Source organism: Pseudomonas sp. HN2-3, assembly GCF_020691745.1.
In the GTDB taxonomy this organism is placed as follows: domain Bacteria; phylum Pseudomonadota; class Gammaproteobacteria; order Pseudomonadales; family Pseudomonadaceae; genus Aquipseudomonas; species Aquipseudomonas capeferrum.
Genome location: NZ_CP085704.1, coordinates 5,860,275 through 5,916,015 on the forward strand (window position 1 = coordinate 5,860,275; position 55,741 = coordinate 5,916,015).

At 62.7% G+C, this 55,741-nt stretch carries 55 protein-coding genes and 1 pseudogene (2 of these 56 only partly in view); 29 read left to right on the forward strand and 27 right to left on the reverse strand.

Features of this window, described 5'->3' with window-relative positions; genetic code table 11:
- Positions 1 to 458: the 5' portion of a glutamine synthetase family protein gene (locus LJX93_RS26550; protein WP_371856399.1), read on the reverse strand. The gene continues 886 nt to the left of window position 1, outside the view; 458 of the gene's 1,344 nt are visible here — the first part of the coding sequence; the start codon lies at positions 456 to 458; its stop codon lies beyond the left edge, outside the window.
- Positions 459 to 702: 244 nt separating this feature from the next.
- Here LJX93_RS26550 and LJX93_RS26555 point away from each other — a divergent pair, with 244 nt between their 5' ends.
- From LJX93_RS26555 to LJX93_RS26575, 5 genes are all read left to right on the forward strand, one after another.
- On the forward strand, positions 703 to 1,575 hold the full coding sequence (locus LJX93_RS26555) for a LysR family transcriptional regulator (RefSeq protein ID WP_033702318.1): 873 nt from the start codon (positions 703 to 705) through the stop codon (positions 1,573 to 1,575).
- A 179-nt stretch (positions 1,576 to 1,754) separates the two neighbouring features.
- Complete coding sequence (rpoZ, locus tag LJX93_RS26560; RefSeq protein ID WP_012312123.1) at positions 1,755 to 2,018, forward strand: DNA-directed RNA polymerase subunit omega; 264 nt, start codon at positions 1,755 to 1,757, stop codon at positions 2,016 to 2,018.
- Positions 2,019 to 2,077: 59 nt separating this feature from the next.
- Positions 2,078 to 4,186: a bifunctional GTP diphosphokinase/guanosine-3',5'-bis pyrophosphate 3'-pyrophosphohydrolase gene (gene spoT / locus LJX93_RS26565; protein WP_033702320.1), complete on the forward strand. Its 2,109-nt coding sequence runs from the start codon at positions 2,078 to 2,080 to the stop codon at positions 4,184 to 4,186.
- Positions 4,187 to 4,209: 23 nt separating this feature from the next.
- Complete coding sequence (locus LJX93_RS26570; protein WP_033702322.1) at positions 4,210 to 4,590, forward strand: RidA family protein; 381 nt, start codon at positions 4,210 to 4,212, stop codon at positions 4,588 to 4,590.
- 55 nt (positions 4,591 to 4,645) lie between these two features.
- Entirely contained in the window at positions 4,646 to 5,371 is a 726-nt protein-coding gene (locus LJX93_RS26575; RefSeq protein WP_033702323.1) for a hypothetical protein, read from the forward strand.
- A 63-nt stretch (positions 5,372 to 5,434) separates the two neighbouring features.
- Here LJX93_RS26575 and LJX93_RS26580 read toward each other — a convergent pair whose 3' ends face one another.
- Complete coding sequence (locus LJX93_RS26580; protein WP_033702325.1) at positions 5,435 to 6,292, reverse strand: SDR family oxidoreductase; 858 nt, start codon at positions 6,290 to 6,292, stop codon at positions 5,435 to 5,437.
- A 192-nt stretch (positions 6,293 to 6,484) separates the two neighbouring features.
- Between LJX93_RS26580 and exbB the strand changes: the two genes are divergently transcribed.
- The 6 genes from exbB to LJX93_RS26610 all read left to right on the forward strand — a co-directional run bounded on the left by exbB (position 6,485) and on the right by LJX93_RS26610 (position 13,219).
- The gene (exbB, locus tag LJX93_RS26585) at positions 6,485 to 7,474 is read left to right on the forward strand and encodes a tonB-system energizer ExbB (protein ID WP_227696598.1); all 990 of its coding nucleotides are present in this window, start codon (positions 6,485 to 6,487) and stop codon (positions 7,472 to 7,474) included.
- Between the two features lie 3 nt (positions 7,475 to 7,477).
- Positions 7,478 to 7,906 carry a TonB system transport protein ExbD gene (gene exbD / locus LJX93_RS26590; RefSeq protein WP_033702331.1) on the forward strand — a complete coding sequence of 143 codons (429 nt, stop codon included), beginning with the start codon at positions 7,478 to 7,480 and terminating at the stop codon, positions 7,904 to 7,906.
- On the forward strand, positions 7,903 to 8,634 hold the full coding sequence (locus LJX93_RS26595) for an energy transducer TonB (protein ID WP_033702333.1): 732 nt from the start codon (positions 7,903 to 7,905) through the stop codon (positions 8,632 to 8,634). The genes exbD and LJX93_RS26595 overlap by 4 nt, the downstream gene beginning before the upstream one ends.
- A gap of 94 nt (positions 8,635 to 8,728) precedes the next feature.
- On the forward strand, positions 8,729 to 9,655 hold the full coding sequence (locus LJX93_RS26600; RefSeq protein WP_033702334.1) for a hydrogen peroxide-inducible genes activator: 927 nt from the start codon (positions 8,729 to 8,731) through the stop codon (positions 9,653 to 9,655).
- A gap of 3 nt (positions 9,656 to 9,658) precedes the next feature.
- Complete coding sequence (gene recG, locus LJX93_RS26605; RefSeq protein WP_033702337.1) at positions 9,659 to 11,737, forward strand: ATP-dependent DNA helicase RecG; 2,079 nt, start codon at positions 9,659 to 9,661, stop codon at positions 11,735 to 11,737.
- Positions 11,738 to 11,815: 78 nt separating this feature from the next.
- The gene (locus tag LJX93_RS26610; protein WP_033702339.1) at positions 11,816 to 13,219 is read left to right on the forward strand and encodes an aminoacyl-tRNA deacylase and HDOD domain-containing protein; all 1,404 of its coding nucleotides are present in this window, start codon (positions 11,816 to 11,818) and stop codon (positions 13,217 to 13,219) included.
- A gap of 53 nt (positions 13,220 to 13,272) precedes the next feature.
- Here LJX93_RS26610 and LJX93_RS26615 read toward each other — a convergent pair whose 3' ends face one another.
- The 4 genes from LJX93_RS26615 to LJX93_RS26630 form a co-directional block, all read right to left on the reverse strand.
- Positions 13,273 to 13,647, reverse strand: a complete 375-nt coding sequence (locus tag LJX93_RS26615; protein ID WP_033702341.1) for a helicase — start codon at positions 13,645 to 13,647, stop codon at positions 13,273 to 13,275.
- 148 nt (positions 13,648 to 13,795) lie between these two features.
- Positions 13,796 to 14,095 carry an HU family DNA-binding protein gene (locus tag LJX93_RS26620; protein ID WP_033702342.1) on the reverse strand — a complete coding sequence of 100 codons (300 nt, stop codon included), beginning with the start codon at positions 14,093 to 14,095 and terminating at the stop codon, positions 13,796 to 13,798.
- A 188-nt stretch (positions 14,096 to 14,283) separates the two neighbouring features.
- Entirely contained in the window at positions 14,284 to 15,432 is a 1,149-nt protein-coding gene (locus LJX93_RS26625; RefSeq protein WP_033702344.1) for an NAD(P)/FAD-dependent oxidoreductase, read from the reverse strand.
- Positions 15,433 to 15,465: 33 nt separating this feature from the next.
- Complete coding sequence (locus LJX93_RS26630) at positions 15,466 to 15,633, reverse strand: rubredoxin (RefSeq protein ID WP_033702346.1); 168 nt, start codon at positions 15,631 to 15,633, stop codon at positions 15,466 to 15,468.
- A 179-nt stretch (positions 15,634 to 15,812) separates the two neighbouring features.
- On the opposite strand from LJX93_RS26630, the gene LJX93_RS26635 reads away from it, so the two are divergent.
- Complete coding sequence (locus LJX93_RS26635; protein ID WP_227696599.1) at positions 15,813 to 16,370, forward strand: chorismate--pyruvate lyase family protein; 558 nt, start codon at positions 15,813 to 15,815, stop codon at positions 16,368 to 16,370.
- On the forward strand, positions 16,370 to 17,260 hold the full coding sequence (gene ubiA, locus LJX93_RS26640; RefSeq protein ID WP_156309979.1) for a 4-hydroxybenzoate octaprenyltransferase: 891 nt from the start codon (positions 16,370 to 16,372) through the stop codon (positions 17,258 to 17,260). The genes LJX93_RS26635 and ubiA overlap by 1 nt, the downstream gene beginning before the upstream one ends.
- Before the next feature lie 61 nt (positions 17,261 to 17,321).
- Here the strand turns inward: ubiA and LJX93_RS26645 are convergent, their stop codons facing one another.
- On the reverse strand, positions 17,322 to 17,696 hold the full coding sequence (locus LJX93_RS26645) for a hypothetical protein (RefSeq protein WP_033702352.1): 375 nt from the start codon (positions 17,694 to 17,696) through the stop codon (positions 17,322 to 17,324).
- A 174-nt stretch (positions 17,697 to 17,870) separates the two neighbouring features.
- Here LJX93_RS26645 and phoB point away from each other — a divergent pair, with 174 nt between their 5' ends.
- From phoB to LJX93_RS26660, 3 genes are all read left to right on the forward strand, one after another.
- Positions 17,871 to 18,560: a phosphate regulon transcriptional regulator PhoB gene (phoB, locus tag LJX93_RS26650; protein ID WP_003253341.1), complete on the forward strand. Its 690-nt coding sequence runs from the start codon at positions 17,871 to 17,873 to the stop codon at positions 18,558 to 18,560.
- Between the two features lie 45 nt (positions 18,561 to 18,605).
- A complete protein-coding gene (gene phoR / locus LJX93_RS26655) occupies positions 18,606 to 19,913 on the forward strand; it encodes a phosphate regulon sensor histidine kinase PhoR (protein WP_047582536.1) in 1,308 nt (435 codons plus the stop codon).
- A 139-nt stretch (positions 19,914 to 20,052) separates the two neighbouring features.
- Complete coding sequence (locus tag LJX93_RS26660) at positions 20,053 to 21,393, forward strand: hemolysin family protein (protein ID WP_033702357.1); 1,341 nt, start codon at positions 20,053 to 20,055, stop codon at positions 21,391 to 21,393.
- A 34-nt stretch (positions 21,394 to 21,427) separates the two neighbouring features.
- Here LJX93_RS26660 and LJX93_RS26665 read toward each other — a convergent pair whose 3' ends face one another.
- From LJX93_RS26665 to LJX93_RS26700, 8 genes are all read right to left on the reverse strand, one after another.
- Complete coding sequence (locus LJX93_RS26665) at positions 21,428 to 22,324, reverse strand: peptidoglycan DD-metalloendopeptidase family protein (RefSeq protein WP_033702359.1); 897 nt, start codon at positions 22,322 to 22,324, stop codon at positions 21,428 to 21,430.
- A 148-nt stretch (positions 22,325 to 22,472) separates the two neighbouring features.
- Positions 22,473 to 23,363, reverse strand: coding sequence for a response regulator (locus tag LJX93_RS26670; RefSeq protein ID WP_047582534.1), 891 nt, complete (start codon positions 23,361 to 23,363; stop codon positions 22,473 to 22,475).
- Between the two features lie 165 nt (positions 23,364 to 23,528).
- Positions 23,529 to 24,299 carry a phosphate signaling complex protein PhoU gene (gene phoU / locus LJX93_RS26675; protein WP_033702363.1) on the reverse strand — a complete coding sequence of 257 codons (771 nt, stop codon included), beginning with the start codon at positions 24,297 to 24,299 and terminating at the stop codon, positions 23,529 to 23,531.
- A 94-nt stretch (positions 24,300 to 24,393) separates the two neighbouring features.
- A complete protein-coding gene (gene pstB, locus LJX93_RS26680; RefSeq protein ID WP_033702365.1) occupies positions 24,394 to 25,227 on the reverse strand; it encodes a phosphate ABC transporter ATP-binding protein PstB in 834 nt (277 codons plus the stop codon).
- Between the two features lie 102 nt (positions 25,228 to 25,329).
- Positions 25,330 to 27,000, reverse strand: a complete 1,671-nt coding sequence (gene pstA, locus LJX93_RS26685; protein WP_033702367.1) for a phosphate ABC transporter permease PstA — start codon at positions 26,998 to 27,000, stop codon at positions 25,330 to 25,332.
- 17 nt (positions 27,001 to 27,017) lie between these two features.
- Positions 27,018 to 29,306, reverse strand: a complete 2,289-nt coding sequence (locus tag LJX93_RS26690) for an ABC transporter permease subunit (RefSeq protein WP_033702369.1) — start codon at positions 29,304 to 29,306, stop codon at positions 27,018 to 27,020.
- Between the two features lie 139 nt (positions 29,307 to 29,445).
- A complete protein-coding gene (locus LJX93_RS26695; protein ID WP_033702371.1) occupies positions 29,446 to 30,444 on the reverse strand; it encodes a phosphate ABC transporter substrate-binding protein PstS in 999 nt (332 codons plus the stop codon).
- A gap of 395 nt (positions 30,445 to 30,839) precedes the next feature.
- Complete coding sequence (locus tag LJX93_RS26700) at positions 30,840 to 32,129, reverse strand: MFS transporter (protein WP_033702373.1); 1,290 nt, start codon at positions 32,127 to 32,129, stop codon at positions 30,840 to 30,842.
- A 357-nt stretch (positions 32,130 to 32,486) separates the two neighbouring features.
- On the opposite strand from LJX93_RS26700, the gene LJX93_RS26705 reads away from it, so the two are divergent.
- On the forward strand, positions 32,487 to 32,885 hold the full coding sequence (locus tag LJX93_RS26705; RefSeq protein ID WP_003253317.1) for an acyl-CoA thioesterase: 399 nt from the start codon (positions 32,487 to 32,489) through the stop codon (positions 32,883 to 32,885).
- A 71-nt stretch (positions 32,886 to 32,956) separates the two neighbouring features.
- Positions 32,957 to 33,853, forward strand: a complete 897-nt coding sequence (locus LJX93_RS26710; protein ID WP_227696600.1) for a D-hexose-6-phosphate mutarotase — start codon at positions 32,957 to 32,959, stop codon at positions 33,851 to 33,853.
- Positions 33,854 to 34,009: 156 nt separating this feature from the next.
- Here LJX93_RS26710 and LJX93_RS26715 read toward each other — a convergent pair whose 3' ends face one another.
- The 5 genes from LJX93_RS26715 to LJX93_RS26735 all read right to left on the reverse strand — a co-directional run bounded on the left by LJX93_RS26715 (position 34,010) and on the right by LJX93_RS26735 (position 37,622).
- Positions 34,010 to 34,543, reverse strand: coding sequence for a DUF3299 domain-containing protein (locus tag LJX93_RS26715; protein ID WP_162181159.1), 534 nt, complete (start codon positions 34,541 to 34,543; stop codon positions 34,010 to 34,012).
- A gap of 48 nt (positions 34,544 to 34,591) precedes the next feature.
- Positions 34,592 to 34,837 carry a GlsB/YeaQ/YmgE family stress response membrane protein gene (locus LJX93_RS26720; RefSeq protein ID WP_033702379.1) on the reverse strand — a complete coding sequence of 82 codons (246 nt, stop codon included), beginning with the start codon at positions 34,835 to 34,837 and terminating at the stop codon, positions 34,592 to 34,594.
- Between the two features lie 96 nt (positions 34,838 to 34,933).
- Entirely contained in the window at positions 34,934 to 36,016 is a 1,083-nt protein-coding gene (locus LJX93_RS26725; protein ID WP_033702381.1) for a 5-(carboxyamino)imidazole ribonucleotide synthase, read from the reverse strand.
- A 10-nt stretch (positions 36,017 to 36,026) separates the two neighbouring features.
- Complete coding sequence (purE, locus tag LJX93_RS26730) at positions 36,027 to 36,518, reverse strand: 5-(carboxyamino)imidazole ribonucleotide mutase (protein ID WP_016489856.1); 492 nt, start codon at positions 36,516 to 36,518, stop codon at positions 36,027 to 36,029.
- A 171-nt stretch (positions 36,519 to 36,689) separates the two neighbouring features.
- Complete coding sequence (locus tag LJX93_RS26735) at positions 36,690 to 37,622, reverse strand: LysR substrate-binding domain-containing protein (protein WP_077068706.1); 933 nt, start codon at positions 37,620 to 37,622, stop codon at positions 36,690 to 36,692.
- 182 nt (positions 37,623 to 37,804) lie between these two features.
- Between LJX93_RS26735 and aspA the strand changes: the two genes are divergently transcribed.
- The 4 genes from aspA (at position 37,805) to LJX93_RS26755 (ending at position 42,663) form a co-directional block, all read left to right on the forward strand.
- A complete protein-coding gene (gene aspA, locus LJX93_RS26740) occupies positions 37,805 to 39,229 on the forward strand; it encodes an aspartate ammonia-lyase (protein ID WP_033702596.1) in 1,425 nt (474 codons plus the stop codon).
- A gap of 175 nt (positions 39,230 to 39,404) precedes the next feature.
- Positions 39,405 to 40,397, forward strand: coding sequence for an AraC family transcriptional regulator (locus LJX93_RS26745; protein ID WP_227696601.1), 993 nt, complete (start codon positions 39,405 to 39,407; stop codon positions 40,395 to 40,397).
- A gap of 119 nt (positions 40,398 to 40,516) precedes the next feature.
- Positions 40,517 to 41,560, forward strand: coding sequence for a histone deacetylase family protein (locus LJX93_RS26750; RefSeq protein WP_095063941.1), 1,044 nt, complete (start codon positions 40,517 to 40,519; stop codon positions 41,558 to 41,560).
- Positions 41,560 to 42,663 carry a polyamine ABC transporter substrate-binding protein gene (locus LJX93_RS26755; RefSeq protein ID WP_227696603.1) on the forward strand — a complete coding sequence of 368 codons (1,104 nt, stop codon included), beginning with the start codon at positions 41,560 to 41,562 and terminating at the stop codon, positions 42,661 to 42,663. Before LJX93_RS26750 ends, LJX93_RS26755 begins: the two co-directional genes overlap by 1 nt.
- 29 nt (positions 42,664 to 42,692) lie before the next feature.
- Here LJX93_RS26755 and LJX93_RS26760 read toward each other — a convergent pair whose 3' ends face one another.
- The gene (locus tag LJX93_RS26760; protein WP_186663712.1) at positions 42,693 to 44,222 is read right to left on the reverse strand and encodes a PLP-dependent aminotransferase family protein; all 1,530 of its coding nucleotides are present in this window, start codon (positions 44,220 to 44,222) and stop codon (positions 42,693 to 42,695) included.
- 89 nt (positions 44,223 to 44,311) lie between these two features.
- Here LJX93_RS26760 and LJX93_RS26765 point away from each other — a divergent pair, with 89 nt between their 5' ends.
- The 3 genes from LJX93_RS26765 to LJX93_RS26775 are packed head-to-tail and all read left to right on the forward strand — an operon-like array spanning position 44,312 to position 46,078.
- Positions 44,312 to 44,941 (forward strand): FMN-binding negative transcriptional regulator, encoded by a 630-nt coding sequence (locus LJX93_RS26765; RefSeq protein WP_033702393.1) that lies wholly within the window; start codon positions 44,312 to 44,314, stop codon positions 44,939 to 44,941.
- Between the two features lie 11 nt (positions 44,942 to 44,952).
- Positions 44,953 to 45,399: a GNAT family N-acetyltransferase gene (locus LJX93_RS26770; protein WP_047582522.1), complete on the forward strand. Its 447-nt coding sequence runs from the start codon at positions 44,953 to 44,955 to the stop codon at positions 45,397 to 45,399.
- Positions 45,400 to 45,406: 7 nt separating this feature from the next.
- Positions 45,407 to 46,078 carry a GNAT family N-acetyltransferase gene (locus LJX93_RS26775; protein ID WP_227696605.1) on the forward strand — a complete coding sequence of 224 codons (672 nt, stop codon included), beginning with the start codon at positions 45,407 to 45,409 and terminating at the stop codon, positions 46,076 to 46,078.
- On the opposite strand, the gene LJX93_RS26780 is transcribed toward LJX93_RS26775, so the two are convergent.
- On the reverse strand, positions 46,079 to 46,978 hold the full coding sequence (locus LJX93_RS26780; protein ID WP_033702398.1) for a homocysteine S-methyltransferase family protein: 900 nt from the start codon (positions 46,976 to 46,978) through the stop codon (positions 46,079 to 46,081).
- Between the two features lie 105 nt (positions 46,979 to 47,083).
- Between LJX93_RS26780 and LJX93_RS26785 the strand changes: the two genes are divergently transcribed.
- On the forward strand, positions 47,084 to 47,905 hold the full coding sequence (locus tag LJX93_RS26785; protein ID WP_047582518.1) for an ABC transporter substrate-binding protein: 822 nt from the start codon (positions 47,084 to 47,086) through the stop codon (positions 47,903 to 47,905).
- Positions 47,902 to 48,723 (forward strand): amino acid ABC transporter permease, encoded by an 822-nt coding sequence (locus LJX93_RS26790; protein WP_095063944.1) that lies wholly within the window; start codon positions 47,902 to 47,904, stop codon positions 48,721 to 48,723. The genes LJX93_RS26785 and LJX93_RS26790 overlap by 4 nt, the downstream gene beginning before the upstream one ends.
- 3 nt (positions 48,724 to 48,726) lie before the next feature.
- Here the strand turns inward: LJX93_RS26790 and LJX93_RS26795 are convergent.
- The 3 genes and pseudogenes from LJX93_RS26795 to LJX93_RS26805 all read right to left on the reverse strand — a co-directional run.
- Positions 48,727 to 48,828, reverse strand: a pseudogene (locus LJX93_RS26795) (transcriptional regulator); the annotation flags it as partial.
- Positions 48,829 to 48,968: 140 nt separating this feature from the next.
- Positions 48,969 to 50,777, reverse strand: coding sequence for a sodium-extruding oxaloacetate decarboxylase subunit alpha (gene oadA / locus LJX93_RS26800; RefSeq protein ID WP_033702401.1), 1,809 nt, complete (start codon positions 50,775 to 50,777; stop codon positions 48,969 to 48,971).
- Positions 50,778 to 50,874: 97 nt separating this feature from the next.
- On the reverse strand, positions 50,875 to 52,290 hold the full coding sequence (locus tag LJX93_RS26805; protein ID WP_227696607.1) for an acetyl-CoA carboxylase biotin carboxylase subunit: 1,416 nt from the start codon (positions 52,288 to 52,290) through the stop codon (positions 50,875 to 50,877).
- Between the two features lie 189 nt (positions 52,291 to 52,479).
- Here LJX93_RS26805 and LJX93_RS26810 point away from each other — a divergent pair, with 189 nt between their 5' ends.
- On the forward strand, positions 52,480 to 53,442 hold the full coding sequence (locus LJX93_RS26810; protein WP_033702403.1) for a LysR family transcriptional regulator: 963 nt from the start codon (positions 52,480 to 52,482) through the stop codon (positions 53,440 to 53,442).
- Here LJX93_RS26810 and LJX93_RS26815 read toward each other — a convergent pair.
- Both LJX93_RS26815 and hexR read right to left on the reverse strand, forming a co-directional pair.
- The gene (locus tag LJX93_RS26815) at positions 53,384 to 53,602 is read right to left on the reverse strand and encodes a PA3496 family putative envelope integrity protein (RefSeq protein WP_077068708.1); all 219 of its coding nucleotides are present in this window, start codon (positions 53,600 to 53,602) and stop codon (positions 53,384 to 53,386) included. The two genes, LJX93_RS26810 and LJX93_RS26815, sit on opposite strands and share 59 nt — an antisense overlap.
- A 132-nt stretch (positions 53,603 to 53,734) precedes the next feature.
- Positions 53,735 to 54,601, reverse strand: a complete 867-nt coding sequence (gene hexR, locus LJX93_RS26820; RefSeq protein WP_027592102.1) for a transcriptional regulator HexR — start codon at positions 54,599 to 54,601, stop codon at positions 53,735 to 53,737.
- A 103-nt stretch (positions 54,602 to 54,704) separates the two neighbouring features.
- Between hexR and zwf the strand changes: the two genes are divergently transcribed.
- Positions 54,705 to 55,741: the 5' portion of a glucose-6-phosphate dehydrogenase gene (gene zwf / locus LJX93_RS26825; protein WP_033702404.1), read on the forward strand. Its footprint extends 406 nt past the window's final position; the window shows 1,037 of its 1,443 coding nt (coding positions 1–1,037); it begins with the start codon at positions 54,705 to 54,707; its stop codon lies off the right edge, out of view.

A 55,741-nucleotide genomic window follows, 5' to 3' on the forward strand; every position in this document is an offset into this window, starting at 1 on the left:
CGCGGCGGCTGTGGGCGGCCGTTGAGGTTGTCCTGGTCGATCAGGTAGAACTCGAGTTCGAATGCGGCACAGATATCCAGGCCCAGGTCATCGAACTTGCTCACCACCTGGCGCAGCACTTCGCGCGGGTCGGCGAAGAACGGCTGGCCTTCGATTTCGTGCATGGTCATCAGCAACTGCGCGGTGGGGCGTTTCTGCCACGGCTCGTTGCACAGCGAGCCGGGGATGGGGTAACAGATGCGGTCGGCATCGCCGATATCCAGGCCCAGGCCCGTGCTTTCAACGGTCGAGCCGTTGATGTCGAGGGCAAACAGGGACGCCGGCAGGTTGATGCCTTTCTCGTACACCTTGTGCAGGCTGGCCCGCTCGATGCGCTTGCCACGTACCACGCCGTTCATGTCGGAGATCAGCAGATCGACGTACTGAGTGTCTGGATGGGCCTGGAGGAAGTCTTTCATCTCGCTGGAAGAACTGGCGCACGGAGTGACCGACGTCATGGTGTACATCCTTTGATTTGCTGCGGCGATGTGGGGATACGGCTGGCGCCTCACGGGCGACGATGGTTGCAGCTGTTGTTTTTTTCACTTTCCCATCGTGGGGATTGGTTGCCCGACCGGGCGCATTGATTCCCAGGGGCGGTTCCACTATAAAATGGCCTCAACGCAACAGACATTGGCATTTCGGCAAGCAGAGCGTGCACCAATGCAATATCAGATTACCCATGCCGACCTCTCCCTGGTCCTGGCCCTGGAACGTGGCCGCTCCCTGGCAAAGGCTGCCGAACTGCTCAAAGTCGATGTTTCGACGGTGTTCCGTTCGATCCGCCGGCTGGAGTCGGCACTGGGCACGGCACTGTTCGTCAAGAGCCGTAAAGGCTACCTGCCGACCGACACGGCGCAGGCCTTGGCGGAGCAGGCCGAGCGCGCCGAGCAGGCGCTGGAGGCCGCACGCATCGCCATGACCAGTGGCGAGCAGGTAGTCAGCGGTACCGTTCGTCTGACGTGCACCGAGGCAGTGATGCACAGCCTGCTGTTGCCGGCATTGGCCGAATTCATGCCCAACTACCCGGCCTTGTCGCTGGAAATGGGCACTTCCAATACCTTCGCCAACCTCAGCCGGCGCGATGCCGACATTGCCCTGCGCCTGACCAACACGCCACCGGAGCACCTGGTCGGCCGCTGCCTGGGTTCGACTTCCTATGTGATCTGCGGCCAGCCGCAGTGGCGCGAGCGCCTGAACGAGGCGGCCAACAGCGTGCCGTGGATCGCACCGGACGATTCGATGCAGGACCACCCCACCGTGGTCTGGCGCAACCAGCAATACCCCGGGCTGAGCCCGCGTTACCAGTGCAGCGGCATGTCGACCATCGCGCAGCTGGTCAGCACCGGGTTGGGCGTGGCGGCGTTACCCGATTACATGGTGCACGCCTTGCCAGGCGTCGATGCGCTGAGCGGGCCGCTGGCCGGTTGCGACACCCAGCTGTGGCTGCTGACCCGGCCCGATTGCCGGGCATTGCGCTCGGTGCAGACGCTGTTCGAAGAACTGACCCCACGGTTGCGCGGCGCGATGTTGTGAGATACAAGATCAGGGTGTCTGTTGCGGCCCTTTGGCGGGCAAAGCCGTTACCACAGGGAGCGCTATGATCCGCACCCGGCAAAACATCGCTTCCCTATTGGCTGGTGATTTTTTAAACTATTGAGTCCGCCTGCCCAAATTGGGCTGCACGCCTACCGCATTTGCTACTGAGGAAGACCATGGCCCGCGTAACTGTTGAAGACTGCCTGGAACACGTGGATAACCGTTTTGAGCTGGTCATGCTCTCGACCAAGCGCGCCCGTCAGCTGGCGACCGGCGGCAAAGAGCCACGCGTAGCGTGGGAAAACGACAAGCCGACCGTTGTTGCCCTGCGTGAAATCGCCGAAGGCATCGTCACCAACGAGTTCATCGCCGCTGAAGAGATCGTCACCGAGGATCCGGTCTTCGCCGCGTTCGAGGACGAGTCCAACGAGGCTGTCTGATTGATGCCAGGTCGACGTCGCGCGGCACAAGGCCCTCTTCCTCTGCAAGAGGTGAACCCATGCCGGGTATAGAAGCCTTAGCCGAACGGCTGTCGACCTACCTGGGCCCCGAACAGGTCAACCTGGTTCGTCGCGCCTATTTCTACGCCGAACAGGCCCACGATGGGCAGCGCCGCCGCAGCGGCGAGCCCTACGTGACCCACCCGCTGGCCGTGGCCAGCATCCTCGCCGACATGCACATGGACCATCAGAGCCTGATGGCGGCCATGCTGCACGATGTGATCGAAGACACCGGCATCGCCAAGGAAGCCCTCAGCCAGCAGTTTGGCGAGACGGTCGCCGAGCTGGTCGATGGGGTCAGCAAGCTGACCCAGATGAACTTCGAGACCAAGGCCGAGGCGCAGGCCGAGAACTTCCAGAAGATGGCCATGGCCATGGCCCGCGATATCCGCGTGATCCTGGTCAAGCTGGCCGACCGCCTGCACAACATGCGCACGCTGGAAGTGCTGTCTGGCGAAAAACGCCGACGCATCGCCAAGGAAACCCTCGAAATCTACGCGCCCATCGCCAACCGGCTGGGCATGCACACCGTGCGCGTCGAATTCGAAGACCTCGGCTTCAAGGCCATGCACCCGATGCGCTCGTCGCTGATCCACCGGGCGGTCAAGAGCGCCCGCGGCAACCGCAAAGAGATCGTCGCCAAGATCGAACAGTCGCTGGCCAACTGCCTGGCCGCCGACGGTATCGAGGGCGAGGTCAGCGGCCGGCAAAAACACCTTTATGGCATCTACAAGAAGATGCGCGGCAAGCGCCGCGCCTTCAACGAGATCATGGACGTGTACGCCTTCCGCATCATCGTCGACAAGGTCGACACCTGCTACCGCGTGCTCGGCGCCGTGCACAACCTGTACAAACCGCTGCCCGGTCGCTTCAAGGACTACATCGCGATCCCCAAGGCGAACGGCTATCAGTCGTTGCACACCACGCTGTTCGGCATGCATGGCGTGCCCATCGAAATCCAGATCCGCACCCGCGAGATGGAAGAGATGGCCAACAACGGCATCGCCGCGCACTGGCTGTACAAGTCCAACGACGACGAACAGCCCAAAGGCAGCCACGCCCGTGCCCGTCAGTGGGTCAAGGGTATCCTCGAGCTGCAGCAGCGTGCGGGCAACTCGCTGGAATTCATCGAGAGCGTGAAGATCGACCTGTTCCCGGACGAGGTCTACGTGTTCACGCCAAAAGGCCGCATCATGGAGCTGCCCAAAGGCTCCACGGCCGTCGACTTTGCCTACGCGGTACACACCGACGTTGGCAACAGTTGCATCGCATGCCGCATCAACCGCCGCCTGGCGCCACTGTCGGAGCCCCTGCAGAGCGGCTCGACGGTAGAAATCGTCAGCGCGCCGGGCGCCCGGCCGAACCCGGCCTGGCTCAACTTCGTGGTCACCGGCAAGGCGCGCACGCACATCCGCCACGCGCTCAAACAACAGCGCCGCTCCGAGTCCATCAGCCTCGGCGAGCGCTTGCTGAACAAGGTACTGACCGGTTTCGACAGCAGCCTCGAAAAAATCCCGCAGGAGCGCATTCAGGCGATTCTCGCCGAATACCGCCTGGAGCTGATCGAAGACCTGCTCGAAGACATCGGCCTGGGCAACCGCATGGCCTATGTAGTCGCCCGCCGCCTGCTGTCGGCCGAAGGCGAGCAACTGCCGGCGCCGGAAGGCCCGCTGGCGATTCGCGGCACCGAAGGCCTGGTACTCAGCTACGCCAAGTGCTGCACGCCGATCCCTGGTGACCCGATTGTCGGCCACCTGTCGGCGGGCAAAGGCATGGTCGTGCACCTGGAGAACTGCCGCAACATCAGTGAAATTCGCCACAACCCGGAGAAGTGCGTGCAGCTTTCCTGGGCCAAGGACATCGCGGGCGAATTCAACGTCGAGCTGCGCGTCGAGCTGGAGCACCAACGCGGCCTGATCGCCCTGCTGGCCAGCAGCGTCAATGCCGCCGACGGCAATATCGAGAAGATCAGCATGGACGAACGCGACGGCCGTATCAGCGTGGTCCAACTGGTGGTCAGCGTGCACGACCGCGTGCACCTGGCGCGTGTGATCAAGAAGCTGCGTACCTTGACCGGTGTGGTCCGCATCACCCGCATGCGTACGTAGTCCGCCAACCGCAAGGAGTCATCATGAGCAAGTCCGTCATTACCAGCGACAAAGCCCCCGCCGCTATCGGTACCTACTCGCAAGCGATCAAGGCCGGCAACACCGTCTACATGTCGGGCCAGATCCCGCTGGACCCAAAAACCATGGAACTGGTCGAAGGCTTCGAAGCCCAGACCGTCCAGGTCTTCGAGAACCTCAAGGCCGTGGCTGAAGCCGCTGGCGGTTCGTTCAAGGACATCGTCAAGCTGAACATCTTCCTCACCGACCTGAGCCACTTCGCCAAGGTCAACGAGGTGATGGGCCGCTACTTCGAACAGCCTTACCCAGCCCGCGCCGCGATTGGCGTTGCCGCGCTGCCGAAAGGCTCGCAGGTCGAGATGGACGCGATCCTGGTCATCGAGTGATGCCCCCGGTGACGGGCGCTCTGCCCGTCACGCTCTCTCCCCAAGGTTACCCACCATGCGTCAAGCACTGCCCCTCGCGCTGGCAGCCCTGCTTTTGAGCGGTTGCGCCAGTCATAAACCCGAAGACTTCAACGGCACCTGGATCAACCAGGATGCCATCAAAGCCGCCGTCAAGGGTGGCAGCCTGCGTCAGGCCCTGAATGAGCATGGCCCGGTGTTCGAGTGGAAACTCGATATTGCCGACCAGCAGGCCAGCTTCAGCAATGGTTTTGAGGCCGCCGATGGCCAGCTGAGCGCCACTGAAAAGCAGTGGCAGGCCAGCTTCCAGGGCGGGCAGACCGAGCAGCTTGAGCTGGATGGTGACGAGCTGAAAACCACTGACCAATCCGGTGCCAAGCAGACCTTCGTGCGCGCCAAGCAGCCGGGCAATGCGCCCCTGGGTGGCAGCTTCGAGAAGGCGCTTTATCAGGCTTACCTGGGCGGCGACTGGAAGATCGTCGAAGGCCAGGGCCAAGGTAGCGTGGTGCGTTTCGCCGATAACGGCGGCGTGACCGGCCTGCCCGGCCCGGACCGTTTCGCCCTGTGCCTGGCGGGCGATTGCGCGACCATGGGTGGCAGCAACGACAGCCTGTGGCTGGAGCGCAAGCAACGTGGTGCGCCGTTCATTCTCAAGCGTGATGGCGACAAGCTGGAGATTTTCCAGGCGGTGAACCGTGCACAGCCGGACGAGATGCCTGCATTGGCAGCCGGTTCTCGTCAGTGGGTGCTTGAGAAGAACTGAAGCCATTCGCGGCCCTGCCGGCCGCGGACCGGTCGGAAAGGGCCGCGAAGCGGCCCCAGGCCGTCAGCCTTTCCCTTGCAGAATGGCCGCATACCCTTCCTTGTAGCTCGGATATGCCGGCACCCAGCCCAATGCCCGCACGCGGGCATTGCTGCAGCGCTTGCTGCCGGTACGGCGCACACGCTGCTCATCCGACCACTCGGTAACCCCCATGTACCCGCGCAACCAGGCCACCACATCGGCCAGCGGCGCCGGGTCGTCATCGACACCTATATAGCAATCGTCCAGCGCCACGCCGTCGGCATCCGCCTGCAGCAGGAAGGCCAGCAGGCTGGCTGCATCCTCGGCATGGATGCGGTTGCCATACAGCGGCGGCTGCTCGGCCACACGATACCCCTGGCGTACCTGGCTCAACAGCCACTCACGGCCCGGCCCGTAGATACCGGTCAAACGCACCACGCTTGCCGGGATACCACTGGCCAGCGCCAGGCGCTCGGCTTCAAGCATTACGCGCCCGGAGTACCCTTCAGGCTCAGTGGCCGCCGTCTCATCGATCCACTCACCCTCTTGTTGCGCAAACACGCTGCTGCTGGACACGAACAACAGCCGTCGCGGGTGCTGCCCACGCGCTGCTAGCCATGCCAGCACATGGCGCAGGCCGTCGACATAGGCGGCCTGATACCCCGCCTCATCGTGCTGGCTGGCCGCCACGCAATACACCAGATAATCCGGCGCACGCTGCGGCCACGCTGCGGGGATGGCCGCATCGGACAGGTCGGCAGCCACCGGCACAACGCCCTCGGGCAGTTGCGCGATCGAGCGGCGCAAGCCGCTCACCTGCCAGCCACGGGCAAGCAATTGCCGGGCAAGCCGGCCACCTACATCACCACAACCTACGACCATTACGGACAGGTCCAACATCTCAAAACTCCCTAGACCAGTGGATCAAACCAGCCACGCTACACGATGGGCGGCTAGACGATAGGCGAAAAAAGCAACGAGATTACTTTTGTTAACAAGAATTACTTGCAATAATGGCGCCCCTATCTGTTCTCGGCCGCTCTCGAGGCCTTGGAGAACGTTCACTCTTTTTCTTCATCAGGTCCGGCTAGCATGACACGTACTCAACCCTCCGCTTCGCCAACCCCGTCGCGCGCCTGGCGTGCCATCGCCGCGCTGATGTTCAGCCTGGTGCTGGCCCCAGTGGCCATGGCCGATGAGCCAACCGCCAACGCCAGCACACCTGCTGCCGCTGCCGCCCCCGCTACTCCCGCCGCCGCCCCGGCCCCGGCCGCTGATGGCTCGGCGCCCGCTGCCGACGCGCCTGCCGCAGCCCCGGTCGATGCACCGGTCGCCGTAGACCCGGGCGTCGAAGCACTGGTCGAGGATACTACCCTGGGCATGGCCCACGACCTGTCGCCATGGGGCATGTACAAGAACGCCGACATCGTGGTGAAGATCGTCATGATCGGCCTGGCCATCGCCTCGATCATCACTTGGACCATCTGGATCGCCAAAGGCTTCGAGCTGATGGGCGCCAAGCGTCGTCTGCGCGGCGAAATCGCACAGCTGAAGAAGTCCGCCAGCCTCAAGGAGGCCAGCGAGGTCTCCAACAAGGAAGGCACCCTGGCCCACACCCTCGTCCACGATGCCCTCGAAGAAATGCGCCTGTCGGCCAACACGCGTGAAAAAGAAGGCATCAAGGAACGCGTTGCCTTTCGCCTGGAGCGCCTGGTCGCCGCCAGCGGCCGCAACATGAGCAGCGGCACCGGCGTACTGGCGACCATCGGTTCCACCGCACCCTTCGTCGGTCTGTTCGGCACCGTATGGGGCATCATGAACAGCTTCATCGGCATCGCCAAGACCCAGACCACCAACCTGGCAGTCGTTGCCCCCGGCATCGCCGAAGCCCTGCTGGCAACAGCCCTGGGCCTGGTTGCGGCAATCCCGGCCGTGGTCATCTACAACGTCTTCGCCCGCTCCATTGCCGGCTACAAGGCTCAGGTGTCCGACGCTTCTGCTCAGGTGCTGCTGCTGGTCAGCCGTGACCTGGACCACCAAGGCAGCGAGCGCGCCGCCCCGCACATGGTGAAAGTGGGGTAAGCCATGGGCCTGCATCTCAACGAAGGTGGCGACGACCTCGCCGAAAACCACGAAATCAACGTTACGCCGTTCATCGACGTCATGTTGGTACTGCTGATCATCTTCATGGTGGCGGCGCCCTTGGCAACGGTCGACATCAAGGTCGACCTGCCAGCCTCGACCGCCAAGCCGGCGCCGAGGCCCGAGAAACCCGTGTTCGTCAGCGTCAAGGCCGACCAGAAGCTGTATGTCGGCGACGATCAGGTACCTGCACCCGCGCAACTTGGCGCGATGCTCGACGCCAAGACCAAGGGCGACAAGGAAACGACCATCTTCTTCCAGGCCGACAAGGGCGTGGATTACGGTGACCTGATGGAAGTGATGAACAACATGCGCGCGGCCGGCTACCTCAAAGTCGGTCTGGTAGGTCTCGAGACGGCAGCCAAGAAATGACGAAGACGCGGCACAATCTGGCGCGTTACAGCGGCAGCCTGGCACTTGTGCTGGGTGTCCATGCCGTCGCTGTGCTGCTCACGCTCAACTGGTCGGTGCCTCAGGCCATCGAGCTGCCGCCGGCAGCGATGATGGTCGAGCTGGCACCGTTGCCGGAGCCTGCGCCACCACCTCCTCCCAAAGCCGCCCCACAGCCGCCGGCACCGGTCGAAGAACTGCCGTTGCCCAAGCTGGTGGAAGCGCCTAAACCCAAGATCGCCATCGCCAAGCCGCCCAAGCCGAAGGCCAAGCCACAGCCGCCCAAGCCTGAGAAAAAGCCTGAGCCGCCGAAGGAAGCACCTCCGACCGAGGAGGTGGTGGATGCACCGCCAAGCAATACGCCGCCCCAGAAGTCCGCAGCACCGGCACCGAGCATCGCGTCCAACAGCAACGCCCTGCCTACCTGGCAGAGTGACTTGCTGCGCCACCTGGCCAAGTACAAGCGCTATCCGGAAGACGCGCGTCGTCGCGGCCTGCAGGGCATCAACCGCCTGCGTTTCGTGGTCGATGCCGAAGGCAAGGTAGTGTCGTACGCCATGGCGGGTGGTTCGGGGAGTGCAGCACTGGACCGCGCAACGCTGGAGATGATCCGTCGCGCCGGCACGGTACCCAAGCCGCCACCGGAGTTGCTGAACAACGGCACGATCGAAGTCGTGGCGCCGTTCGTCTACTCGCTGGACCGCCGCTGAGACTTTTGTTTCTGTCACAAATCGGCAAGTCTGATAACGTGCGTCTATCGATTGCAGCCGCTATGCTGGGCTCGCAACTTCATGGACGCACGTTATGACCCTCACAGAATTACGCTACATCGTCACACTCGCCCAGGAACAGCATTTCGGCCACGCGGCCGAACGTTGCCACGTGAGCCAGCCGACCCTGTCGGTCGGTGTGAAGAAGCTCGAGGACGAGCTTGGCGTGCTGATCTTCGAGCGCAGCAAGAGCGCGGTTCGCCTGACCCCGGTCGGTGAAAGCATCGTTGCCCAGGCGCAGAAGGTACTGGAACAGGCCCAGGGCATCCGTGAGCTGGCCCAGGCCGGCAAGAACCAGCTGACCGCCCCGCTCAAGGTCGGTGCCATCTATACCGTCGGCCCTTATCTCTTCCCGCACCTGATCCCGCAATTGCACCGCGTGGCACCACAGATGCCGCTGTACATCGAAGAGAACTTCACCCACGTACTGCGCGAAAAGCTGCGCAACGGCGAACTGGACGCGGTGATCATCGCCCTGCCGTTCAACGAAGCCGACGTGCTGACCCTGCCGCTGTACGATGAGCCATTCTGCGCCTTGATGCCCGCCGATCACCCGTGGACGGCGAAAAAAACCATCGATACCGCCATGCTCAACGACAAGAGCCTGCTGCTGCTGGGCGAAGGCCACTGTTTCCGCGACCAGGTCCTGGAAGCCTGCCCGACCCTGAACAAGGGCGGTGAAGGCGCCCGGCACACCACGGTGGAGTCGAGCTCGCTGGAAACCATTCGCCACATGGTTGCCTCGGGCCTTGGCGTCTCGATCCTGCCGCTGTCGGCTGTGCACAGCCACCACTACGCGCCGGGCGTCATCGAAGTGCGCCCACTGACTGCACCGGCACCGTTCCGTACCGTAGCCATTGCCTGGCGTGCCAGCTTCCCGCGGCCCAAGGCAATCGAGATCCTCGCCGACTCGATCCGCCTCTGCTCGGTCGCCAAACCCTCTGCGGAACAGCCGGCCTGAGTCATGAGTGAGCTGTCGAAGGTCCCGGTCACGGTGCTCAAGGGCGTGGGCGATGCCATGGCGGAAAAACTCGCCAAGGTCGGCCTGGAGAACCTGCAGGACCTATTGTTCCACTTGCCGCTGCGCTACCAGGACCGCACCCGCGTGGTGCCCATCGGCGCCCTGCGCCCAGGCCAGGACGCGGTCATCGAAGGGGTGGTCAGTGGCGCTGACGTGACCATGGGCAAGCGCCGCAGCCTGGTGGTGCGCCTGGGTGATGGCAGCGGAGTGCTGAGCCTGCGCTTCTATCACTTCAGCAACGCGCAGAAAGAAGGCCTGAAACGCGGCACGCACCTGCGCTGCTATGGCGAAGCACGCCCTGGCGCCTCTGGCCTGGAGATTTATCACCCGGAGTACCGGGCGCTGAACGGCGACGAGCCTCCACCCCCGGTAGAACAGACCCTGACGCCGATCTACCCGACCACCGAAGGCCTTACCCAGCAACGTCTGCGCCTGCTCTGCCAACAGAGCCTGGGCATGCTTGGCCCGCGCAGCCTGCCAGACTGGCTGCCCGATGAGCTGGCCCGGGACTACCAGCTGGCACCGCTGGACGACGCCATCCGTTATCTGCACAACCCGCCGGCCGATGCCGACCTCGACGAGCTTGCCGAAGGCCAGCATTGGGCTCAGCACCGCCTGGCCTTCGAGGAACTGCTGACCCATCAGCTGTCGCAGCAACGGCTGCGCGAGAGCCTGCGCAGCCTGCGTGCCCCCGTGCTACCCAAGGCCAGCCGGTTGCCGGCGCAGTACCTGGCCAACCTGGGTTTCAAGCCGACCGGTGCCCAGCAGCGTGTGGCCAACGAAATTGCCTACGACCTTGCCCAGGCCGAGCCGATGATGCGCCTGGTACAGGGCGATGTCGGTGCCGGCAAGACGGTGGTCGCTGCACTGGCGGCGCTGCAAGCGCTGGAGGCCGGTTACCAGGTGGCGTTGATGGCGCCCACCGAGATCCTCGCCGAACAGCACTACATCACCTTCAAGCGCTGGCTCGAACCGCTGGGCATCGAGGTGGCATGGCTGGCTGGCAAGCTCAAAGGCAAGGCCCGCGCCAGTTCACTGGAGCAGATCGCCAACGGCGCACCGATGGTGGTGGGCACCCATGCGCTGTTTCAGGAAGAGGTCAAATTCAAGCACCTGGCCCTGGCGATCATCGATGAACAGCACCGATTCGGCGTGCAGCAACGCCTGGCCCTGCGCAAGAAAGGCGTGGCCGGCGAGCTTTGCCCGCACCAGCTGATCATGACCGCCACGCCGATCCCGCGGACCTTGGCGATGAGCGCCTACGCCGACCTCGATACCTCGGTCCTCGACGAGTTGCCACCCGGGCGTACCCCCGTTAACACCGTGCTGGTGGCCGACAGCCGCCGCTTCGAGGTGGTCGAGCGGGTACGCGCCGCCTGTGCCGAAGGGCGCCAGGCCTACTGGGTGTGCACCTTGATCGAAGAATCCGAAGAGCTCACCTGCCAGGCGGCCGAGAGCACCTATGAGGAGCTTGGCAGCGCCCTGGGCGAGCTGCGGGTCGGCCTTATCCACGGGCGCATGAAGCCTGCGGAAAAGGCCGAGATCATGGCGCAGTTCAAGGCCGCAGAGCTGCAGCTGCTGATCGCGACCACGGTCATCGAGGTGGGCGTGGACGTGCCCAATGCCAGCCTGATGATCATCGAGAACCCCGAGCGCCTGGGCCTGGCCCAGCTCCACCAGCTACGCGGCCGGGTAGGCCGGGGCAGCGCTGCAAGCCATTGCGTGTTGCTGTATCACCCGCCGCTGTCGCAGATCGGCCGCGAACGCCTGGGGATCATGCGCGAAACCAACGATGGCTTCATCATCGCCGAAAAAGACCTGGAACTGCGCGGCCCTGGCGAGATGCTGGGGACCCGCCAGACCGGTCTGCTACAGTTCAAGGTCGCTGACCTGATGCGCGATGCCGACCTGCTGCCGGCCGTGCGTGATGCCGCCCAAGCCCTGATCGCGCGCTGGCCGGACCACGTCAGCCCGCTGCTTGACCGCTGGCTGCGCCATGGCCAGCAATATGGCCAAGTGTGACGCCAGTCCCAGAATGGATCCAGATTTGCGGCGGGACTGGTTATACTTCGCGTTTAAAAGAACGAGTGGATACGGACCATGACTGAAGTTGCCCTGGACACCGCAACCCCACACGCCCCCTCTGTCATCAGGCTGCTGCTCGATAAGGTGGGCGTCACCTACCGCGAAGTGGTCGAGCATGCGCAATTGCCCGCCGCCTCGCGGGTGCAGGCGGTCTTGCTCGACGACGAAATCGGCGCCCTGATGGTGTTGTTCCCACAGAGCCAGCTGCTTGACCTCAATCGGCTGGGCGAGCTGACCGGTCGCAAGCTGACGGCGGTATCGGTGCCACGGCTCAAGCAGATGCTCGACAAGCACCACCTCAAGCGCCTGCCGGGCATTCCGGCGCTGACCAGCTCGCCGTGCCAATACGAAAAAAGCCTGCTCGACTGCGAGACCGTGCTGATTCAGTCCGGTGAAGCCGGCCTGCTGCTGGAGATCGACCGCGCGAACTTCAAGCGCATGCTCACCAAGGCCAGCGCCAGCAGCTTTGGCCAGGAGGTCAAGGCCATCAGCCCTAACCTCGACCGGCCGCATGACGACCCTCACGAGATCAGCCAGGCCGTCCAGGCCTTCACAGCACGCCGCATCCAGAAGCGCCTTGAAGAAACCATCGAAATCCCGCCCTTGGCCGACACCGCGCAGAAGATCATCAAGCTGCGCGTAGACCCCAACGCCAGCATCGATGACATTACCGGCGTGGTCGAGACCGACCCGGCACTGGCTGCCCAGGTAGTGAGTTGGGCGGCATCGCCCTACTACGCCTCACCCGGCAAGATCCGCTCGGTGGAAGACGCCATCGTGCGCGTGCTGGGCTTCGATCTGGTGATCAACCTGGCCCTTGGGCTAGCCCTGGGCAAGACCCTGAGCCTGCCCAAAGACCACCCGCAGCAAGCCACACCGTACTGGCAACAGTCGATCTACACCGCAGCCATCATCGAGGGCCTGACCCGCGCCATGCCGCGGGCAGAACGCCCCGAAGCTGGCCTGACCTACCTGGCCGGGCTGCTGCACAACTTTGGCTACCTGCTGCTGGCGCATGTGTTCCCGCCCCACTTCTCGCTGATCTGCCGCCATTTGGAGGTCAACCCGCACCTGTGCCACACCTACGTGGAACAACACCTGCTGGGTATCAACCGTGAACAGATCGGCGCCTGGCTGATGAAGCTGTGGGACATGCCCGAAGAGCTCTCGACTGCGCTGCGCTTCCAGCACGACCCGTCCTATGACGGCGACTACGCGGCATTCCCCAACCTGGTATGCCTGGCGACGCGCCTGCTGCGTTCGCGCGGCATTGGCTCGGGGCCACAGGAGGAAGTACCCGATGAGCTGCTGGAGCGGCTGGGGGTAACGCGGGAAAAGGCCGAGGATGTGGTGAACAAGGTGCTGGAGGCAGAGACTTTGCTGCGCGAACTGGCTTCGCAGTTCCACGCCCCGCATTGATGCATATTGGCCCTGTGTGGGCGGGTTAACCCGCCCACACAGGGCATGCGACCTCAGCGCTTCTTCTTCGGCTTCAGGTATTTCATCAAGCCCTGGAACCACATCACCAGCGCCGGATTGCCTTTGATCTGGATGTTCTTGTCCTGAATCCCCTGCATGAAGGCCAGCTGCTTGTTGCCCGCCTGCAGCGTGGCGAACCCGTAAGCGGCATCCTTGAAGGCAATGGCGAAGGCCGGCTGTGGGTGTACGCCACCTTTGCTGCTGATGCGTTCGTCACTGACGATGAAGTGTCGGGCGATTTTGCCGTCCAGAGTCTGCATCTGGAAAACCAGGTCCTTGTCCTTGAGCTGCTGCTTGAACGCCGGGTTGTTACGGCTGGCCCTGGCCATCAACAGCCCCATGGCCCAGAGAAGAAAGCGGAACTTCATCAACGCGCCTCGAATAAAAAATGACTGAGTCGCGCAGTTTATCCTCTTCTCGAACGATTTACGCAAGTTCGCAACATATCCCCACACAAAGCACAACGGGCACCCTAGGGCGCCCGTTTGGCTGACACTGGGGGATGTCAGGTGTGGATCATTTGACTTTCTTGGCCGGCTTGGCAGTCGTGTTGACGCTGTCGCGCAGGTTTTTGCCAGGCTTGAAGGCTACCGTGTTGCTGGCCTTGATCTTTACCGGCTCGCCGGTCTGTGGGTTCTTGCCGGTACGCGCGCCGCGGTGACGTTTTTCAAAGGTGCCGAAACCGACCAGGGTTACGGTGTCCTTGTCCAGGGCACCCGTGATGCTGTCGAGAATCGCATTCAGCACCACGTTGGCCTTTTCCTTGGTCAGATCGGCCTTATCGGCGATGACAGCGGCGAGTTCTGGTTTGCGCATGGTAAAGCCTCTTTGACGGGATTTTTTGTTGTTATGCCGTGCTGCCTCTGGGGGCAGCGCTCAAGGCACCGCAGGCTCTAATCTGCGGCAGACGGAAGTGAGAATGGCACGCCCACCGAGGCCGCGCCAGTATCTGGGCGGCCATTGTGTGGGCAACAACAGGGTAAATCCGACAGAACGACGTCTATTTAGGCCATTACAGGCGGTAACTGGCGATTCAGGGCCAGCTTCTCCATGACTGCCGCACCGGTCAGGGCATAGCCCAGCAGCGTGCCGTCGGCATCGTGGCACAGCACCTTGAGGTCACTGCCCTGCCCTTGCACCTGCCAATTGCCTTCACGCCCTTGCGGTGGCGGCGAGACAACCAGCGGGCACGCCGGGGTCTTCACGGTGATCGGCATCGGGCCGTAGCTGACGGCCGTGGGGTTGCCCGCCAGGGTCTGCGCCAAGGCCCGGGCACAGCTCATCAGCGGCATGACATAAAGCAGGTTGATGCCATCGACCTCGGCACAGTCACCCAGGGCGTAGATGTTGTCGTGGGAGGTTTGCAACTGGCGGTCCACAGCCACGCCGCGGTTGATCTTGAGGCCGGCGGCAGCGGCCAGATCGGTACGTGGGCGCAGGCCGATAGCCGACACCACCAAGTCACAGGCGATCACGCTGCCGTCCGACAAATGCGCTTCAAGGCCTTCAGCCACACGCTGCAGACGCGTCAGCACCGGGCCCAGGTGAAAGCGCACGCCAAGCCCTTCGAGCCCGGCCTGCACGGCGGCGGCGGCGGCTGGGTGCAACAGGGTCGGCATGACCTGTTCGCACGGGGCCACCACATCGACCTTGAGCCCGCCCAGGCTCATGTCATTGGCAAACTCACAGCCGATCAGCCCGGCCCCCAGCACCAGCACGCGCTGTTTGCCGGCAGCGGCGGCGCGAAAGCGTGCGTAATCCTCCAGGTCATTGATCGGGAAAACCTGCCCGCCAGCATCGCCCTCGATCGGCACCTGCACGGTCTGGGCCCCCCAGGCCAGTACCAGGTCGCGATAGGCCACAGCCTCTTCGCCGATCCACAGGCGCTTGTGCCCGGGGTCGATACCGCTGATGCGCGTGTGGGTGCGGATTTCGGCCTTGAGCTGCTCGGCCATCGCACCCGGCTCGGCCATGCACAGCCCATCGGCATCCTTGAGCTTGGCGAAGCCCGTGGAGAGCATGGGTTTGGAGTAGGAACGACCATCGTCGGCGGTAATCAACAGCAGCGGCGTCTCGCCATCGAGCTTGCGAAATTCACGGGCCAGGTTGTAACCGGCCAGGCCAGTACCGATGATGACTACAGGGGACGTCATGTCGTGCTTTCCTCAGTTGAAACAGGGTTGTGATCAGCCAATCTCGATCATTTCGAAGTCGCTCTTGCCCACGCCGCAGTCGGGGCACAGCCAGTCCTGCGGCACATCTTCCCAGCGGGTACCGGGCTCAATGCCGTCATCCGGCCAGCCTTCGGCTTCGTTGTAGATCAGGCCACAGACAATACATTGCCACTTCTTCATGGGTACGCGGTTCCTCGGTTCAGGCGTTGTGTCGCTGCTGATGGGCTTTTCGCGGGCAAGCCGCACATAGGGCCATCGCGCAATCTTTGGGGCTTTTTACTGGCCCTGCCAGCAGTATGCAAGCAGTCGGGGCAACATGCTAAGCTCGCCGCCTCTCTGGCTGTAACAAGCATACCGACGTGTCGTACGAATCCCCGCAAGCAGCCGCTGTCGCGTGGCTGGCGTATTCACAGCTGGCGACCAAGCTCGACCAGCCGACCCTGGGCTGGCTGTTCGACGAGGGCTCGCTGACTCGCCGCCTCACCCACCTGTCCCGCGAGCACTTCTGCGTGACCCCGCTGCATGAAGGCTGGCAGACCCTGCGCGGTGACGAGTGCCAGGCGCTGGGCATTGCGCCCGGGGCACAAGGCTGGGTGCGCGAAGTCTACCTGCGCGGCCATGGCCAGCCCTGGGTATTCGCCCGCAGCGTGGCCAGCCGCAGCGCCCTGGAGCGCGGCGGCCTGGACCTCGAGACCCTGGGCAGCCGCTCGCTGGGCGAGTTGCTGTTCTGTGATCAGGCATTCATTCGCCACCCAATCGAGGTGTGCAGTTATCCACAGGCCTGGTTGCCGGCCGAAGCCGCGCACGACGGGCTCTGGGGCCGCCGCTCACGTTTCGAACGGGACGGCCTGGACCTGCTGGTGGCCGAGGTATTCCTGCCAGCCTTGTGGCAAGCGGCCAAGGAGGAAACCCGCTGATGTACCTGCAATTGCTCAAGTCGCTCAACCGCTGGCACCCGCGCGCCTGGGACTTTGTCCAGCTAAGCCGCATGGACCGCCCGATCGGTATCTACCTGCTGCTGTGGCCTACCCTGTCGGCGGTGTGGATTGCCGGGCAAGGTTCGCCGACCCTGGCCAACGTGCTGATCTTCGGCCTTGGCGTTGTGCTGATGCGCGCCGCAGGTTGCTGCATCAATGACTTTGCCGACCGCAAGGTCGATGGCCACGTCAAACGCACCGCCGACCGCCCCCTGGCCAGCGGCCGGGTCAAGCCACGCGAGGCGCTGGCGCTGTTCGCGATCCTGGTCGCGGTAAGTTTTCTGCTGGTGCTGTGCACCAACAGCCGCACGGTCTGGCTGTCGTTCGGGGCGGTAGCCCTGGCGTTCTGCTATCCATTCATGAAGCGCTACACCTATTACCCGCAGGTGGTGCTGGGCGCCGCGTATTCCTGGGGCATCCCCATGGCCTTCACGGCGGCCGGGGGCGAGCTGCCGGCCAGCGCCTGGCTGCTGTACATCGCCAACCTGCTGTGGACCGTGGGCTATGACACCTATTACGCCATGGTCGATCGCGACGATGACCTGAAGATCGGTGTGAAGTCGACGGCTATCCTGTTCGGCGAAGCGGATCGGGTGATCATCCTGACCTTGCAGCTGCTGTCGTTGGGCTGCCTGCTGCTGGCGGGGAGCCGCTTCGAGCTGGGCGGCTGGTTCCACCTGGGGCTGCTGGCGGCTGCCGTGTGCTTTGCCTGGGAGTTCTGGTCGACACGCAAACTGGACCGGGATTCATGCTTCAAGGCGTTTTTGCACAATCACTGGGCGGGGCTGCTGGTCTTCATTGGCGTTGTCCTGGACTACGCGCTGCGCTGACAGTCAATACAGACCCTGTGGGAGCGGGTCTAACCGCTTCCACAGGGTCATGCAAAGTGCCTCAAGGCTTGGCGACGTGCCAGACGTCTTTCACGCCATCACCGGTCATGTCACCGGCTTTCTTGTCCTTGATGAAGGTATACAGTGGCTTGCCGTCATAGGCCCACTGCATCGAACCATCATCGCGCTTGATCTGCGTCCACTTGCCTTCATTCTTTTCGTTTGCCTGGGCCGCCAACGGTGGCCAGTTTTTCGCGCACTCACCATTGCACATCGACTTGCCGCCAGAATCTTTGTCGAAGGTATACAGCGTCATCTCTGTTTTAGGCGTGACCAACATGCCGTTCATTTCCTTGGCCTGATGGTGGGCCGACGCTACCCCCGGCAGCGCCAGTGCAGCGAAAAGGGCCATCCAGTTCAGCGTGTGTCGTGTCATTGGAATCACCATGTATTCGGGGGTGGAAAGAGTTCGACTAACCGCCACAGCGGCCCCTTGAAGCCTAGCCCAGTCATGCAATGTCGCCATAACAGCCAATGTCCTGTCACACAGCTGCAATAATTCCGTTATCTAATGCGGGCCAGACACGATTTTCCAGGAGAGGTTTTGAGCATGGTTGGCAGGAACATTCTGATCGTCGACGACGAAGCGCCTATTCGCGAGATGATCGCCGTTGCATTGGAAATGGCCGGCTACGACTGCCTGGAAGCAGAAAACTCCCAGCAGGCCCACGCGATCATCGTCGACCGCAAGCCTGACCTGATCCTGCTCGACTGGATGCTGCCGGGCACCTCGGGTATCGAGCTGGCCCGCCGCCTGAAGCGTGACGAGCTGACCGGGGACATCCCGATCATCATGCTCACTGCCAAGGGTGAGGAGGACAACAAGATCCAGGGCCTGGAAGTGGGTGCCGACGACTACATCACCAAACCGTTCTCACCGCGCGAACTGGTCGCCCGCCTGAAGGCCGTGCTGCGTCGCACCGGCCCGAGCGACAGCGAGGCACCGATTGAAGTGGGCGGCCTGCTGCTCGACCCGATCAGTCACCGCGTGACCATCGACGGCAAGCCCGCCGAGATGGGCCCCACCGAATACCGCCTGCTGCAGTTCTTCATGACCCACCAGGAGCGCGCCTACACCCGTGGCCAGCTGCTCGACCAGGTCTGGGGCGGCAACGTCTATGTCGAGGAGCGTACCGTCGACGTGCACATCCGCCGCCTGCGCAAGGCGCTGGGTGAAGCTTACGAAAATCTGGTACAAACCGTCCGCGGCACTGGCTACCGCTTCTCGACCAAGAGCTGACAAGCCTGCACGCCTGGCTGCACGTCGTTGTACAAGGACCGTCAATTGAACCAGAACTGGCACGCGACCCTGATTCGCCACCTGCTGCTGCTGATCACTGTCTGCCTGGTCGGCGGGCTGGTCAGCGGCTATTACGGCTGGAGCCTGGCCATCGGCCTGGCGCTGTACCTGGGTTGGACCCTCAAGCAACTGCTGCGCCTGCATGACTGGCTGCGCAACCACCAACCCGACGAGGCGCCACCCGACGGTTACGGCCTGTGGGGCGAAGTGTTCGACAGCATCTATCACCTGCAACGTCGCGACCAACGCGTGCGCGGCCGCCTGCAGGCAGTGATCGACCGGGTCCAGGAGTCCACTGCCGCGCTGCGCGATGCGGTGATCATGCTCGACAGCGACGGCAACCTGGAGTGGTGGAACCGCGCCGCAGAAACCCTGCTGGGCTTCAAGACCCCGCAGGACGGCGGCCAGCAGGTGACCAACCTGGTACGCCACCCGCGCTTCAAGGAGTACTTCGAAGCGGAAAACTACGTCGAGCCGCTGGAAATCCCCTCGCCGATCAATGACCGTATGCGCGTGCAACTGCACATCACTCGCTACGGCAACAACGAGCACCTGATGCTGGTACGCGACGTCACCCGCATCCACCAGCTTGAACAGATGCGCAAGGACTTCGTCGCCAACGTTTCCCACGAGCTGCGGACACCGCTTACGGTGATTACCGGCTACCTGGAAACCCTGCTGGACAACGTCGAGGACGTGAACCCGCGCTGGCGCCGGGCCCTGCAGCAGATGAGCCAGCAAGGCTCGCGCATGCAGACCCTGCTCAACGACCTGTTGCTGCTGGCCAAGCTGGAAGCCACCGACTACCCCTCCGACAACCTGCCAGTGCCAGTCGATGCCCTGCTGCAGTCGATCAAGGGTGATGCCCAGGCGCTGTCCGGGCCGCGCAACCAGCGCATCAGCCTGGAGGCCACACCCGGCGTGTGCCTCAAGGGCAGCGAGGCCGAGCTGCGCAGTGCGTTCTCCAACCTGGTGTTCAACGCGGTCAAGTACACCCCGGACGAGGGCAGCATTCGCATCCGCTGGTGGGCCGATGCGCACGGCGCACACCTGAGCGTGCAGGATTCTGGCATTGGTATCGATGCCAAGCATTTGCCGCGATTGACCGAGCGGTTTTACCGGGTCGACTCCAGCCGGGCGTCCAATACCGGGGGCACAGGGCTGGGCCTGGCGATCGTCAAGCATGTGCTGTTGCGCCATCGAGGGCGGTTGGAGATCAGCAGTGTGCCGGGGCATGGGAGCACCTTCACCTGCCATTTTGCACCAGCACAATTGGCTAACGGCAAGGGTTGAGTGGGCTGCCCAACAGCCCCATCACGTCCATCACCCTTTGCTTTTGCGGCTTCAACCGCTACATTGGATCCCCTGTGCCAGCCTGTGCTGGCACTTTTTTTCTCCATTCCCCAAAGACGGACCCCGTAAAAAATCCATCATGGACCCTTCCCCTGGTATCAGCCTCACCTCGTTATTCGCCGATTTCGGCATGATCATCTTTGCCTTGCTCCTGGTACTGCTCAACGGCTTCTTCGTAGCCGCCGAGTTCGCCATGGTCAAGCTGCGCTCCACCCGCGTCGATTCCATCGCCGAACTGCACGGCTGGCGTGGCAGCATCCTGCGCAAGGTACACAATCAGCTGGACGCCTACCTGTCCGCCTGCCAGCTGGGCATCACCCTCGCCTCGCTGGGCCTGGGCTGGGTCGGTGAGCCGGCCTTCGCCCACCTGCTGGAGCCGCTGCTGGCCTACTTGGGCGTCGACACGCCGGAGCTGATCAAGGGCATTTCGTTCTTCGTCGCCTTCTTCGTCATCTCTTACCTGCACATCGTGGTCGGTGAGCTGGCGCCCAAGTCCTGGGCGATCCGCAAGCCCGAGCTGCTGTCGCTGTGGACGGCAGTGCCGCTGTACGTGTTCTACTGGGCCATGTACCCGGCCATCTACCTGCTCAATGCCAGCGCCAACACCATCCTGCGCATTGCCGGCCAGGGCGAACCTGGCCCGCACCACGAGCATCACTACAGCCGCGAAGAGCTCAAGCTGATCCTGCACTCCAGCCGCGGCCAGGACCCGAGCGACCAAGGCATGCGCGTGCTGGCCTCGGCGGTGGAAATGGGCGAGCTGGAGGTGGTCGACTGGGCCAACTCCCGCGAGGACATGGTCAGCATCGACGCCCACGCCCCGCTCAAGCAGATCCTGGCACTGCTGCGCCGCCACAAGTTCAGCCGTTACCCGGTGTACGACGCCGAGCGCGAAGAGTTCACCGGTTTGCTGCACATCAAGGACCTGCTGCTGGAGCTGGCCGAGCTCGACCACCTGCCCGAAACCATCGACCTCGAAGACCTGGCCCGGCCGCTGGAGCGCGTCTCCCGGCATATGCCGCTGTCGCAGCTGCTGGAGCAGTTCCGCAAGGGCGGTGCGCATTTCGTGCTGGTGGAAGAAGCCGATGGCAAGGTGATCGGTTACCTGACCATGGAAGACGTGCTGGAAGTGCTGGTGGGCGATATTCAGGACGAACACCGCAAGACCGAGCGCGGCATCCTCGCCTACCAGCCGGGCAAGCTGCTGGTGCGCGGTGACACGCCGCTGTTCAAGGTCGAGCGCCTGCTGGGTATTGACCTTGACCACATCGAGGCCGAAACCCTGGCTGGGCTGATCTATGAAACCCTCAAGCGCGTGCCTGAGGAAGAGGAAGTGCTGGAGGTCGAAGGCCTGCGCATCATCATCAAGAAGATGAAAGGGCCGAAGATCGTCCTGGCCAAGGTGCTGAAGCTGGATTGACCTCAGGCGGGGCCGCCTTCCGGCCCCAGCCCGCTCAAGGGTTGCCGGCGGTGAAGTCCGGCAACCCGCTGATTGGCCTGTCGAACTGATACGGTATCGACTCCAGCGCCAAGCCCACGTTGCGCTGCACCACAAAATGCAGGTGCGGCCCGCTGCTGTTGCCGGTATTGCCCGACTTGGCCAGCATCTGCCCCTGTTTGACCCGCTGCCCCTCGCCCACCACCACCGAACCGCGCATCAGGTGCAGGTACACGCCCATGGTGCCGTCCGCGTGCAGCACCCTGACGAAATTGCCCGAGGGGTTGCTGCCGCGCCCGGTCTGGCTGTTCTCGACCCTCACCACCACGCCTTCGCGCGCGGCAACGATGGTGGTGCCTTCAGGCATGGCGATGTCCATGGCGTAGCGCCCTTTGGGGCCGAAGTGGCTGAAACGGCCGTTGGGCCCCTGGCTCACCCGGAATGGCCCGCCAAGCCAGGGGAAGGCGTAGCGAAAGCCCTGCGGCCGCAGCCCTGGGTCGCCCATGGCTTGCAGCAGCGTCGAGCGGTAACCCAGCAACGTACCGGGGCGGCCCCTGAGCACGCTGAGCATCTGCGTTGAACGCCCTGGCAGCACCCTGCGCACGATACGGGGGGCATTGCCGCCCTGCGCGTTTATCAGCTTGTCCAGGTGCAACTCGACCTGCACCGGCACGTGCGACTCATTGCGCGCAGAAAAGCTGACGCCACCCTGGAAGACGACCGCGTTGAGCCGCACCTGGCTTTCCTGGTACTCGACCATGGATTCGCGCAGCTCCAGTGGCTTGGCGCCGGGGCCTGGGCGGTCGGAATAGGCCGCTACACCGTCGGCATCGGTGATCGGGTAGAGGGTCACGCCCAGGCTCGACGCCGAGGCCATGAGCAATGCACAGAACAGCAGCAGGCGGGCGGGCATGATAGTGGCTTTTTGACAGGTATGATCTGTCGAAGCCTAGCAGCGGCTTTTGCGGTGAGTATGACAGTTGGTCGGATGGTGATCGTCCGCTGTGGCAGCGGCCTTGCGTCGCGCAAGGCCGCACGCACCCACAGGAGGGCAGTGGCTATCAGGCGCCGGGCGTGAAGTGCTTTTGCGCGGTGCCGCGAGCAATCAGCCGCGACAGGTAATCGAGCTTCTGCGCATCCTGATCGACGAACTTGAACGTCAGCTGCAGCCAGTCGCTATCGGGCCTGGGCTCCAGCGCCGCGATGGCATGCAGGTAACCGTTCAGCCGCGCAACTTCGGCGTTTTCGCCCTGCTCCAGGTCCAGTACTGCACCCTCTAGCACTTGCGGCAGCGCTTCGCTGCGGCGTACCACCAACAGCGCTTCCTTCAGGCTCAATGCCTTGATCACGCAAGGCTGAATCCCGCTGGCCAAGCGCAGCTGGCCTTGGCCACGGCCAGACGGTGCGGTTGTGGCTGGCGCAGGTGCCTTCGCCAAAGGCTTCACCGGCGCTGGCGCAGGTGCCGCAACCTTGGCCGCCTGAGGGTTGCCGCCGGTCAAAGCACTCAAGGAGTCATTGGCAAACGCCGAATTCACCCGCGCAGGCCCGGTTGCCATCAGGCTGTCGAGCTTGCCGATCTTGGCCAAGGCCTTCTTCACCTTGGTCAGCAACTGCTCATTGGTGAACGGTTTGCCGACGAAGTCGGAAACCCCCGCCTGAATGGCCTGGATCACGTTCTCCTTGTCACCACGGCTGGTCACCATGATGAACTGCAGGCTCTTCAACGCAGGCTGCTGGCGGCACCAGCTGAGCAGCTCAAGGCCAGACATTTCCGGCATTTCCCAGTCGCACAGGACCAGGTCGAACGGCTCCTTGCCCAACATGGCCATGGCCTTGCGACCGTTGACCGCATCGTCGATGACCATGCCGGGAAAGGCATTGCGCAGGCATTTCCTGACCAGGTCGCGGATGAACGGGGCGTCGTCCACGACCAGTACATTGACTTTACTCATCGATACTCCTCTTGAATCCCGACTAGCCTACCGGCAAGCAATGGCCATTTGCCACAGCTGCGCGTGTAGCGGGACTTCTTCACACCGTTCGCGGGTGCCTGGTGGCTGCTCGACCGCAAACGAAAACGCCCGGCCTAGGCCGGGCGTTGATGCTCGGGAGCAGTACTATTTATCGTCCGGTTCAGCCGGAACATTAGCGCTTTCAGCCTCTTCGACGGGGGTGCCCTGCACTTCCGCCTTCATGCGCTTGAGGCCCATGTGGCGGACGTCGGTGCCGCGTACCAGGTAAATCACCAGCTCGGAGATGTTGCGCGCGTGGTCGCCGATGCGCTCCAGCGAACGCAAGGCCCAGATGACGCTGAGCACCCGCGAGATCGAACGCGGGTCTTCCATCATGTAGGTCACCAGCTCACGCAGGGCGGTCTTGTACTCGCGGTCGATGGTCTTGTCGTACTGTGCCACCGACAGTGCCAGGTCGGCGTCGAAGCGGGCAAAGGCATCCAAGGCATCGCGGACCATGTTGCGCACCTGGTCGCCAATGTGGCGCACCTCGACGTAGCCGCGTGGCGACTCGCCCTCTTCGCACAGCTGGATGGCACGACGGGCGATCTTGGTCGACTCGTCGCCGATGCGCTCCAGGTCGATCACCGACTTGGAGATGCTGATGATCAGCCGCAGGTCGGAGGCCGCCGGCTGGCGGCGGGCAAGGATGCGTACGCACTCCTCGTCGATGTTGCGCTCCATCTGGTTGATCTGCTCATCGACCTCGCGCACTTGCTGGGCCAGGCCCGAGTCGGCCTCGATCAGAGCAGTAACCGCGTCGTTGACCTGTTTCTCGACCAGGCCGCCCATGGCCAGAAGGTGGCTGCGCACCTCTTCAAGCTCGGCGTTGAACTGCTGGGAGATGTGATGCGTAAGGCTTTCTTTGTTGATCATCGTTTCGCTCCGCGAAAAAGCTGCAAGCCTCAAGCCGCAAGCTTCAAGTCGTTCGTGTTATCCCTTGGCCCCCGGCCTGCGGCTGGCAGACCGGCTAGCCGTAGCGACCGGTGATGTAGTCTTCGGTCTGCTTCTTCGCCGGGTTGGTGAACAGGGTATCGGTATCCCCGAATTCGACCAGTTTGCCCATGTACATGAACGCGGTGTAGTCCGAAACGCGCGCCGCCTGTTGCATGTTGTGGGTCACGATGACGATGGTGTATTTGGATTTCAATTCGTAGATCAGTTCTTCGACCTTCAGCGTCGAGATCGGGTCCAGTGCCGAGCACGGTTCGTCGAGCAGCAGCACTTCCGGCTCCACGGCAATGGTACGGGCGATCACCAGACGCTGCTGCTGGCCACCGGACAGGCCCAGGGCCGAGTCATGCAGGCGGTCCTTCACCTCGTCCCACAGGGCAGCGCCCTTGAGGGCCCATTCGACCGCTTCGTCGAGGGTGCGCTTCTTGTTGATGCCTTGGATGCGCAGGCCGTAGACGACGTTCTCGTAGATGGTCTTGGGGAACGGGTTCGGCTTCTGGAACACCATCCCCACACGACGGCGCAGCTCGGCCACGTCCTCGCCCTTGCGGTAGATGTTGGTGCCATACAGGTTGATGGCGCCCTCCACGCGGCAACCGTCAACCAGGTCGTTCATGCGGTTGAAGGTACGCAGCAGGGTCGACTTGCCGCAGCCGGACGGGCCGATGAAGGCGGTCACGCGCTGCTTGGGGATATTCATGCTGACGTCGAACAAGGCTTGCTTGTCGCCGTAGTACAGGCTCAGGCCCGGTACTTCGATGGCCACGGTCTCTTCGGCCAGGCGCAGGCTCTGCTTGTCGCGGCCCAGGGCAGACATGTCGATGCCGTGGGTATGGGATTCGTGCTGCATGGTCTCACTCCGTTTGTAGCTGCAAGCTTTAAGCTGCAAGCTGCAATTTAGGGCAAAGCGGCACTCCTTTTGGAGCTTGCCGCTTGTGGCTTAAAGCTTCAATCAGTGGTCGAGGGCCTTGTACTTCTCGCGCAGGTGGTTACGGATCCACACTGCCGAGAGGTTGAGGGTGGCGATCACCAGCACCAGCAACAACGCGGTGGCGTACACCAGCGGCCGGGCGGCCTCGACGTTCGGGCTCTGGAAGCCGACGTCATAAATGTGGAAGCCCAGGTGCATGATCTTCTGGTCCAGGTGCAGGTACGGGTAGTTGCCATCGAGCGGCAACGACGGTGCCAGTTTCACCACACCCACCAGCATCAACGGCGCCACTTCACCCGCAGCACGGGCCACGGCGAGAATCATGCCGGTCATCATGGCCGGGCTGGCCATTGGCAGGACGATCTTCCACAGTGTCTCGGCCTTGGTCGCGCCCAGGGCCAGGGAGCCCTCGCGCACGGTACGTGGGATACGCGCCAGCCCTTCTTCGGTGGCCACGATCACCACCGGCACCGCCAGCAGCGCCAAGGTCAGCGAGGCCCACAGCAGGCCCGGGGTACCCAGGGTCGGTGCCGGCAACGATTCGGGGAAGAACAGCCGGTCGATCGAGCCACCCAGCACATAAACGAAGAAGCCCAGGCCGAATACGCCGTAGACGATCGCCGGTACGCCTGCCAGGTTGTTCACTGCAATGCGGATCAGGCGGGTCACCGGGCCCTGTTTGGCGTATTCGCGCAGGTACACTGCAGCCAGCACGCCGAACGGGGTCACGATCACCGCCATGATCAGGGTCATCATCACGGTACCGAAGATGGCCGGGAAGATCCCGCCTTCGGTGTTGGCTTCGCGTGGGTCGTCGCTGAGGAACTCCCAGACCTTGGCAAAGTAGGTACCCATCTTGGTCAGGCCGGACATGCCGTTCGGCTGAATGGCGTGCACCACCTTGCTCAGGTTGATCTCCACTTCACGGCCGTTGCCGTCGCGCGCCACCAGGCTGTCGCGGGAGAAGGCCTGATGCAGGCCGCTGAGGCGGTCTTCGATGGCCTTGTAGCGGCTGTTCAGCTCGGCACGCTCGGCGTCCATGTCGGCCTGGGCGGCGGCGTCAAGCTTGCCGTCCAGTTCCAGCTTGCGGCTGTGCAGGCGCAGGCGCTCCAGGCCATGGTTGATGGCGCCGATGTCTTTTTTCTCGAGTTGCTGCAGCTCGCCGTTGAGCTGGTTGGCGCGCTTGAGGCGGGCCTGCAGCTCGTTCCAGGCGGCAGGGCCCTCGGCAACCACGCGGCCTTGTTCCTTGACGCTGACCAGGTAGCCGTAGAAGTTGCCCCACTCGCGACGTTCCAGCGCCATCAGGTCGGCCGGGCGTTGCTCGTCGACCAGCCACTCGCCCACCACCCAGGAGAAGTCACTGCCGTTGAGGTCGCGGTTACCGACCTTGATCAGCTCACGGGTCATGAACTCCGGGCCCTGCTCAGGTACCGGCAAGCCGGCACCTTTGAGGCGGGCACGGGGCACCTCTTCTTTTTGCACCACTTCGCCGATGACGACGTGATCAGCCTGGCCCGGCACCTTGTAGGTGGCCTGGATCAGGTCGGCCGGCCAGAAGTGGCCCAGGCCGCGCACGGCGATGACCGACAGCAGGCCGATGGTCATGATCACCGCCATGGCAACCGCGCCACCGCTGATCCAGACGCCAGGGGCGCCGCTCTTGAACCAGCCTTTGAGGGAATCCTTTTTCACGGATCTCTACCTTTCTATCAAAGCGACGAGTATTTCTTGCGCAGACGCTGGCGAATCAGCTCGGCCAAGGTGTTCATGACGAAGGTGAACATCAGCAGCACGAGTGCCGCCAGGAACAGCACGCGATAGTGGCTGCCACCGACTTCCGACTCCGGCATTTCCACCGCCACGTTAGCGGCCAGGGTGCGCATGCCTTCGAACAGGTTCATCTCCATCACCGGGGTGTTGCCGGTGGCCATGAGCACGATCATGGTCTCGCCCACCGCACGGCCCATGCCGATCATCAGCGCCGAGAAGATACCCGGGCTGGCGGTGAGGATGACCACGCGGGTCAGGGTCTGCCACGGCGTCGCACCCAGGGCCAGGGAGCCCAGGGTCAGGCTGCGTGGCACGCTGAACACGGCGTCTTCGGCAATCGAGTAGATGTTCGGGATGACCGCGAAGCCCATGGCGATACCGACCACCAGGGCGTTGCGCTGGTCGTAGGTGATGCCCAGGTCATTGGTGATCCACAGGCGCATGTCGCCGCCGAAGAACCAGGTTTCCAGGTAAGGGCTCATGGTCAGGGCGAACCAGCCGGTGAACAGGATCACCGGGATCAGGATCGCCGCTTCCCAGCCATCCGGGACGCGCAGGCGGAACGACTCGGGCAGGCGGCTCCAGGTGAAACCGGCCAGCAGGATGCCGAACGGCATCAGCAGGAACAGGCTGAACACACCCGGCAGGTGGCCTTCCAGGTACGGCGCCAGGAACAGGCCGGCGAAGAAGCCAAGGATCACCGTTGGCATCGCTTCCATCAGCTCGATCACCGGCTTGACCTTGCGGCGCATGCCCGGGGCCATGAAGTAGGCGGTGTAGATGGCGGCGGCAATGGCCAGCGGGGCTGCCAGGATCATCGCGTAGAACGCAGCCTTCAAGGTACCGAAGGTCAGCGGCGACAGGCTCAGCTTGGGCTCGAAGTCGGTGTTCGACGCGGTCGACTGCCAGACGTACTTGGGCTCGTCATAGTTCTCGTACCAGACCTTGCCCCACAGCGCGCTGAAGGAGACTTCCGGGTGCGGGTTCTTGAGGCTCAGCGGCAACAGCTTGCCACCTTCCTCGATGATGATGCGGTTGGCACGCGGCGACAGGGCCAGGATGCCAGCACCCTCTGCAGCCGGCTCGACCAGCAAGGTGCGGTGCGCGGTGCTGTGGAACACACCGAGCTTGCCGTCGGCGTCGAGGGCGATGAAGCCCTTGCGGCGCTCTTCGGCATCGATCTGGACGACCGGCGCGCTGCCCATCTGGAAGCTGCGGATCAACTTGAAGCGCGACTCGCCATCGGGGTCACGGGCCATGAACCACTGGCTCAAACCACCCTTGGAGTCACCGAAGATCAGCGAGATACCGCCGACCAGCTGGCCACTGGCCGTGATCTCGGCATTGCCATCTTCCAGCAGCTTGTAGCGGCCGTTGAGGCTTTTGTCGCGCAGGCTGAAGACGTCGGCGGTGGCACGGCCGTTGACCACATACAGCCACTGCTGACGCGGGTCGATGTAGATGGCCTTGACCGGCTCGGTCATCTGCGGCAGGTCGATACGGCTCTGCTCGCTGGTGACCTCACCGGTCATCATGTTCTCTTCGCGGGTCAGCTGGGTGACCTGCAGGTGCGAACCGGTGGAGCCCGCCAGCATCAGGTTTTCGCCGTTGACGTTGACGCTCACGTGCTCCAGCGCGCGGCCCTGGTCGTCAAGCACGAACGCGTCCTTGCCGTAGGGGTAGTCGATGCCTGGGCTGATGGTTTTCTTGTTGTCCGGGTAGGTGATCTTGTAGGTGTGGTGGAACACCAGCGCCTGACCATTGGACAGCCCCAGCACAACCAGCGGGCTACCCGGCTGATCGGTGCTGATCGAACTCACCTGGGTACCTGCCGGCAGCGGCAGGTCGACGCGCTGCAGCTCGGCACCGGTCTTGGTGTCGAAGAACAGCGCCTGGCCCTTGTCGGAAACCCGCATGCCCACCAGGTTCTGCTCTTCAAGCGCGATCATCAGCGGCTTGCCGGCATCCTGTTGCAGCCAGGTCGGCTCCAGGGCCTTCTTGCTGGTCAGTTCGGCGCCCTGGAACAGCGGCAGCACCACGTAGGCCAGGTAGAAGAAAATCAGGGTAATTGCCGCCAAGACGGCAAGCCCGCCCACCAGTACATACCAGCGGGTCAGGCGGTCCTTGAGCGCACGCATGCGGCGCTTGCGTTGCAACTCCGGCGTATTGAAATCAATCCGCACGGGTTGGGAATTTTGGGTCATGGTGGAGTTGGCCAGATCATTCATGCGCACACCCTAGCGGTCCCGTATGACAAAAACATGACAATGCAGTGACGCAAGAAAGCCCGACGCGCAGGGATCCTGGCTTCGGACTGAGAATTCGTGGAGGAGGCCGGGCATCGGTACCGGCCTCTTCCTCAGTTACTTACTTCTTTGCAACGTTACCGGCGTGGGACAGGCCCAGGTCAGCCAGGGTCTTGTCGACCACTTTGGCAGGCAGCGGGATGTAGCCATCCTTCACCACGACCTGCTGGCCAGCTTGCGACAGCACCAGCTTGATGAACTCGGCGTCCAGCGGGGCCAGAGGCTTGTTCGGGGCCTTGTTGACGTAGACGTACAGGAAGCGCGACAGCGGGTACGTACCGTTCAGGGCGTTGGCTTCGTTGTCTTCGACGAACTCGCCGCCTTCTTTCTTGGCCAGGGCGACGGTCTTGACGCTGGCGGTCTTGTAGCCGATACCCGAGTAGCCGATGCCGTTCAGCGAGGAGCTGATCGACTGCACGACCGAAGCCGAACCAGGCTGTTCGTTGACGTTAGGCTTGAAGTCGCCTTTGCACAGGGCTTCTTCCTTGAAGTAACCGTAGGTGCCCGATACCGAGTTACGGCCGAACAGCTGCACTGGCTTGTTGGCCAGGTCGCCGGTCACGCCCAGGTCACCCCAGGTTTTGACATCGGCCTTGGCGCCGCACAGGCGGGTGGACGAGAAGATCGCATCGACCTGCGCCATGGTCAGGCCCTTGATCGGGTTGTCCTTGTGCACGAAGACTGCCAGGGCGTCTACGGCAACCGGGATGGCGGTTGGCTTGTAGCCGTACTTCTGCTCGAAGGCCTGCAGCTCGACGTCTTTCATCTTGCGGCTCATCGGGCCCAGGTTGGCTGTGCCTTCGGTCAGCGCGGGTGGCGCGGTGGAGGAGCCGGCGGCCTGGATCTGGATGTTTACGTTGGGGTATTCCTTCTTGTAGGCCTCGGCCCACAGCGTCATCAGGTTCGCCAGGGTGTCGGAGCCAACGCTGGAGAGGTTGCCCGATACACCGGTGGTTTTGGTGTAGGTCGGGATTGCTGGGTCGACAGCGGCTACCGCATTGGCGGTGGCAACGCCAGCGGCGGCAAAGGTAAGGGCCGCCATCAAACGCTTCAGTTTCATGCCTTGCTCCTAGCAGGAATATTGGGGGTGTTGGATGGATCGGGCCCAAGTATCTGCAGGCCGCATGAATACGATATGACTTCAATATGACAATTGGATGAAAGGCCATCACCGGTTGTCCGGGATGGCCTTTTCAAAATGTTGCTGGGCGAGGCGGCCACACCGGATGCCACTGCGGCAGACACTACAGAGGCGCTTCGGCACGTGCTGAGATGTTACCTGTGGGAGCGGGCTTGCCCCGCGAATGGGGGCACGCGGTGCCTGGCACCGGCTTCGCCGGTATTCGCGGGGCAAGCCCGCTCCCACCAGAGCCCATTACTCAATCAATGACGTGGAAGTTGCTCCATGGGGCAATTTCTTGTTCGAGATAATTGCACCCGCAGAAATTTCACTCATTAACGCTTGTTGGCGAAGAGATATAGCCCTACCACCAGCCCGACGGCACACAGCCCCGCCACATAATAAGCCGGCGCCATTGGGCTGACCTTCAACAGCGCGGTTACCACCATCGGCGTCAATCCACCGAAGATGGCGTAGGCCATGTTGTAGGAGAACGACAAGCCGCTGAAACGCACCACCGGCGGGAAGGCCTTGACCATCACGTAGGGCACGGCGCCGACGATACCGACGCACAGACCGGTCAGCGCATACAGCGGGAACAACAGGTCGGGGCGGGTTGGCAGGCTGTGGTAGAAGGTCCAGGAGCTGGCCAGCAGCAGCAGGCTGCCAACGATGAATACGCGCCCGGCGCCGAAGCGGTCGGCCAGGCGGCCGGCAGCGATGCAGCCGAGGCTGAGCAGGACGATGGCCAGGCTGTTGGCCTTGAGCGAGTCGGTCGGGCTGACCTGATAGAAGCTCTGCAGCAGCGCCGGTGTCATCAGGATCACCACCACGATGCCGGCCGACAGCAGCCAGGTCAGCAGCATCGACAGGACGATCGCGCCACGGTGGTCACGCAGCACCGCACGCAGGGGCAACTCTTCGGCCAGGGCCTTGCGCTGCTGCATCTCGGCGAACACCGGGGTTTCGTGCAACCAGCGGCGCAGGTACACCGAGAACAGGCCGAACACCCCCCCCAGCAGGAACGGGATACGCCAAGCGTAATCGGCCACTTCGCCAGGGGTATAGACACTGTTGATCAGCGTGGCGACCAGCGAGCCGAGCAAGATGCCCGAAGTCAGGCCGGCCGTCAGCGTGCCGCAGGCGTAACCGGTATTGCGTGCAGGGACGTGCTCGGAGACGAACACCCAGGCCCCCGGCACCTCACCGCCAATCGCCGCGCCCTGGATCACGCGCATCAACAGCAGCAAGATCGGCGCCCACAGGCCGATCTGTGCATAAGTGGGCAACAGGCCCATGATCAGGGTCGGCAGGGCCATCATGAAGATGCTCAGGGTGAACATCTTCTTGCGCCCCAGCAGGTCGCCGAAGTGCGCCATGACGATGCCACCCAGTGGCCGCGCCAGGTAGCCGGCAGCGAAAATGCCGAAGGTCTGCATCAGGCGTAGCCATTCAGGCATGTCGGCCGGGAAGAACAGCTTGCCGACCACCGTGGCGAAGAACACGAAGATGATGAAGTCGTAGAACTCCAGGGCACCGCCCAGTGCGGACAATGAAAGGGTCTTGTAGTCGCTGCGGGTCAGCGGCCGCGAAGGCTGCTCGATACTGCTCGGCACGGAGGTCATCGGTCTTTCTCTTGTAGGTCATGCAGGCCGCTGGGTGCGCGACTTCTGGATTGGTAGACGGGCGAAGATAGCAAATTGCCGAGCCGCGCCGAAAGCGATACAAAATCCATACAGATATTCATGAATGCGCGGTCGTCGCTGGCCGTTATGCTCTATATACTGGCCATTCGTAGGAAAAGGTTGCTCCTAGCGTGGGATGTTGTGCGAAAACGCCGGTCTTTATGTCAGGCGGTTTCGCAGAGTTTCCCTACGGCCGCCCAGTGAAACGAAATCGGCGTAGTATGTTTCCAGCTGAATCGTTTACCCGGCCTTTGCGCCACACCAACGAAAAGCGTCACGGGTCAGAGGCCCCATCGCATGATTGAGCTCGAACAAGAAGATCCAATCCCGCAAGGCGACCTGGCCTTGCAGATCACCGCACTCCCTCGTGAGACCAACGGCTTCGGCGACATCTTTGGCGGCTGGCTGGTTGCCCAGATGGACCTGGCCGGCACCGCCATGGCCAGCCGCGTCGCTGGCGGCCGTGTGGCCACGGTGGCCATCGACCGCATGGCCTTCCTGGTCCCGGTAGCCGTGGGCGCGCAGCTGTCGTTCTATACCCAGACCCTGGAGATCGGCCGCAGCTCGATCCAGATGATGGTCGAAGTCTGGAGCGACGACCCGCTGTCCAGCGAATGGCGCAAGGTGACCGAAGCGGTCTTCGTGTTCGTCGCCATCGATGGCAGTGGCCGCACCCGCTCTGTGCCTCGTCGCTAAGCCCGGCCAGCGGTAAACTCATTGCATGTGCCCGGGTCCAAGGCCCACTGGCAATCAATGAGACGAACGTAATGGCTACCTTCAAGGTCGACACCGAGCAACACGGCGAACTCAACTGCTGGCGCATCACCAGCGAGCAGGCCGAACTACTGATCGCCCAGCAGGGCGCGCAGATCCTCAGCTACCAGCGTGTGGGCGAGCCGCCGCTGCTGTGGCTGAGCGATCAGGCCATTTTCCGCCAGGGCAAATCGGTACGCGCCGGTGTACCGGTGTGCTGGCCCTGGTTTGGCAACCTGCAGCGCAACCCCCAGGCCGTGCAGGCCATGTACCGCGGCGAGCAAGCGCCCGCCCACGGCCTGGCGCGCGCGCGTGACTGGCAGTTGCTGGGTATCGAGGAAGTGGGCGATGGCCTGCGCATCGAGTTCGAACTGCCCGAAGCCCAGGGCGACCTGCCCGGCTGGCCCCATGATGTGCAGCTGAAACTGGTGGTGGAACTCGGCGAGCGCCTGGCGCTGAGCCTGACCAGCCGCAACATGGGCAATACCCCTGTCACCCTCAGCCAGGCCCTGCACAGCTACTTTGCGGTGAGCGATGTGCGCCAGGCGCGGGTCGAAGGGGTCGAGGGGCTGGGCTATATCGAGACCCTGGCTGACTGGGAACAGCGCCAGCAGCAAGGGCCGCTGGGGTTTGCCGGGGAGACCGACCGAATTTACCTCGCCACCCCGCAAACCCTGAGCATTGTCGACCCGCATTGGCAGCGGCGGATTACCTTGACCAGCAGCGGCTCACGCTCGGCGGTGATCTGGAACCCGTGGACCGAGCGGGCCCGGGAGCTGGCGGACATGGCCGATGACGGATGGCAGCGGATGCTGTGCATCGAGACGGCCAATGTGTGGGATGACGTGGTGGAGCTGAGGCCTGGGGCGACTTGCTCGCTGAGTGTCAGTATCGGCAGTGAAGCCATCTGAGCCTTGCGGTGACTTTGCCGGCCTCTTCGCGGGGCAAGTCGGATCGCCGCACCGCCGCTCCCACAGGATCATCATAGGTACCGAGCATTACGGGACCTGTGGGAGCGGCGGTGCGGCGATCCGACTTGCCCCGCGAGGAGGCCGGTACAGGCAACCTCAGAGATCAGCTTCTTCCACCACCCTCACCTTCTGCGCATCCAGGGCATAGGCTGCATCGGCCAGGTCGTTGCTGACCTTCTCCACCTTCAACGCCCCGCTGACCCACAGCGGCGTGTAGATATCATCAATCTTCAGCCCCTTCGGATAACGCACCAGCACCAGCTGGTTCGGTGGCGGTGGCGGCACATGGATGCACGCGCCAGGGTATGGCACCAGGAAGAACAAGGTGCTGTTGCCCTTGGCATCGCTTTCCAGCGGCACCGGGTAGCCGCCCAGGCGGATATCCTTGCCGTTCATGGCCGCCACGGTCTTGGTCGAGTACATCACCGCCGGCAAGCCCTTGCTCTGCTTGAGGCCGCCTTTGTCGGTGAAGGTGCCTAGGGCCTCCGGCGAGTCGTGATCGATTTCGGGCATCTGTTCGAGAGCCTTCTGGTCCGACTTGGGCATCAGCTCCAGCCAGTCGGTTTCAGGCAGCTCGGCACGGGCCAGGGTGCTGGCCAGAAGCAAGGGGATGAGAAAAAAGGCACGCATGGCAATGCTCGGCAACTCGGATGAATTGCCGGGCATTCTAAACGGTATTCAGCGCTTTCTGATCAATCCGTAGATCACCAGAAGGACGACGGCACCGACCAGTGCCCCCAAGAAACCTGCCGCCTGCCCGGCCTGATAAATGCCCAGCGCCTGGCCGCCGTAGGTGGCGAGCAAGGAGCCTGCGATACCCAGCAGGATGGTCATGATCCAGCCCATGCTGTCGTCCCCTGGCTTGATGAAACGCGCCAGCAGCCCGACGATAAGGCCTATGAAGATGGTCCCGATGATGCCCATGGCAATCCCTCTGCAGTGAAAATGGAACAAGCCAAAGCCTAGACAGCGCTTTGACTTGTTGCCATTTCAGAGGGCAGGTAGCACGCAGAAGTTCGATCAGCTGGCGATCAAAGCCTCTACCTCGGCGATCTTGCGCTCGAGGGTGGCCATGTCATGGCAGCGCAGGGTGGCATGGCCAACCTTGCGCCCGACCTTGAAAGCCTTGCCGTAGTGGTGCAGGTGGCAGTCGCCGATGGCAACCACCTTGTCCACCGCTGGCACTTCGCCGATGAAGTTGAGCATGGCGCTCTCACCGACCTTGGCGGTTGAACCCAACGGCAGGCCGGCCACGGCACGCAGGTGGTTCTCGAACTGGCTGCACTCGGCGCCTTCGATGGTCCAGTGCCCGGAATTGTGCACACGCGGGGCGATTTCGTTGGCCTTCAGGCCACCGTCAACTTCGAAGAACTCGAAGGCCATCACGCCCACGTAGTCCAGCTGCTGCAGCACGCGGCCGACGTAGTCTTCGGCCAGGGCCTGCAGCGGGTGCGCTGCGCTGGCCACCGACAGGCGCAGGATGCCGCTGTCGTGGGTGTTGTGCACCAACGGATAGAAGCGGGTTTCACCGTCGCGGCCACGCACGGCCACCAGCGAGACTTCGCCGGTGAACGGCACGAAGCCTTCCAGCAGGCAGGGCACGCTGCCCAGCTCGGCGAAGGTATCGACCACGTCTTCAGCGCTGCGCAAGACCTTCTGACCCTTGCCGTCGTAGCCCAGGGTGCGGGTCTTGAGCACGGCCGGCAGGCCGATGCTGGCGACTGCCGCGTCCAGGTCGGCCTGGGAGAGAATGTCGGCGAAGGCCGGGGTGGGGATGCCCAGGTCGCGGAACATGCTCTTCTCGAACAGCCGGTCACGGGCAATGCGCAGTGCCTCGGCACTGGGGTAGACCGGGACGAACTGCGAGAGAAACGCTACGGTCTCGGCCGGAACGCTTTCGAACTCGAAGGTCACCAGGTCGACTTCGTCGGCCAGCTGGCGCAGATGGTCCTGGTCACCGTAGTCGGCGCGCAGGTGCTCGCCCAGCGGCGCGGCGCAAGCATCAGGTGCCGGGTCGAGGAAAGCGAAGTTCATGCCCAGCGGAGTACCCGCCAGAGCCAGCATGCGGCCGAGCTGGCCACCACCGATTACACCGATCTTCATGGGGTCAGCCTCAAGCCTGGCGCGGGTCTGGATTGTCCAGCACGGTGTCGGTCTGTTCCGTGCGGAACTGCTTGAGCGCCGCGTGGTACTGCGGGTACTTGGCGCCCAGGATGCTCGCCGACAGCAGTGCAGCGTTGATCGCGCCAGCCCGGCCGATGGCCAGGGTCGCGACCGGTACGCCGGCAGGCATCTGCACGATCGACAGCAGCGAATCGACGCCCGACAGCATCGACGACTGGACCGGCACGCCCAGCACCGGCAGGTGGGTCTTGGCGGCGCACATGCCTGGCAGGTGGGCTGCGCCACCGGCACCGGCGATGATCACCTCGATGCCACGGCCTTCGGCCTCTTCGGCATACTGGAACAGCAGATCCGGAGTACGGTGGGCGGAAACCACCTTCACTTCGTAGGGAATGCCGAGTTTTTCCAGCATATCGGCGGTGTGGCTAAGGGTGGACCAATCGGACTTGGAGCCCATGATCACGCCAACCAGTGCACTCATCGTCGAGCCTCTTCGCTTGTGCGCCCTTGGGCGCGTCAAAAAACAACAAGCCACGCGGGACGACCGGCGTGGCTTGTTTGCTGATCAGGACCGGAGCTATCCGGTCGAAAGGCCGCGCAGTATACCGTAACCCAGGGCGATGCTGGCACCCCCGGCGACCAACTGTCGGCCCTATTTTTCGGGGCTTTGGCTGACTTTTGGGTCAACCGCCGCTGCACCTTCGAGCTTGCGCCACAGCAAGCGCACGTTGGCCTTGCGCACCAGGGCGCAGCGGTACAGGCGGATTTCCAGGGGGACATGCCATTGGCTGCCACCACAGATCGCCAGCTCGCCCCGTTCCAGCTCGCCGCGCATCGACAGGCGTGGCACCCAGGCGATGCCCATGCCTTCCAGCGCCATGCTCTTGAGGCTGTCGGCCATGGCGGTTTCATAAACGGTGGTGTAGCGCAGGTTGCGCTGGCGCAGCAGCAGGTTGACCGACCGGCCGAGGAAGGCGCCGGCGGTATAGGCCAGCAGCGGCACACTGCCCTCGCCTTCCAGGTCGAACAATGGCTGCCCGCCGGCATCGACGGCACACACCGGCAACATTTCGGTGTTGCCCATGTGCAGCGAGGGGAAGATTTCGGCGTCCATCTGCAGCGCGGCGTCGGGGTCATAGAAGGCCAGCATCAGGTCGCAACCCCCTTCACGCAGGGCATGCACCGCATCCCCGACGTTAGTCGCAACCAGGCGGGTGGCGATGTTCAAGCCATCGTTGCGCAACTGGGCAACCCACCGCGGGAAGAACCCCGAGGCCAAGGAGTGTGCTGCTGCCACCTGGACAACTTCGCCCTGGCCACCTTCAAGGTGATGCAAATGGCGCAGAATTTCGCCCAACTGGTCGACAACGGTACGCGCCGTGACCAGAAAAAGCTGCCCGGCCTCGGTCAGCTCAATCGGCGTGCGGGAACGGTTCACCAGCTGCAGGCCCAAGGCTGCTTCCAGGCTGCGAATACGTCGACTGAAGGCCGGTTGAGTGACGAAACGCCGTTCTGCCGCCTGCGAAAAACTGCGGGTGGCGGCCAGCGCGCTGAAGTCTTCCAGCCATTTGCTTTCCAGGTTCACGAAGCACATCTCCCGGCATGCACCAAAATGGAACACGCTCGAATGTCAATTGGCGTCACATGAAACACTATGCCGTTTGTGCATAGGTTAGCGTGCAATAGCATTGGCCGCAAAATCCTCTTCAGGCCTAGGATTAGCGCCATTCCGGCATGTGCCGGGTCAAATTCGAGATGATATACATCATGTCTTCCGCTGCATCGTTCCGCGTCGAAAAAGATCTGCTGGGTACCCTTGAAGTTCCTGCTGATGCCTACTACGGCATCCAGACCCTGCGCGCTGCCAACAACTTCCACCTCTCCGGTGTTCCGCTGTCGCACTACCCGAAACTGGTAGTCGGCCTGGCGATGGTCAAGCAGGCAGCTGCTGACGCCAACCGAGAGCTGGGGCACCTGAGCGATGCCAAGCACGCCGCCATCAGCGCCGCTTGCGGACGACTGATCAAGGGCGACTACCACGAGCAGTTCGTGGTGGACATGATTCAAGGCGGTGCTGGTACCTCTACCAACATGAACGCCAACGAAGTCATCGCCAACATTGCGCTGGAGGCCATGGGCCACCAGAAGGGTGAGTACCAGTACCTGCACCCGAACAACGACGTGAACATGGCGCAGTCGACCAACGACGCCTACCCGACCGCTATTCGTCTGGGTCTGCTGTTGGGTCATGACGCCCTGCTCGCCAGCCTCGACAGCCTGATCCAGGCCTTCGCTGCCAAGGGCAAGGAATTCGACCACGTACTGAAGATGGGCCGCACCCAGCTGCAGGACGCCGTGCCGATGACCCTGGGCCAGGAATTCCGCGCCTTCGCCACCACCATGACCGAAGACCTCAACCGTCTGCGTTCGCTGGCGCCAGAGCTGCTGACCGAAATCAACCTGGGTGGTACCGCCATCGGTACCGGCATCAACGCCGACCCTGGTTACCAGATGCTGGCCGTTCAGCGCCTGGCGACCATCAGCGGCCAGCCGCTGGTACCGGCTGCCGACCTGATCGAAGCCACCTCCGACATGGGCGCCTTCGTGCTGTTCTCCGGCATGCTCAAGCGTACCGCGGTCAAGCTGTCGAAGATCTGCAATGACCTGCGCCTGCTGTCCAGCGGCCCGCGTACCGGCATCAACGAGATCAACCTGCCAGCGCGTCAGCCAGGCAGCTCGATCATGCCAGGCAAGGTCAACCCGGTTATCCCGGAAGCCGTCAACCAGGTGGCCTTCGCCATCATGGGCAACGACCTGGCCCTGACCGTCGCCGCCGAAGGTGGCCAGCTGCAGCTGAACGTGATGGAGCCGCTGATCGCCTACAAGATCTTCGATTCGATCCGCCTGCTCCAGCGCGCCATGGACATGCTGCGCGAGCACTGCATCGTCGGTATCACTGCCAACGAACAGCGCTGCCGTGAACTGGTCGAGCACTCGATCGGCCTGGTCACCGCCCTGAACCCTTACATCGGCTACGAAAACGCCACCCGTATCGCCCGCGTTGCCCTGGAAACAGGCCGCGGTGTGCTGGAACTGGTGCGCGAAGAGAAGCTGCTGGACGAAGAGATGCTCAACGACATCCTGCGTCCGGAAAACATGATCGCACCGCGTCTGGTTCCGCTGAAGGCGTAACCGACCGCTTCACCTGTCTCACCAGGTCGAGGGACTAGACACCTCTCAACCTTTCAAAGGCCCGAGCGCATGCTTCGGGCCTTTTTTTGCCTGCGCGTTTCGAGCCGCCGTGCAACCTGCGCATCCCGGCACACAACTTGCTCCATAATGCATCCCACCCAACGGGATACCGAGCATGCTGCACAGCCACCTGACCACCCTCAACGCGGTTTCGCTGATCCTCAACGTCTTCCAGGCAGAGGGTTGCGAGGCGGCGGCCTTGCTGGCCGGCAGCGGCATCGGCCCGGCGGACCTGGGGCATGCCGACGCACGCATCACCACCCAGCAAGAGCTGCAAGTGTGTGCCAATGCCGTTGCCCGGCGTGAAGACATCGGCCTGGAGCTGGGCCAGCGCATGCATGTGTCGTGCTATGGCATGCTCGGTTACGCCCTGCTCTCCAGTGCCACTTTGGGTGACGCCCTGCGCCTGGCACTGCGCTTTCCGGCACTGCTGGGAACAGTCTTCGAGCTACGCCTGATCGACGATGGCCAGCGCGTCTGGCTCAGCGCCAGCGACTACCGTGACAGCCCCGCGCTGACCGCCTTCAACGCCGAGTTCTGCCTGGTCTCGCTGAAAGTGATCTGCGACGACCTGCTTGGCCGTCCACTGCCGCTGCTCGGCACCCGTTTCGAACATGCCCGGCCGGGCTACCACAGCCTATATACCCGTGCCTTCCAGTGCCCGATCGGCTTCGCTGCCGAGGACAACGCCTTTGCCTTCGAACGGCGTTGGCTGGACATGCCGCTACCGTTGGCCGACCCCATCACCCACAAAGCCATGGGCGAGCGCTGCCGGCGCCTGAACCTGGAGTTCACAGGGCGCCAGGCCTGGCTCGGGCGAATTCGCCAACTACTGGCCCAACAACTGGATGCAGCACCCGGGCTTGAGGGCCTGGCGCGGCAGATGAACTGCTCATCGCGGACCTTGCGCCGGCACCTGCAGGCACTGGGCAGCAGTTATCAACAGTTGCTCGATGAACTGCGCTTCGAGCGGGCCAAGCAGTTGCTGGCCGATGAGCACATGCCGATCTACCACATTGCCGAAACCTTGGGGTTCAGCGAAACGGCCAGCTTCCGCCATGCCTTCCAACGCTGGAGCGGAGTGGCGCCTAGCCATTTTCGCGGGTAAGCCCGCAAAAGTGGCCAGCGAGCTTGGCCACATCGATCCCCTTTTGGCCGTTTGCGTCGTTCTCCCTGGCAGGGCCTGCACTGAAAATGGGCCCACGCCAGTTCAACCGGAGAACAACAATGCTGACGATCTATTCCGATGACCACCGCCTGCACCACGGCCGCTGCGAGCTGATCGACGGCAAGCTGATGCCCTGCTTCGAAATGCCCTCGCGCGCCGACCATGTGCTCGATCAAGTGAACAAACGCCAACTCGGCGATGTACAGGGCCCAACCGACTTCGGCCGTGCACCGCTGCTGCGAATCCACAGCGCCGATTACCTGGACTTCTTCGAGGGCGCCTGGGCGCGCTGGGCCGCACTGGGCCACGACGGCGACCTGCTGCCCTTCACCTGGCCAGCCCGCACCCTGCGCCAGGTGAAACCCACCGGCCTGCATGGTGAACTCGGCTACTACAGCTTCGACGCAGGCGCACCGATCACCGCCGGTACCTGGCAGGCTGCCTACAGCGCCGCCCAGGTCGCACTCACCGCCCAGGCGGCGATCCAGCAAGGCGCCCATTCGGCATTCGCCCTGTGTCGCCCACCAGGGCATCATGCCGCCGCCGAAGTCATGGGCGGCTACTGCTACCTCAACAATGCCGCCATCGCCGCCCAGGCCTTCCTTGACCAGGGCCGCCGCAGAGTCGCCATCCTCGACGTCGACTACCACCACGGCAACGGCACCCAGGACATCTTCTACGCCCGCAACGATGTGTTGTTTGCCTCGATTCATGGCGATCCGCAAGCCGAGTTCCCGTTCTTCCTCGGTTACGCCGACGAAACCGGCGAAGGGGCCGGCGAAGGCTGCAACATCAACTACCCTTTGCCGGCCGGCAGTGACTGGGCAGCCTGGAGCGCCGCACTGGAGGACGCCTGCCAGCGCATCGCCGACTACGACGCCGATGTGCTGGTGATCTCGCTGGGCGTGGACACCTTCAAGGACGACCCTATCTCGCAGTTCAAGCTGGACAGCCCGGACTACCTGGCGATGGGCAAGCGCATCGCCCAGCTCGGCAAGCCGACCCTGTTCGTGATGGAAGGCGGCTACGCTGTGGAAGAAATCGGTATCAACGCGGTCAATGTGCTGGAAGGCTTCCAGCACGCCCAGCCAGGAGCCCGGTAATGGCCCGACTCAAGCGTCTGCTCGCCCCGTTAATCGCTGCCACCCTGTTCACCGGTGCCCTGCAGGCCCAGGCCGAGCAGCGTACCTTGCGCGTCTACAACTGGTTCGACTACATCACCCCGCAGACCTTGGTCGACTTCCAGAAAGACAGCGGCGTGAAGCTGATCTACGACATTTTCGACACCAACGAGGCGCTGGAAGCCAAACTGCTTACCGGTAACTCCGGCTATGACGTGGTGGTGCCGTCCAACGTGTTCCTGGCCAAGCAGATCGAAGCCGGTGTGTTCCAGCCGCTGGACCGCAGCAAGCTGCCGAACTGGCAACACCTGGACCCGGCCCTGATGAAGCTGATCGAAGCCAACGACCCCGGCAACACGTTTGCCGTGCCCTACATGTACGGCACCGTGCTGATTGGCTTTAACCCGGCGAAGGTCAAGGCGGCGCTCGGTGAAAACGCACCCGTGGACAGCTGGGACCTGATCTTCAAGGAAGAGAACATCGCCAAGCTCAAGCAGTGTGGCGTTGCCCTGCTCGATTCGCCTTCCGAGATTATGCCGCTGGCCCTGAAGTACCTGGGGCTGGACCCCAACAGCGCAAAGCCCGACGACTACAAGAAGGCCGAGGCGCTGTTGCTTAAGATTCGCCCGCACATCACCTACTTCCACTCTTCCAAATACATGGCCGACATCGCCAATGGCGATATCTGCGTGGCGGTGGGCTACAGCGGCAGCTTCTCGCAAGCCGCCAATCGGGCTCACGATGCGAAGAACGGCGTGGTGGTCGACATGCGCCTGCCCAAGGAAGGCGCGCCGATCTGGTTCGACATGCTGGCGATTCCGAAAAACGCCGCCAACCCGCAAGAGGCTCACACGTTCATCAACTACCTGCTGCGCCCCGAGGTGATAGCGCCGATCAGCGACTTTGTCGGGTACCCGAACCCGAACAAGGACGCGACCGACAAGGTCAGCCCAGCGATTCGCAATAACCCCAACCTGTACCCGACGGCAGAGGCGATGGCCAAGCTGTACACCCTCAAACCACTGCCACGTGATGCCGAACGGGCACGCACCAGAGCCTGGACCCGCATCAAGTCCGGCACCTGAGCCGTGGCGGGGTCGCTAGGCGGCCCCGCTCACTTTTTCCAGGCCCGGCGCAAGCGCATCAGCGCATTGGCAATGTCGGCCTCCGGCACTGCGGCAAACCCCAGCACCAACCCCGCACGGTTATCCACAGCCACCTGGCTGTCCTCCAGCCAATAGCTACTCAGCGGATTTACCTCAACCCCTACCGCTTCTGCCGTGGCGACCAGTTCTTGCTCGCGCGCAAAGTTATCCACATCCACCTTCACATGCAGCCCCGCCGCGACTTCCGGCATACCACCCAACCCAGGCACATCCAGCGGCCAACCAGCCTTGAGTACATTGCGCCGGCTCAACGCCGCCCGGCGCATACGCCGGATGTGGCGCTGGAAATGCCCCTGGGCCATGAACTCGGCCATCACGCACTGGCTGCCCACTTCCGAATGCCGCATGGCCAGCGCCCGCCCTTGGCTGAACGCCTGTACCAAGCGCGCAGGCAACACCAGGTAGCCCAGACGCAACGCGGGAAAGGCAATTTTGCCGAACGTGCCGACGTACAGCACCCGCCCCTGTCGGTCCAGCGCCGCCAGCGGTGCCAATGGTGCACCGCTGTAGCGGTACTCCCCATCGTAATCGTCTTCGATGATCCAGCCATCGTTGCGCTCGGCCCAGGCCAGCAATGCCAGGCGTCGCGCCAGGCTCATGGTCACCCCGGTGGGGTACTGATGCGCCGGCGTGACGTAGGCCAGGCGGCAGTCCGCCAGTTGTACGAGGCGCTCACAGTCCATGCCCTCTTCATCCACCGGTACGCCCATCACCTTGCCCCCTGCCACGGCAAAGGTATGCCCAGCGGCCCGATAGCCAGGGTTTTCCACAGCTACCCCCTCGCCAGGCTGCAACAGCAACTGTGCACAAAGGCTGATGGCCTGCTGTGCACCACTGGTGATCACAATTTGTTCAGCCGTGCACGAAAGGCCCCGTGAACGCCGCAGATAGGCCGCGATCAGCTCGCGAAGCTGCAGCTCACCCGCCGGGTCACCGTAACCCAGCTGCGCAGGGTCCGGGTTACGCCAGAAAGCCGCTTGCAGCTTGGCCCACACGTCAAACGGGAACAGATCGAAGGCCGGGATGCCGACCCTGAACGCACGTGGAGCGCCACTTCTAGGAACGGGCAAGTGGTTACTTTTCAGACGCTCAAGCGCCTCGCTGGAGCGCTCAGAGCTGGATAAATCCTCAGCATTTTCTAAAGAAAATGTGGATAACCCTGTTGATAACCCTAGGGATAACCCTGTGGACAGTTGTGTGGATAGTTTTTCAAGCTGAATCACATAGGTGCCGTCGCCCACCCGGCTTTCGATATACCCCTCGGCATACAACTGGTCATAGGCACGCACCACGCTGTTGCGCGACAGCGCCAGTATCGCCGCCAAGTCACGGCTGGCCGGCAATCGCGTACCACTGCTCAGGCGCCCATCCAACACCCGCGCACGCAAGGCCTGGTAGAGCTGCTGGCTGAGCCCGCGGCGGCGGTCGAGCACGATGCCAGCCGGGTCGAAAGGCAATATGAGGGGGCGCTTGTTCACCGTATTGGACCTATCAAATCAGCCATAAATGGATCTTACACAGAACCAATAGCCTGCCTAGGATGGAGCCATTCGACAAGGAACCCGCCATGTACAACAGCAAGCCCCACCAGGAACATGACCTAGCACGCCTGCACCGGCACATGGCCGATACGCGCCTCGCCGTCCTCATCAGCCACGGTGAACACGGCTTGCAGGCGACCCACCTGCCCGTCCTGGTCGACACCCAGCAAGGCGAGTTTGGCACGGTCTACGCGCACCTGGCCCGGGCCAACGTTCAGTGGCAAGACCTGCAGCAAGGCGCTGAAGCGCTGCTGGTGTTCCCCGGTGCCGACGCCTATGTCAGCCCGAGCTATTACCCCAGCAAGGCCGACAACCCCAAGGTGGTCCCCACCTGGAACTACCTGGCGGTGCACGCCTATGGCCCAGTCGAAGTCATCCACGAGGCCGAGCCGCTGCTGCAGATCGTCAGCCGCCTGACCGAGCGCCATGAGCACGGCCGCAGCGAACCCTGGAAAGTGTCCGACGCCCCCAGCGACTACCTTGAAGGCATGCTCCGCGCCATTGTCGGCATTCGCCTGCCGATCACGCGCCTGCAAGGGGCCCGCAAGCTCAGCCAGAACCGTTCGGCCGAGGACATCGCCGGGGTGCGTCAAAGCCTCGGCGACAGTGCTGACTACCAGGACAACCAACTTGCAGCGCACATGCGCCAACTCTGAAGGAAAAGCCCATGCCCAGCGTCACTCTGCGCCCCGTCAGCGCCAACGACCATCCCGCCTGGCTTGCCCTGTGGCAGGCTTACCTGCGCTTCTATGAGACCGAATTGCCCGAAGCGGTCAGCACCAGTACCTGGCAGCGCCTGCTGGACAGCCACGAGCCGACCCACTCTGCCCTGGCCTGGGTCGATGGCAAGGCAGTGGGGATGGTCAACTGGATCTACCATCGTTCCAACTGGAGCATCGAGAACTCGTGCTACCTGCAGGACCTCTATGTGGATGGCACGCAACGCGGCCTGGGCATCGGTCGCCAGCTGATCGAGCATGTCTACGCCACCGCCAAGGCTGCCGGCTGTGCCAAGGTGCACTGGCTGACCCACGAAACCAACGCCACCGCCATCAGCCTGTACCAGCAGGTTGCCGAGCGGCCGGGCTTCATTCAATTCCGCAAAGGGTTGTAGGCACGACATGACCGACGCACTGAACTGGAAACCCGCCAAGGCACCCACGACAGACACCATCGAGGGCCGCTTCATCCGCCTTGAAAAACTCGACCCGGCACGTCACGGCGACGACCTGTGGAACGTCTTGCAAGGCCCGCAAGCCGACCCGGCCCTGTGGGATTACCTGCCCTATGGCCCATTCCCCGAACGCGGCGCCTTCGACCGTTGGCTGCAAGGCCATGCCGCCAGCCTTGATCCGTTGTTCTACACCGTTATCGACCGCCCAACCGGCCAGGCCCAAGGCATTCTCAGCCTGATGTCGATCGTGCCCGACCATGGCCGCATCGAGATCGGCCACATCGCCTTCGGCGCCGCCATGCAGCGCACGCCAAAGGGGACCGAAGCGGTATACCTGCTGGGCAAGCTGGGTTTCGAGCTGGGCAACCGCAGGCTCGAGTGGAAGTGCAACAACGCCAATGCCCGCTCCAAGCGCGCGGCGCAGCGGTTCGGCTTTGTCTATGAGGGGGTGTTCCGCAAGCACCTGGTGGTCAAGGACCACAACCGGGATACCGCGTGGTACTCGATCACCGATGACGAGTGGCCAACGGTAGCGGCGGGGTTCGAGCGCTGGTTGAGTGCCGACAACCAACGCCCTGAAGGGCAAGCCAGGACGCTGGAAGCTTGCCGCAACGCGTGATCAGGCCAGCTTGGCCCTGAGTTCTGCAATGTGCTCCGGGCCGATACCACAGCAACCGCCGAGCAGGCTGGCACCGCGTTGGCGCCAGCTGCTGGCCCAGCTCAGATAACCCGGCGGGTCGAGGTCTTCGCGCAGCTCATCCAGGCCATCGTTGGCGGTGGCGTCCTTGGGTTGCGGGGGGAAGGCATTGGCGTAAGCGCCAATGGCGATGTCCACGCCCAAGCGCTCGAAGGCCTGGCGCGCAACATCCAGCGCAGCACCGATCACTTCGGGCTGGCTGCAGTTGAACAACAACGCGCTGACGCCCAGCTCGGCAATCGCTTCGGCTGCCGCGGCAACGGTCTGCCCGGAGCGCAGGCGCGGCACGTCCACGACGCCTTCATCTTCAAGGGTGAACGACACCCAGAACGGCCTGCCGTCCTGCGGCAGGTGCGAGCTGATGGCCCGCACTTCTTCAATCGAGCTCTGGGTTTCGGCCAACCACAGGTCCACATAAGGCGCCAGCCCTGCCAGTAGCGGTGTCAGTACTTCGCTGACCCGCTCCGGCTGATACAGGTCCGGGCGGTAAGAGCCGAACAGCGGCGGCAACGACCCGGCAACACGAACAGGTACAGCAGCCGCATCGGCTGCGGCACGGGCCAGTTGCCCTGCCGTTGCGGCCAATGCGCGCCCTTCCTGGGCGAAGCGCGCTTCCCCAATATGGAACGGCACAACCGCATAGCTGTTGCTGGTGATGACCTGCGCCCCGGCCTCGATATACGCCGCATGCACCGCCACCACCGCTTCAGGTGCTTCGCTCAAGGCCAACGCTGACCATTCGGGCTGCCGGAACGGCGCACCACGACGCTGCAGCTCTCGCCCCATACCGCCATCCAGAATTACCAGCGATTGTTCGCCCATATGCCTATCACTTATATGTTTATAAATAAAATTCATTAGTGTGTAACTTGTTATAACTATTAAATACCCGACACGGATTGTCCAACAACTTTTTCAGGTACCTCCATGCGCTTGCTTCCCTTGCTCGGCACCGGCCTCATCGCCCTGTGTGCCACCACTCAGGCCTTCGCAGGTGCCACGCTGGACCGAGTGCAAGCGCGCAAGGAAATGGTCAACGTGCTGATGGAAAGCTATCCGCCGTTCTCGTTTCTGAACGATCAGAACCAGCTGGATGGTTTCGACGTGGATGTGGCCAAGGCCGTCGCCGACAAGCTGGGCGTCAAGCTGCGCCTGGAAACACCCTCCTGGGATGTGATTGCCGCAGGGCGCTGGAGCGGCCGTTATGACCTTTGTGTGTGCTCCATGACCCCAAGCAAGGCGCGCGCCGAGGTGTTTGATTTCCCGGTGGAGTACTACGCCTCGCCTGCGGTGATCGTGGTCAACGCCAAGGACGAACGCATCCATTCGGCCAAAGACCTGGACGGCCTGAAGGTCGGCCTGACCAGCGCCTCGAGCTACGAGAGCTACTTGAACAAGAACCTGGTCATCGAGGGTGATGAGGACAAGAAGATCGACTATCCCTTCGAGATGGTGCAGATCGCCCCTTATGACACTGACAACGTCGCCTTCCAGGACCTGGGCCTGGGCGCAGGTGTGCGCCTGGATGCCATCCTGACCAACCTGGTCACCGCCCAGCCGCGCCTGGATCAGGACAAGCGCTTCAAATTGGCCGGTGCGCCGCTGTACGAAGAACCCAATTCGGTGGCGATTGAAAAAGGCGACCCCGAGTGGGATGCCAAGCTGCGTCAGGTATTCGCCGAGCTGAAGGCCGATGGCACCTTGGCCAAGCTGTCACAGAAATGGATCGGCGCCGATATCAGTAAATGAATGCTCAACAACCTGCCCCGCGTCCCGCCGTCAAAGCGTCGGGCACACAACTGTTCGGCTTTCGCACACGCCTGTATCTGACCTGGGTCGGGTTGTTTGTGCTGTTTGCGGCGTTCTTCCTCAGCTTTGACTTGAAGTTTTCGATCATTGTCGAAAAATTCCCGTATCTGGCGGGGTTCAAGCTGGGGCCGAATGGCTTTTTGCAAGGCGCGGCACTGACCCTGTTCCTGTGCCTGTGCTCGATAGTGGTTTCCGTGGCACTGGGCTTCGCCGCCGCGCTGGCACGGCTGTCGAGCAGCGCGGTGCTGTTGGGCATCGCCAGCTTCTACACGTCGTTTTTCCGTGGCACGCCACTGCTGATCCAGATCCTGCTGATCTACCTGGGCCTGCCGCAGCTGGGCGTGGTCCCTGGGGCCATCAGCGCCGGCATCATTGCCCTGTCGCTGAACTATGGCGCCTACCTCAGCGAAATTTTCCGCGCCGGCATCCTCGGTGTGGCGCCTGGGCAACGTCAGGCGGCAATGGCCCTGGGCCTTCGCCCTGCGCAGATCTTCTGGCACGTCACCCTGCCCCAGGCCATGCGCACCATCATCCCGCCGAGCGCGAACCAGTTCATTTCGATGCTCAAGGATTCATCGCTGATTTCGGTGATGGGCGTGTGGGAAGTGATGTTCCTGGCCCAGTCCTACGGCCGCTCCAGCTACCGCTACCTGGAGATGCTGACGACTGCGGCGGTGATCTACTGGGTGCTGTCGATTCTGCTGGAGCTGGTGCAGGCCAAGCTGGAAAGGCACTTTGGCAAGGGCTATCAGCAGTGAGGGTCAGGTGATCTGACGCTGGCGCCTGACCACACCTATCTGCAAGCCGAACGGGCGAAGTACCGCATTCATTGATTTGAGGGTAGGGTTCCCCTCGCCCCGTTCGTTCAGTCGTTCTGAACGCTAAAAATATGCATTAAAATGCACATTTTTGACAATTATCTTCAATAATATGCAATCTAATGCATAAAAAAGGGGAGCATCCGCTCCCCAGAGGTAAACCGCTAGTTAAACGAAGGTTTCCATCAACCTTCGATCTCGATCAGGATCTCGCCCGGCGTCACGCGGTCGCCCTTGGCCACGTGGATGGCCACGACCTTGCCGGCGATGGCCGCCTGCACTTCGGTCTCCATCTTCATGGCTTCGGTGATCAGCACGGCCTGGCCGGCCTTGACCATGTCACCTTCCTTGACCAGTACATCGACGATGTTGCCTGGCATGGTGGTACTGACGTGGCCTGGGTCGGTGGCTTGCTTGCGCTTGCTGCCGCCACCGCCGACGAACTCGTTGAGCGGCTCGAACACCACTTCTTCCGGCATGCCGTCGATCGACAGGTAGAAGTGACGCTTGCCCTCTGCCTTGACGCCCACACCGGTGATGTCGACGCGATAGGTTTCGCCGTGCACGTCGATGACGAACTCGGTCGGTACGCCTTCGCCGCCGGGTGCGGCGATGGCCCCGGCTTCAGGGATCGGCAAGAGGGCTTCCGGGGTCAGGGTGCCGGCTTCGCGTTCCTCAAGGAACTTGCGCCCGATGTCCGGGAACATGGCGAAGGTCAACACGTCTTCTTCGCAGCGGGCCAAGGCGCCGATGTCGCCACGCAGCTTGGTCATTTCTGGCTTGAGCAGGTCGGCCGGGCGCACGTCGATTACTTCTTCGCTGCCGATCGCCTGGCGGCGCAGTTGTTCGTTGACCACGCCTGGGGCCTTGCCATAACCGCCTTGCAGGTACAGCTTCACCTCGTTGGTGATGGTCTTGTAGCGCTCGCCGGCCAACACGTTGAAGAACGCCTGGGTGCCGACGATCTGCGAGGTCGGGGTTACCAGCGGTGGGAAGCCGAGGTCTTCACGCACGCGCGGGATTTCCGCCAGCACTTCGTTCATGCGGTTGAGGGCGCCCTGCTCCTTGAGCTGGTTGGCCAGGTTGGAAATCATGCCGCCCGGTACCTGGTTGACCTGTACTCGGGTATCCACCGCTGTGAATTCGCTTTCGAACTGGTGGTACTTCTTGCGCACGGCGTAGAAGTACAGGCCGATTTCCTGCAGCAGTTCCAGGTCCAGGCCGGTGTCGAACTCGCTGCCCTTGAGCGCGGCGACCATCGACTCGGTGCCCGGGTGGCTGGTGCCCCAGGCGAAGCTGGAGATTGCCGTATCGATATGATCGGCGCCGTTTTCCACGGCCTTGAGCTGGCACATGGCAGCCAGGCCAGCGGTGTCGTGGGAGTGGATGAACACCGGCAGCGACTGCTCGGCTTTCAGCGCCTTGACCAGCTCGCCCGTGGCATAGGGGGTCAGCAGGCCGGCCATGTCCTTGATCGCCACCGAGTCGCAACCCATGGCTTCCATCTGCTTGGCCTGGTTAACGAAGGCTTCGATGGTGTGCACCGGGCTGGTGGTGTAGGCGATGGTGCCCTGGGCGTGCTTGCCGGCGGCCTTGACCGCTTCAATGGCCACGCGCAGGTTACGCACATCGTTCATCGCGTCGAAAACACGGAAGACGTCGATGCCGTTGACCGCAGCCTTGGCGACAAAGGCCTTGACCACGTCATCGCTGTAGTGGCGGTAGCCCAGCAGGTTCTGGCCGCGCAACAGCATTTGCAGGCGGGTGTTGGGCAGTGCGGCGCGCAGTTTGCGCAGGCGCTCCCACGGGTCTTCCTTGAGGAAGCGCACGCAGGCATCGAAGGTGGCGCCACCCCAGACTTCCAGCGACCAGTAGCCGACCTTGTCGAGCTTGTCGCAGATCGGCAGCATGTCTTCGGTACGCATGCGGGTGGCCAGCAGGGACTGGTGGGCGTCGCGCAGGATCGTGTCGGTTACGTGAATTTTCTTGGACATTGTTATCTCCTCATAGCGGCAAGCTTCAAGCTACAAGCACCAAGAAAAGCTGGTCTGCTTTTACTTGTAGCTTGCCGCTTACAGCTTGCAGCTGCATTCATAGGCCTGCGTGGGCGGCGATGGCGGCGGCGATGGCCAGGGCCAGCTCTTCGGGTTTGCGCTTGATCGAGTAGTTGGTCAGTTCAGGGTGGCTTTCGACGAAGCTGGTGTTGAACTGGCCGCTACGGAATTCCGGGTTGCGCAGGATTTCCTGGTAATACGCAGCAGTGGTCTTCACCCCCTGCACGCGCATGTCGTCCAGGGCCCGCAGGCCGCGGTCCATGGCTTCTTCCCAGGTCAACGCCCAGACCACCAGCTTCAGGCACATGGAGTCATAGAAGGGCGGAATGGTATAGCCGGTGTAGATCGCCGTGTCGGTGCGCACGCCTGGGCCGCCGGGTGCGTAATAGCGGGTGATCTTGCCGAAGCTGGGCAGGAAGTTGTTCTTCGGGTCTTCAGCGTTGATACGGAACTGCAGCGCGTAGCCGCGGTGCTGGATGTCTTCCTGCTTGACCGACAGCGGCAGGCCCGAAGCGATGCGGATCTGCTCGCGAACGATGTCCAGGCCGGTGATTTCTTCGGTGATGGTGTGTTCCACCTGCACCCGGGTGTTCATCTCCATGAAGTACACCTCGCCATCGGCGAGCAAGAACTCCACGGTACCGGCGTTTTCGTAATTCACGGCCTTGGCTGCACGCACCGCGAGGTCGCCGATGTAGGCGCGCTGCTCGGGAGTCAGCTGAGGGCTCGGGGCAATCTCGATGAGCTTCTGGTTGCGGCGCTGGATCGAGCAATCGCGCTCGAACAGGTGCACCACGCTGCCAAAGCTGTCACCCAGGATCTGCGCCTCGATGTGCTTGGGGTTGACGATGCACTTTTCCAGAAACACTTCCGCAGAGCCAAAAGCCTTGGTGGCCTCGGAGATCACGCGGGGGAAGTTCTGTTCCAGTTCTTCACGGCTGTTGCAACGGCGAATGCCGCGGCCGCCACCGCCGGAAGTGGCCTTGAGCATCACCGGATAGCCGATGCGGTCACCTTCGCTCAGGGCTTCATGGATATCGGCAACGTTGCCTTCGGTGCCCGGTGTGACCGGTACGCCGGCCTTGATCATGGCGCGGCGCGCTTCGGTCTTGTCGCCCATGCGGCGAATGACTTCGGCAGCCGGGCCGATGAACTTGATCCCGCGCTGGGCGCAGATCTCTGCCAGTTCAGCGTTTTCCGACAAGAAACCGTAACCTGGGTGCAGGGCATCACAACCGGTTTCGACAGCGAGGTTCACCAGCTTGCGCGGGTTCAGGTAACCGGCCAGTGGCTCGGCTCCGATGCTGTGGGCCTCGTCAGCGCGCTTGACGTGCAGCGCATGACGGTCGGCGTCGGAATAGATCGCTACCGAGCGTATGCCCATCTCGGCGCAGGCACGCACGATGCGGACTGCGATTTCACCTCGGTTGGCGATCAGGATTTTTTTTATCACTGGAGTCTTCCCAAAGCCGTAGGAACAGTCGAGCCGGTTCTACCGGTCGGCGCGTGACCAGACGTTGCTGGCCAGTCGCACATTCACCCTAGCGCTGTAGGTCGATAAACAAAAATCAATATTTGTTAGGGGCAGTATTAGCAAAAGCTTATAGTGCCGTAACAAGGTTTTGCCGGAGCCGCGACAAAAATGCGTAAGTCCTTGATGCGTATGACTTTGCGTCAATTGCAGATCTTCAATGAGGTGTGCGATTTACGCTCCTACAGCCGTGCAGCCGAGGAAATGGCGCTCACGCAACCCGCCGTTAGTCTACAGATTCGCCAGCTCGAAGAGCTTATCGGCCAGCCGCTGTTCGAGTACGTCGGCAAGAAGCTTTACCTGACCGAGGCAGCCGAAGCCCTGCAACGTGCCAGCCGGGATATCTTTGGCCGCCTGGAAAGCCTCGACATGCAACTGTCGGACATGCAGGGCTCACTGCAAGGGCAGTTGAAACTGGCGATCGAGTCCAGTGCCAAGTACTTCGTGCCACACCTGTTCGCCGCCTTCAAGCAGCGCCACCCGGAGGTCAACCTGACGCTCACGGTGGTCAACCGCGCCCAGGCGATCCGGCGCCTTTCGGACAACCGTGACGATTTGATCATCATGTCGATGGTGCCGCAGGACATGGGGCTGGAATTCCTGCCGTTTCTGAACAATCCGATCGTCGCCGTGGCCCCGCCGGATCATCCGCTGTGCAAGCTCGACCACCTGCGCCTGCAAGACCTTGAGCCTCATACGCTGCTGGTCCGCGAACAAGGTTCGGGTACGCGCAAGGCTTGTGAGGAATACTTCAAGGACAAACGCGTGCACTTCACCCAGACCCTCGAAGTGGCATCGGCAGATGCCCAGCGCGAATGCGTGATCGCCGGCTTGGGCATTGCCCTGCTGACCCGCCATGCCTTGAACATGGAGCTGGCCGCGGGCGTGCTCAAAGAGTTGCCGGTGGAGGAACTGCCGCTTTACCGCAGTTGGTGCGTGGTACAGGCCAAGGCCAAGCGGCAGTCGCCGGTGGCCCTGGCATTCTTGGCGTTCATCCGCAGCGAACGGGTGCTGATCAGCGCGATTGTTGAGCGTTTTTCGGGGAAGATGCTGCCGAAGTCTGCCACACCGTGAGCGCTTGCAGCTCAGGGTAGTCAACCAAGTCACGAAGCAATTGACGCTGGTCGCAGTAGCTTTCGATAGCGCGGCGATACTCCATCCGGCGCTGATCCTTTTCCTGCTGCTTGCGAGCCTTGGCGTTGGGTTGGTACGTACCGTCGAAGTCACGAGCCATTGCCTGTCTCCCAGTTAGGATGCGGGAGTTTCAGACTGGCTTCGGGAGTTTACGGTTTTGCGCCAGGGCGGTTACAAAATGGTGAATTTTGCTTGCCTGCGCAGGCGATGAGGCCCGCGCAGGCGCCGCAAGTCAATCGTCGGTGGCTTTGATTGACTTGGGCGATAGGCGCAGGCTGCGCAAGCTGCGCTTCACGCTCTTGAGGTGGTTGACCAGGCTCGGTCCACGCGCCATGGCAACACCCATGGCCAGCACATCGATCACCACCAGGTGGGCGATACGCGAGGTCAGCGGCGTATAGATTTCGGTGTCTTCATGCACATCGATGGCCAGGTTGACGGTCGAAAGCTCGGCCAAGGGGGTGGCGCTCGGGCACAGGGTAATCAGGTTGGCGCCACTCTCACGCACCAGGTTGGCGGTAATCAGCAGGTCTTTGGAACGGCCCGACTGGGAGATGCACACCGCCACGTCGCCCGGCTTCAAGGTGACCGCCGACATGGCCTGCATGTGCGGGTCGGAATAGGCCGCCGCGCTGAGCAGCAGGCGGAAGAACTTGTGCTGGGCATCGGCAGCCACCGCGCCCGATGCGCCAAAGCCATAAAACTCTACCCGCTGCGCCTGGGCCATGGCGCTCACGGCCTGCTGCAGCGCTTGTGGATCGAGGTGCTCGCGCACCTCCATCAGCGTATGCAAGGTAGTGTCGAAGATCTTCAGGCTGTAATCGGCTACCGAGTCGTCTTCATGGATCGCGAACTGCCCAAAGCTGGCCCCGGCGGCCAGGCTTTGCGCGAGTTTCAGCTTGAGGTCCTGAAAGCCTGAACAGCCAATCGCCCGGCAGAAACGTACGATGGTCGGTTCACTGATACCCACGTTGTGCGCCAGGTCGGCCATCGAGCTGTGCATGACGGCAGCCGGGTCTAGCAGCACGTGGTCGGCTACTTTCAGTTCCGATTTGCGCAGCAGGTGGCGCGATTGGGCGATATGTTGCAACAGATTCACGGGCTGGACTCGGTTATGATCGGCTGGCCGGGATGTAGCTTTCTTGTAGTTATACTACATGGGCGCCAACCCGCCCAGTTAAACGAACGTGGAGAGTGGTGGTTTGACTATTCCTTGCGACATTCTGGTCTTCGGTGGCACCGGCGATCTGGCCTTGCACAAATTGCTCCCGGCGCTCTATCACCTGTTTCGCGAGGCTCGTCTGAACAACGCGGTGCGGATCATCGCTCTGGCGCGGCGCAACCTGCCACGTAACGACTACCTGAAGCTCGCCGAGCGCCACTGCCGGGCGCAGATCGCGCGCAACGACTTCGACGAAGAGGTCTGGCAACGGTTCTCCGCCCGGCTCGACTACTTCCCCATGGACGCCTCGCAGAGTGCCGATTTCGGCCGGCTGGCTCGCTACCTCGGCGAGCCCGGCGGGCTGACCCGCATCTTCTACCTGGCCACCGCCCCCAACCTGTTCGTGCCCATCGCCAACCACCTGCGCATCGCCGGCCTGGCCGACCCCGAAGCCCGTATCGTGCTGGAAAAGCCGATCGGCCATTCCCTGGCGTCCGCCACAGCCATCAACGAGGCGATCGGAGCGGTGTTCGAAGAAGCCCAGGTGTTCCGTATCGACCACTACCTGGGCAAGGAGACGGTGCAGAACCTGATGGCCCTGCGCTTCGCCAACGCCCTGCTGGAGCCGGTATGGCGCAACAGCCAGGTCGACCACGTACAGATCAGCGTCTGCGAAACCCTGGGTGTTGAGAACCGCGGCGGCTACTACGACCGCGCCGGCGCGACCCGCGACATGCTGCAGAACCACCTGCTGCAGTTGCTGTGCCTGGTGGCCATGGAGCCGCCGGCGCAGTTCGAGGCCGAGGCCGTGCGCGACGAGAAAGTGAAGATTCTGCGGGCGCTCAAGCCGATCTGCGGCCAGGACGTGCAGGACAAGACCGTGCGCGGGCAGTACGGTGCAGGGCACATCGGCGGCCAGGAAGTACCCGCTTACTATTTCGAGAAGGACGTGGACAACGACAGCGACACCGAAACCTTCGTGGCCGTGCACGCTCACGTCGATAACTGGCGCTGGGCCGGGGTGCCGTTCTACCTGCGCACCGGCAAGCGCATGGCGCGCCGCTCGTCGCAGATCGT

Bases quoted from the DNA above. Each gene is read 5' to 3' on its own strand.
- LJX93_RS26555 (WP_033702318.1), top strand. From the start codon at position 703: ATGCAATATCAGATTACCCATGCCGACCTCTCCCTGGTCCTGGCCCTG.
- rpoZ (WP_012312123.1), top strand. From the start codon at position 1,755: ATGGCCCGCGTAACTGTTGAAGACTGCCTGGAACACGTGGATAACCGT.
- spoT (WP_033702320.1), top strand. From the start codon at position 2,078: ATGCCGGGTATAGAAGCCTTAGCCGAACGGCTGTCGACCTACCTGGGC.
- LJX93_RS26570 (WP_033702322.1), top strand. From the start codon at position 4,210: ATGAGCAAGTCCGTCATTACCAGCGACAAAGCCCCCGCCGCTATCGGT.
- LJX93_RS26575 (WP_033702323.1), top strand. From the start codon at position 4,646: ATGCGTCAAGCACTGCCCCTCGCGCTGGCAGCCCTGCTTTTGAGCGGT.
- LJX93_RS26580 (WP_033702325.1), bottom strand. From the start codon at position 6,292: ATGTTGGACCTGTCCGTAATGGTCGTAGGTTGTGGTGATGTAGGTGGC.
- exbB (WP_227696598.1), top strand. From the start codon at position 6,485: ATGACACGTACTCAACCCTCCGCTTCGCCAACCCCGTCGCGCGCCTGG.
- exbD (WP_033702331.1), top strand. From the start codon at position 7,478: ATGGGCCTGCATCTCAACGAAGGTGGCGACGACCTCGCCGAAAACCAC.
- LJX93_RS26595 (WP_033702333.1), top strand. From the start codon at position 7,903: ATGACGAAGACGCGGCACAATCTGGCGCGTTACAGCGGCAGCCTGGCA.
- LJX93_RS26600 (WP_033702334.1), top strand. From the start codon at position 8,729: ATGACCCTCACAGAATTACGCTACATCGTCACACTCGCCCAGGAACAG.
- recG (WP_033702337.1), top strand. From the start codon at position 9,659: ATGAGTGAGCTGTCGAAGGTCCCGGTCACGGTGCTCAAGGGCGTGGGC.
- LJX93_RS26610 (WP_033702339.1), top strand. From the start codon at position 11,816: ATGACTGAAGTTGCCCTGGACACCGCAACCCCACACGCCCCCTCTGTC.
- LJX93_RS26615 (WP_033702341.1), bottom strand. From the start codon at position 13,647: ATGAAGTTCCGCTTTCTTCTCTGGGCCATGGGGCTGTTGATGGCCAGG.
- LJX93_RS26620 (WP_033702342.1), bottom strand. From the start codon at position 14,095: ATGCGCAAACCAGAACTCGCCGCTGTCATCGCCGATAAGGCCGATCTG.
- LJX93_RS26625 (WP_033702344.1), bottom strand. From the start codon at position 15,432: ATGACGTCCCCTGTAGTCATCATCGGTACTGGCCTGGCCGGTTACAAC.
- LJX93_RS26630 (WP_033702346.1), bottom strand. From the start codon at position 15,633: ATGAAGAAGTGGCAATGTATTGTCTGTGGCCTGATCTACAACGAAGCC.
- ubiA (WP_156309979.1), top strand. From the start codon at position 16,370: ATGTACCTGCAATTGCTCAAGTCGCTCAACCGCTGGCACCCGCGCGCC.
- LJX93_RS26645 (WP_033702352.1), bottom strand. From the start codon at position 17,696: ATGACACGACACACGCTGAACTGGATGGCCCTTTTCGCTGCACTGGCG.
- phoB (WP_003253341.1), top strand. From the start codon at position 17,871: ATGGTTGGCAGGAACATTCTGATCGTCGACGACGAAGCGCCTATTCGC.
- LJX93_RS26660 (WP_033702357.1), top strand. From the start codon at position 20,053: ATGGACCCTTCCCCTGGTATCAGCCTCACCTCGTTATTCGCCGATTTC.
- LJX93_RS26665 (WP_033702359.1), bottom strand. From the start codon at position 22,324: ATGCCCGCCCGCCTGCTGCTGTTCTGTGCATTGCTCATGGCCTCGGCG.
- LJX93_RS26670 (WP_047582534.1), bottom strand. From the start codon at position 23,363: ATGAGTAAAGTCAATGTACTGGTCGTGGACGACGCCCCGTTCATCCGC.
- phoU (WP_033702363.1), bottom strand. From the start codon at position 24,299: ATGATCAACAAAGAAAGCCTTACGCATCACATCTCCCAGCAGTTCAAC.
- pstB (WP_033702365.1), bottom strand. From the start codon at position 25,227: ATGCAGCACGAATCCCATACCCACGGCATCGACATGTCTGCCCTGGGC.
- LJX93_RS26690 (WP_033702369.1), bottom strand. From the start codon at position 29,306: ATGAATGATCTGGCCAACTCCACCATGACCCAAAATTCCCAACCCGTG.
- LJX93_RS26695 (WP_033702371.1), bottom strand. From the start codon at position 30,444: ATGAAACTGAAGCGTTTGATGGCGGCCCTTACCTTTGCCGCCGCTGGC.
- LJX93_RS26700 (WP_033702373.1), bottom strand. From the start codon at position 32,129: ATGACCTCCGTGCCGAGCAGTATCGAGCAGCCTTCGCGGCCGCTGACC.
- LJX93_RS26705 (WP_003253317.1), top strand. From the start codon at position 32,487: ATGATTGAGCTCGAACAAGAAGATCCAATCCCGCAAGGCGACCTGGCC.
- LJX93_RS26710 (WP_227696600.1), top strand. From the start codon at position 32,957: ATGGCTACCTTCAAGGTCGACACCGAGCAACACGGCGAACTCAACTGC.
- LJX93_RS26715 (WP_162181159.1), bottom strand. From the start codon at position 34,543: ATGCGTGCCTTTTTTCTCATCCCCTTGCTTCTGGCCAGCACCCTGGCC.
- LJX93_RS26720 (WP_033702379.1), bottom strand. From the start codon at position 34,837: ATGGGCATCATCGGGACCATCTTCATAGGCCTTATCGTCGGGCTGCTG.
- LJX93_RS26725 (WP_033702381.1), bottom strand. From the start codon at position 36,016: ATGAAGATCGGTGTAATCGGTGGTGGCCAGCTCGGCCGCATGCTGGCT.
- purE (WP_016489856.1), bottom strand. From the start codon at position 36,518: ATGAGTGCACTGGTTGGCGTGATCATGGGCTCCAAGTCCGATTGGTCC.
- aspA (WP_033702596.1), top strand. From the start codon at position 37,805: ATGTCTTCCGCTGCATCGTTCCGCGTCGAAAAAGATCTGCTGGGTACC.
- LJX93_RS26745 (WP_227696601.1), top strand. From the start codon at position 39,405: ATGCTGCACAGCCACCTGACCACCCTCAACGCGGTTTCGCTGATCCTC.
- LJX93_RS26750 (WP_095063941.1), top strand. From the start codon at position 40,517: ATGCTGACGATCTATTCCGATGACCACCGCCTGCACCACGGCCGCTGC.
- LJX93_RS26755 (WP_227696603.1), top strand. From the start codon at position 41,560: ATGGCCCGACTCAAGCGTCTGCTCGCCCCGTTAATCGCTGCCACCCTG.
- LJX93_RS26765 (WP_033702393.1), top strand. From the start codon at position 44,312: ATGTACAACAGCAAGCCCCACCAGGAACATGACCTAGCACGCCTGCAC.
- LJX93_RS26770 (WP_047582522.1), top strand. From the start codon at position 44,953: ATGCCCAGCGTCACTCTGCGCCCCGTCAGCGCCAACGACCATCCCGCC.
- LJX93_RS26775 (WP_227696605.1), top strand. From the start codon at position 45,407: ATGACCGACGCACTGAACTGGAAACCCGCCAAGGCACCCACGACAGAC.
- LJX93_RS26780 (WP_033702398.1), bottom strand. From the start codon at position 46,978: ATGGGCGAACAATCGCTGGTAATTCTGGATGGCGGTATGGGGCGAGAG.
- LJX93_RS26785 (WP_047582518.1), top strand. From the start codon at position 47,084: ATGCGCTTGCTTCCCTTGCTCGGCACCGGCCTCATCGCCCTGTGTGCC.
- LJX93_RS26790 (WP_095063944.1), top strand. From the start codon at position 47,902: ATGAATGCTCAACAACCTGCCCCGCGTCCCGCCGTCAAAGCGTCGGGC.
- oadA (WP_033702401.1), bottom strand. From the start codon at position 50,777: ATGTCCAAGAAAATTCACGTAACCGACACGATCCTGCGCGACGCCCAC.
- LJX93_RS26810 (WP_033702403.1), top strand. From the start codon at position 52,480: ATGCGTAAGTCCTTGATGCGTATGACTTTGCGTCAATTGCAGATCTTC.
- LJX93_RS26815 (WP_077068708.1), bottom strand. From the start codon at position 53,602: ATGGCTCGTGACTTCGACGGTACGTACCAACCCAACGCCAAGGCTCGC.